The following is a 57,671-nucleotide window of genomic DNA, read 5'->3' on the forward strand; positions in this document are numbered from 1 at the left end:
GGGTTTTGAGCGCAAAGGACTGAAGGCGGCGATTGAAGCAGTGGCGAAAAGCGATCGCTATCTGGTGGTGGTTGGTCAGGATAAGCAGCTGTCGCGCTACCAGCAGCTGGCTAATCAGCTTAATTGTCTGGAGCGTTTGCGCTTTGTCGGCGTGCAGCAAGATGTGCAACCGTTCTACCATGCGGCTGACGCGCTGCTGCTGCCAACGCTTTATGATCCCTTCCCTAACGTGGTACTGGAAGCGATGGCCTGCGGGCTGGCGGTGATCACCAGCACCGGCTGCGGTGGCGCGGAATTTATCACCGCGGGGCAGGAAGGTTTTGTCTGCGATGCATTAGATATCAACGCGTTAAACGAAGCAGTAAAAGCCACACCGGCACTTTCACACAATTCTGCCATGGGCGAAGCTGCACGGCGCAGAATTGAACCTTTTGGTCCGCAGCGACTGGCGCAGGCGCTGACTTCACTTTATCAGCAGGTGCTGCAAAGCCGCTGATGAAGGGGTATGAGCAGGTGGCTAGTTTCTGATAACATGCCGCCTTTCATCTGTTTTTTGACGCGATTCTGTCGTAACGGTAACTATGACGACTCTATACACAGCCTTGCTCTACCTGATTCAGCCACTAATCTGGCTGCGCCTGTGGCTGCGCGGTCGAAAAGCACCGGCCTACCGTAAACGCTGGGCAGAACGCTACGGCTACTGTAGCGGCAAAGTCCTGCCACATGGCATTGTGCTGCATTCCGTTTCCGTCGGCGAAACGCTGGCGGCGGTGCCGCTGGTGCGCGCTCTGCGCCACCGCTACCCAACGCTACCGATTACCGTCACCACCATGACGCCAACCGGCTCTGAGCGGGCGCAATCAGCGTTTGGTAAAGACGTGCACCACGTTTATTTGCCTTATGATCTGCCAGGCTCGATCAATCGTTTCCTCGATACCGTCGACCCGCGACTGGTGATCATCATGGAGACCGAGCTGTGGCCAAACATTATTCGCATTTTGCACCAGCGCAAAATTCCGCTGGTGATTGCCAACGCGCGCCTGTCTGAACGCTCGGCCAAAGGCTACAAAAAACTCGGTGGCTTTATGCGTGATTTGCTGCAACGCATTACGCTGATTGCCGCGCAAAACGCCGAAGATGGCGATCGTTTTCTCAGCCTTGGTCTGAAACGTTCGCATCTGACCGTTACGGGCAGCCTGAAGTTTGATATCTCGGTGACGCCAGAGCTGGCGGCCAAAGCGGTGACGCTGCGTCGTCAGTGGGCGTCGCGCCGTCCGGTATGGATCGCTACCAGCACTCATGAAGGCGAAGAAGCGATTGTGCTCGATGCCCATCGCCGCCTGTTGCAGCAATTCCCAGATCTGCTGCTGATTTTGGTGCCGCGCCACCCGGAACGTTTCAAAGATGCCTGCGATCTGACGCAAAAACGCGGCTTCAGCTTTACGCTGCGCAGCAGCGGTGAAATTCCCTCAAGTTCCACACAAGTGGTGATTGGCGACACCATGGGCGAATTGATGATGCTGTACGGCATTGCTGACCTCGCCTTTGTTGGCGGCAGCCTGGTAGAGCGCGGTGGACATAATCCACTGGAGCCGGCGGCGCATGCCATTCCGGTGCTGATGGGCCCGCACATCTGGAACTTCAAAGATATCTGCGCCAAATTGCAGCAGGCCGAAGGGCTGATTACCGTCACTGACGTGGTATCGCTACAGAAAGAAGTCGCGAACTTGCTGCAGGATGACGATTATCGCCGCTACTACGGCCGCCATGCAGTAGAAGTATTGCATCAGAATCAGGGCGCATTACAGCGTCTGCTACAGTTACTCGAACCTCATTTACCGCCGCGAGCTCACTAACTCATGTCGCAACGCCAACGTCTCTCTGTGGTGATGATCGCCAAAAACGAAGCTGAACTGCTGCCGGAGGCGCTGGCTTCCGTCAGTTGGGCGGATGAGATTGTGGTGCTGGATTCCGGTAGTACTGATAACACCGTACAGGTGGCACGCGATCACGGCGCGCAGGTCTTCCAGGCTGAAGGCTGGGAAGGGTTTGGCAAACAGCGTCAGCGCGCGCAGGCGCATGCGCAGGGCGATATGATTTTGATGATCGATGCCGACGAGCGCGTCACGCCAGAACTGCGTGATGCCATTGAGCAGGTTCTCATCCAGCCCGCTTCGGATAACGTTTACAGCCTCGGGCGCAGTAATCTGTTTCTTGGTCGGTTTATGCGCCACAGCGGTTGGTATCCCGACCGCGTAATGCGCCTCTATCCGCGCAAGCTCAATTACAACGACAACCTGGTACACGAATCACTCGAGACGCAAGGTGCGCCAGTGGTGAAACTGGTGGGCGATCTGCAACATCTTACCTGTCGCGACCTGATTGCGTTTCAGCGTAAACAGATGAATTATGCCGAAGCCTGGGCGCAGGAGCGTTTTCAGCGCGGAAAACGCTGCGGGCTGTTCTCCATCTTTAGCCACACGCTCGGCGCGTTTGTAAAAACGCTGCTGCTGCGCGCCGGTTTTCTCGACGGTAAACAGGGCTGGATTTTAGCGGTGGTCAACGCGCAGTACACCTTCAACAAATATTCGGCGCTGTGGGCGCTGCATCACACCTCAACACAAGGTCGCGTATGAGTACGAAAGCGATTTATCCCGGCACCTTTGATCCCTTTACCTTGGGTCATCTGGATATTGTGACGCGTGCAGCGAAGATGTTTAATCACATCATTGTGGCGATTGCCGCCAGTCCGAGTAAAAAGCCGTTGTTCAGCCTGGATGAGCGCGTCGATATGGCGCGTCAGGTCACTGCGCATTTGTCGAATGTGGAAGTGATTGGTTTCAGCGATTTGATGGCGAATTTTGCCCAGGTACAGAACGCTAACGTGCTGGTGCGCGGTTTGCGTGCGGTATCAGATTTTGAGTATGAGCTGCAGCTGGCGCAGATGAATCGTCACCTGTTGCCAACGCTGGAGAGTGTGTTTCTGATGCCGTCAGAAGGTTTCTCCTTCGTCTCTTCTTCGCTGGTAAAAGAAGTGGCGCGCCATGCCGGTGACGTGCAGGCATTTCTGCCTGACGTAGTGCACAAGGCGTTACTGGCGCGACTGGCTCAGCCTTAACTCAGTGCTGGCAGCGTGGGCACCAGAAGGTACTGCGCTGGCCATGCTTGCCGCTGACAATCGGCGTACCGCAGGCTCGGCAAGGCTCACCGGCGCGACCATAAACCTGCAGCTGCTGCGCGAAGTAGCCGGGTTTACCGTCGGTCTGCAGGAAATCACGCAGCGTGGTGCCGCCCTGCTCAATCGAGCGCAGCAATACCGCTTTGATGGTGTTAACCAGCAGTTCCGCTTCCTCCTGACTCAAACTCATCGCTGAACGATCGGGCAAGATCCCGGCGGTAAACAGCGACTCGCTAGCGTAGATGTTCCCGACGCCCACCACAACCTTGTTATCCATCAGCCACTGTTTAATCACTGTGCGTTTGCCGCGCGACTTTTCAAACAAGTATGCACCATCAAATTCGCTGCTTAGTGGCTCTGGTCCAAGATGCGCCAGCACACTGCTGCCTGCGAGGTCGTTGCTCCACAGCCAGGCACCAAAACGCCGTGGATCGGTGTAACGCAGCACTTTGCCGTTGCTCATCACCAAATCGACGTGGTCATGTTTGGCTGCGGGCTGTTCGCCGGGTAGCACACGCAGGCTGCCGGACATGCCGAGGTGAATGATGATCCAGCCATGCGGCAGTTCGAGCAGCAGATATTTGGCGCGACGCTGCACGCTCAATACCGGTTGGTCGCTTAACGCGTGAATTTCATGCGAGACCGGCCAGCGCAAACGGGGATTACGCACTACCGCATGCAGAATCGTGGCACCAACCATGTGGGGTTCGATACCGCGACGACTGGTTTCTACCTCAGGTAATTCAGGCATCTCATCTCCTCAACGAATCGCAGAAACAAAAAACCCGGCCGAAGCCGGGTTTTTCTCAGAACACTAAAATTACTTAATTTTAGCTTCTTTGTAGAGAACGTGCTGACGTACAACCGGATCGAACTTTTTCAGTTCTAATTTCTCTGGTTTAGTACGTTTGTTCTTCGTGGTGGTATAGAAGTGACCTGTACCAGCAGAGGAAACCAGCTTGATCTTCTCACGAATACCTTTAGCCATGATTCAGTTCCTTAGTACTTCTCACCACGGGCGCGGATTTCGGTCAGAACCGTATCGATGCCCTTTTTATCAATAACACGCATACCTTTAGCAGATACACGCAGAGTAACGAAGCGCTTTTCGCTCTCAACCCAGAAACGGTGAGAGTGCAGGTTCGGCAGGAAACGGCGTTTCGTCGCGTTCATTGCGTGGGAACGGTTGTTACCCGTTACCGGACGCTTTCCAGTTACCTGGCAGACTCGTGACATTTCTATTCTCCAAAAATCAAATCAGCTCGAGCTTTAAAAACTAGGTTTTGGCCGCCTCGTCAGGCCTTAGCCCGCCCAGGCGAGTTCCATGTGAACCCGCTAAGCTGGCCCAAACGCCAAACCCGAGATTCTCAAAGGTGGCGTAGTATACGCCGCTCAGCCTGAGTGCTCAAGTCCCGAACAGATAAAGATCCCTCTGGATCGCGCAAAAATGCCTCATTTCTGTTCAATTGAATCGCTGAATTACAACCAACCACGCTCAGCGAAAGAGGTAAACTCGCCGTGACCGATCACCAAATGATCAAGTAAACGGATATTAAGCAGCGCGCACGCCTGGCCAACTTTACCGGTGATATCACGATCTGCCCGGCTAGGTTCGGCAATGCCGGAAGGATGATTGTGCGCCAGAATGACGGCCGCTGCGTTGAGTTTCAGGGCTTCGCGCACGATTTCACGCGGATGCACCTCCACGCTGGCAATCGACCCTGAAAACATCTTCTGCGCCTGTAATACGCGATGCTGATTATCAAGGAACAGTGCCATAAACACTTCCCGCTCCTCATGCGCCAGCACGCTCTGCAGGTAATGGCGTGTCACCTGTGGATTTTCCATCACATTTTCTCGCGCCAGCTGGCTGGCAAAGAAACGCCGTCCCAGTTCCGCTATCGCATACAGCTGCGTCATCTTAGCGCTGCCCACGCCCTTAATCTGTCCAAGCTCCTGCTGGCTGGCCGTCATAATGCGATAGAGCGAGCCAAACTCGTTCAGCATCTGATGCGCCAGCAACAGCACGCTGGTGCTGCTGGTACCGGTGCGCAAGAAAATCGCCAGTAACTCCGCATCACTCAACATCTCCGCGCCCATTAACAACAGTTTTTCCCGTGGTGCCAGTTCCGTCATGCGTTGTTCTCCCTGCGTTGTGGCGATTCTGCGCCTCTGCCACTCGTCGTGCCAGCAGACAAAACGCGATTTCAGAGGCGGCTCGCAAAGGCCGCAGGCAGTGAAAAGGCGAGCTACAGATTTTGTGATAAAGTTGCCTGCATCTGCCGCCATTAATGCGGCAATCTGCTTTAAGTTGAGGCGAAGAACATGACGGGATTAGCCGGTAAAAAAATTCTGCTGGGCGTGAGCGGCGGCATTGCCGCGTATAAAGCACCGGAGTTGGTGCGTCGACTGCGCGATCGCGGTGCAGATGTGCGCGTGATGATGACCGAAGCGGCCAAAGCCTTTATTACGCCGCTGAGCCTGCAGGCGGTTTCCGGTTATCCGGTATTTGATGACCTTCTCGACCCAGCAGCAGAAGCAGCAATGGGCCATATTGAACTGGCGAAGTGGGCTGATTTGATTGTGTTAGCCCCCGCAACTGCCGATCTGATTGCCCGCGTCACCGCCGGCATGGCGAACGATCTGGTCACCACGGCGTGTCTCGCCAGCGATGCGCCTCTCGCGATTGTTCCCGCCATGAATCAGCAAATGTACCGTGCCGCGATAACCCAGGAGAATCTGCAACGTCTGCATCAACGCGGCGTGCTGATTTGGGGGCCCGACAGCGGCAGCCAGGCCTGCGGCGATATTGGTCCTGGCCGGATGCTCGATCCGCTGGCGATTGTGGCGTACGCATTAGAATGGGCTGCGCCCGTCAACGATCTGCAACATCTCAACATTATGATCACCGCCGGCCCAACCCGCGAAGCGCTCGACCCGGTGCGTTATATCAGCAATCACAGCTCAGGTAAGATGGGCTTTGCGATTGCCGCCGCCGCGGCAAAACGCGGTGCGAAGGTGACGCTGATAGCGGGCCCGGTTGCGCTTTCAACACCGCCAGGCGTGCAGCGCGTAGATGTCGACAGCGCGTTAGAGATGGAAGCAGCAGTGATGGCGCAAATCGGGCAACAACATATTTTCATTGCCAGCGCAGCCGTGGCAGACTACCGGGCGGCCACGATTGCCGCAGAGAAAATCAAAAAACAGGGTGGCGATGATAACGTCACGCTGCAGTTGGTGAAGAACCCCGATATTGTCGCAGGCGTAGCGGCGCTGCAGGAAAATCGCCCTTACGTTGTGGGATTTGCTGCTGAAACCCAGAATGTGGAAGAATACGCGCGGCAAAAACGGGCGCGAAAAAACCTCGATCTGATTTGTGCCAATGATGTGGCGCAGGCGGGTCAGGGCTTCAATAGCGACACCAATGCTCTTCACCTTTTTTGGCAGGAAGGAGAGAAAGTCTTACCGCTCAGTGATAAGACGCTCCTTGGCCAACAATTAATAGACGAGATTGTCAGCCGTTATGATGAAAAAAATCGACGTTAAAATTCTTGATGCACGCGTGGGCAACGAATTTCCGCTGCCAACCTATGCAACCTCTGGTTCCGCTGGTCTCGATTTGCGCGCCTGCCTGGATGACGCACTGGAAATCGCACCGGGCATGACCACGTTGGTACCAACAGGCCTGGCGATTCACATCGCCGATCCTGCGCTTGCCGCCGTCATTCTGCCGCGCTCTGGCCTTGGCCATAAACATGGCATCGTGCTGGGCAATCTGGTCGGTTTAATCGACTCCGATTATCAGGGACAGCTGATGGTTTCCGTCTGGAACCGTGGTCAGGACAGCTTCACGCTGCAGCCGGGCGACCGTCTGGCGCAGCTGGTCTTCGTGCCGGTGGTACAGGCCGAATTTAACCTGGTGGAAGATTTTGACACCAGCGACCGCGGTGCGGGCGGATTCGGTCACTCAGGCCGCCAGTAACACGCGACACTTTTCGCTTAGCCATCTTTTTATTTCTTGTCGCCACGGGCCGCTTTGTCTGTGGCAGATGAGGCAGTATTGCCTGTTTTTGGTGAATTTCAGGGGTGTTGAAGGTCATGGCAGAAAAAAAAGTCGCGAAACGGAATCGTCGCGAAGAGATTTTGCAGGCGCTGGCGCAGATGCTGGAGTCGGGCGATGGCAGTCAGCGCATCACCACCGCCAAGCTGGCAGCCAATGTAGGCGTTTCAGAAGCGGCGTTGTACCGCCACTTTCCCAGCAAAACGCGGATGTTCGATAGCCTCATCGAGTTTATTGAAGACAGTCTGATTACCCGCATCAATCTAATCCTGAAAGATGAAAAAGAGACGCTGACGCGACTGCGTTTAATCGTGCAGCTGATTCTGGGATTTGGTGAGCGTAATCCGGGGCTGACGCGCATTTTGACCGGCCACGCACTGATGTTTGAACAGGATCGCCTGCAAGGGCGTATCAATCAGCTGTTTGAACGTATTGAAGTGCAGCTGCGTCAGGTGATGCGCGAGAAGAAAATGCGTGATGGCGAAGGTTTTCAGAACGATGAAACGCTGTTGGCGAGCCAGCTGCTGGCGTTCTGCGAAGGATTGCTGTCGCGCTATGTGCGTTCTGAATTCCGTTTTCGCCCTACCGCGGATTTCGATAGCCGCTGGCCGCTGATGGCTGCGCAGTTGGTTTAAAAGAGCAGGTCAGCATGAATGCCGACCCTACAGTGTAGGGTTGCCATTCATGGCAACCTCATTACCGAACGCACAATTGCCGAATAATTAAATCCCGTACTCTTTGCGATACGCGCGCACTTTCGCCAGATGGTCAGCCATCTCTGGCTTCTCTTCCAGATAATCAATCAACTCAGCCAGCGTAATAATGGCGGTGACTTTACACTTGTAGTCACGCTCCACTTCCTGGATGGCTGAAATATCGCTGCGACCACGTTCCTGACGATCCAATGAAATCAGCACACCCGCTAAAGTCGCGTTATGCGCGCTGATAATATCCATCGATTCACGAATCGCGGTGCCGGCGGTAATCACATCGTCCACCAGCATCACTTTGCCTTGCAGCGGGCTGCCCACCAGCAAGCCCCCTTCGCCATGATCTTTGGCTTCTTTGCGATTGAAGCAGTAAGGCACGTCGCGCTCGTGATGATCGGCCAGCGCCACCGCGGTGGTGGTGGCAATGGGAATGCCTTTATATGCCGGGCCAAACAGCAGGTCGAAATCAACTCCGCCATCTACCAGCGCCTGCGCGTAGAAACGGCCCAGCAGCGCTAAATCGCGGCCGGTATTAAACAATCCGGCGTTAAAGAAATAGGGGCTAATACGACCCGACTTTAGGGTGAACTCACCAAACTTCAGTACCCCTTTGTTCAGGGCGAATTCAATAAACTGACGCTGCCAGGCTTTCATTTCTCACTCCTCAAATAAAGAAAAGGCGACTCTAAGGTCGCCTGTTACATCAATTCGCTAGCGCTGCTTTTTGCGCCTGAATCAACTGCTCAATGCCGCCTCGCGCCAGCGCCAGCAGCTGCAGTAACTCTTCGTGGCTGAACGGTTCACCTTCTGCGGTGCCCTGCACTTCAATCATGCGACCATCCTCGGTCATCACCACGTTCATGTCAGTTTCAGCGGCGGAATCTTCCACGTATTCCAGATCGCACAGCGCTTCACCGCCCACGATGCCGACGGAAATTGCCGCCACCATACCTTTCAACGGGCTGGCTTTCAGTTTGCCTGCGGCAACCAATGCATTTAACGCATCAGCTAATGCCACGCAGGCACCGGTAATAGAAGCGGTACGCGTGCCGCCATCGGCCTGAATCACGTCGCAATCCAGTGTGATAGTAAATTCACCTAAGGCTTCCAGATCCACTGCGGCGCGCAGTGAACGCGCAATCAGACGTTGAATCTCCAGCGTACGTCCGCCTTGCTTACCTTTAGCCGCTTCACGCGCCATGCGGCTGTGGGTAGAACGCGGCAGCATGCCATATTCCGCGGTAATCCAGCCCTGGCCTTTGCCTTTAAGGAAACGCGGCACGCTCTCTTCAACGGTGGCGGTGCACAGCACTTTGGTTTCACCGAACTCAACCAGCACAGAGCCTTCTGCATGTTTGGTGTAGTGACGAGTAAGGGTGACGGGACGTGTTTCTGATGCACTACGGCCTGCTGGACGCATGGTTTCTCTCCGGCTTGCTTAGGTTTGGCTGCGCATTATACGGACTTCATGCGCGGCTGTCCTGCCCGCGATCGGCGCAATCCCGGATGAAATTCCGCTGTGGCTGTGGCTAAATGCGCGTTTCCTCCCTAAAAAAGATAAACGATGATAGCGATACTGCATTTTCTGCTGGCGCTGGTGGTGATCTTTGCCCTTGCGCTGTTGGTCAGCCATGACCGCAAACGGATTCGTCCGCGTTTTATTATTCAACTGCTGATCGTAGAAGCGGCGCTGGGTTGGTTTTTCCTGCATTCTGCCGGTGGCCAATCCGTGGTTACCGCCGTCGGCGGCTTCTTCGAAACCTTGCTGACCTATGCCGCTCAGGGTACCAACTTTGTGTTTGGCAATATGGCCGATCAGGGCCTGGCATTTATTTTCCTCGGCGTACTGTGCCCGATTGTGTTTATTTCTGCCCTGATTGGTATTTTGCAGCACTGGCGTATTCTGCCGCTGCTGATTCGTTTCTTTGGCACGCTACTGTCGAAAGTGAACGGCATGGGCAAGCTGGAGTCCTTTAACGCCGTCAGTACCTTGATTCTCGGCCAGTCGGAGAACTTTATCGCTTATAAAGGCATTCTCGGCGATATCTCCGCACCGCGTATGTACACCATGGCCGCAACCGCGATGTCGACAGTTTCTCTGTCGATTGTCGGGGCCTATATGTCGATGATTGATGCCAGATATGTGGTTGCGGCGCTGCTGCTCAACATGTTCAGCACCTTTATTATTCTGTCGATCATCAATCCGACGCGTCCGGAAAATGAAGAACAGATTGCGCTGGATAAGCTGCACGAAGATCAAAGTTTCTTTGAGATGCTGGGGGAATACATTCTCGCCGGTTTTAAAGTGGCGATGATTATCATGGCAATGCTGATTGGTTTTATCGCGCTGATTGCGGCGATAAATGCGCTGTTCGCGGCGGTATTCGGCTACAGCTTCCAACATCTGCTTGGTTATGTGTTCTATCCGTTTGCGTGGCTGGTGGGTATTCCGTCCGCCGATGCGCTGCAGGCAGCCAGTATTATGGCGACCAAGCTGGTGGCGAATGAGTTTGTCGCGATGATTGAGCTGAAGAAAGTCGCCGCTGAGATGACGCCACGCGGGCTGGGCATTCTGTCGGTGTTCCTGGTATCGTTCGCTAACTTCGCCTCTATCGGCATTGTTGCCGGGGCGATCAAAGGTCTGAATGAAAAGCAGGGCAATGTGGTCTCACGATTTGGCTGGAAGCTGGTTTATGGCTCAACGCTGGTGAGCCTGCTCTCTGCCGCATTTGCCGGGCTGTTTATCTGATGATAAAGGGCGGCTGAGCGGCCGCCCTTTATTTAAAACGCCACGCACACCAGTGAATCAACACGCATTACGGATTCCTGCTCGAAACGCTTTTTATAGATATCACGTAATCCGTTAATACTCTCCGAGCTGCTGTGATCGGGATGGTGAATCAGCATCAGCGCCTTACTGTTTTCCCGCGCCAGCTTACCGTTTTCGCCCAGCCACTGTCCCTTCGCGTCATATACCGACAGCCCGTCTTTGAAGCGCGGAGTCACATCGTTATCGACAAATTGTTGCCACTCAAGGCTGCTCACCGTGCCGCCTTTTGGCTTATTCATGCCAAACCACAATGTCGTTTGCATCATGACTTCACCAGAACCGCATACTGCTACGGGTGCCGTGTTGGGCGGAATTTGTTCACGCGGTGTCGAAGGCGCCTGACATCCAGCGAGCAGGAAGGTCAATAAAACCGGGAGAGCCACAGAGCGGAACATCACTTCATCCTCAAGATGTGAACCAGCGCTAAGCATAAGTGCCTGTCGCCAAAAGCGGAAATTTTTTGTTATTCAAGCTTATGTACGCTTATGCCTGTTAGCGTCGAGCCTGCCTCGCTATACTTCATCCAACATTTCTGAAAATGAGAAGACGATTATGATCCGCAGTATGACCGCTTACGCCCGCCGCGAAGCCAAAGGCCACTGGGGCAGCGCCGCCTGGGAGCTTCGTTCTGTTAACCAGCGCTATCTGGAAACCTATATCCGTTTACCGGAACAGTTCCGTGGTCTGGAACCTGTCATCCGCGAGCGTATTCGCAACCGTCTGACGCGCGGTAAAATCGAGTGCTATTTGCGCTATGACGCCGATGCCAGCGCGCAAGGCGAGTTGCAGCTGAATGAGTCGCTGGCAAAACAGCTGGTGCAGGCTGCCAACTGGGTAAAAATGCAGAGTGATGAAGGCGCGATCAACCCGCTGGATATTTTGCGCTGGCCGGGTGTGATGTCAGCCGAGGAGCAGGATCTCGATGCGATTAACGCCGAACTGCTGGTCGCGCTGGATGGCGCATTGGATGACTTTATCGAAGCGCGTGAAAGCGAAGGTACCGCGCTGAAAGCGATGATCGAACAGCGCCTGGAGGGCGTATCGCAAGAAGTCAGCAAAGTGCGCGCGCAGATGCCAGAAGTCATTAAATGGCAGCGCGAGCGTCTGGTGACCAAGCTGGAAGAAGCCGAAGTGCAGCTCGAGAACAATCGCCTTGAGCAAGAGCTGGTGATGATGGCGCAGCGCACCGATGTTTCGGAAGAGCTGGATCGTTTGGATGCGCATGTGAAAGAGACCTACAACATCCTGAAGAAGAAAGAAGCCGTTGGCCGCCGTCTCGACTTTATGATGCAGGAGTTCAACCGCGAGTCGAACACCCTGGCATCGAAATCCATCAATGCCGAGATCACCGCATCAGCGATTGAACTGAAAGTTTTGATCGAGCAGATGCGCGAGCAGATTCAGAATATCGAGTAACATGCTTTTCGAAAAGCCCGCAGCATAGCGGGCTTTTTAAGGTATAGATGGCAGGCAAAAGCGTTGCGGTTTACTCATAAGCTACGTAAGCCAGAGCGCTATTTTTCGCAGTTAGCGTTAAATAAGTGTCAGCAATCATAAAAAATCTTTTCAGAATTGACTTTAAGCGAGCAAACATCACCGTTCAACCTTATGAAACTCTGCCATTAAACTACTGATATTAAAAAATAACTTTCCACCAGATAGCCATTAAACTACTCATAGTCGCTGCATCAACAACTTCTCTTAATCTTAAAGATTGTGGAGATCGCGTTTCTTTGACGGCACTATTTGTTAATCTACTGGTCGTAATTAGAACAGTTGTACCGCCAGGAACTCATGGACTCTCTTCTTTGTGCGATACATTTTCCCGACATGAAGGCGTTATGACGAAATCCAGGCAGTTCCGATCCACTCTTCTGCATCCTCGCTACTGGTTTACCTGGTTTGGGCTAGGTGTTCTGTGGCTACTGGTGCAACTTCCCTACCCTATTCTTATCCGGCTTGGTGCTGGCGCTGGCAAACTGTCTCGCCATTTCCTGCAGCGCCGTGAACGCATTACTCGCCGCAACATTGAGCTGTGCTTCCCCAATATTGAAGAAGAACAGAAAGAGGCGATGATCGCGGGCAACTTCGCCTCGCTCGGGATGGCACTGGCAGAAACCGGCATTGCCTGGTTCTGGTCGGACGCGCGCGTGCGTCGTTACTTCAAGGTCAGCGGCCTTGAAAACCTGCAGAAGGCGCAAAGCCACCAGCGTGGTGTGATGGTTATCGGTGTGCATTTTATGTCGCTCGAACTGGGCGGACGGATTACCGGTTTGTGTCAGCCGATGATGGCGATGTATCGCCCGCACAATAATCAAGCCATGGAATGGGCGCAGACTAAAGGTCGTATGCGTTCGAATAAAGCCATGATTGATCGCCGTGATTTGCGTGGCATGGTGCAGGCTCTGAAAAAAGGCGAAGCCGTTTGGTTCGCACCCGATCAGGATTACGGCCCGAAAGGCAGCGTGTTTGCGCCGCTGTTTGCGGTGAAACAAGCGGCAACGACCAACGGTACTTTTGTTCTGTCACGCCTGGCGAAACCGGCGATGCTGACTATCGTGCTGATTCGTAATCAGGATAAAAGCGGTTACCAGCTGATTATTCAGCCAGAACTGGAAAATTATCCTTATGAGGATGAAGCCGCAGCGGCTGCCTACATGAACAGAGTGATCGAAAAAGAGATCCTCCGTGCGCCCGATCAGTACCTGTGGCTGCATCGTCGCTTTAAAACGCGTCCGCCGGGTGAAGCTTCTCTCTATATCTAATCTTCCGAGGCAGCAGGTTTTGGCCTGCTGCTCATTCTGCTCCGCTCATCGTTGACCCCCACTCGTACCAAACTCGTTAATCAACCTTTGCCGCACCTTATTTGCCGAAAAGAGAATGCTGGCAATGGGTTAGGCTAGCGGCTGGCATTCTGCTGCGCATTGTTTAATGATGGTCCGCACTTGTCATTACCTGCGGACTATTATGATGGAACAGAATATAGCGGCTGGCTGGCTGCGACCGTTGATTGCCGACCGGCTCACTCCTTACCTTGAAATTGATGCACCGCGCCTGCAGCGCAATCTGCATCAGATGCAGCAAAAAGCCGATGCCGCTGGCGTCGCGCTGCGCCCCCATATCAAAACCCATAAAAGCGTCTGGATCGCTGAGCAACAGCGAGCACTTGGCGCGCAGGGCATTACCGTTTCTAAGCCGAGTGAAGGCATCGCCTTTATTCTCGGTGGTGAACGCGATCTGCTGCTGGCTTATCCGATAGTGCAAGCCGACACACTGGCCGAAATGTTAGCGGTTGCCGCACAACACCAGGCGCGTATTACCTGCATTGCTGATTGCGCAACTGGCGTTGCGGCGATTACTGCGGCACATCAGCGTCAGCCCGATTGCCAGTTAGCGATAGCGATTAAGGTGGATGTCGGCCTGCATCGCATTGGTATCGATCCCCACAGCAGTGCCGCCATTACGCTGGCGCAGCAAATTCAGGATGCAGGTCTGCCGTTTGCCGGATTGGTTTCTCATGCTGGACATGCTTATGGTGCGGGCAATGCCGTTGCCATCGCGGAAATTGCACTGCAGGAAATTGCACTGATGCGCGATGTGCAACAGCGCCTGATCGCCGCCGGATTTGCTGACTGCGCGATTTCGGTTGGTTCAACACCAACGGCGTTAGCAGCTCCGGTAGCCAATGGCTGTGATGAAATCCGCCCCGGCAATTACGCGCTGCTGGATCTTACCGCATGGCGTTTGGGTCTGTGTGCGCCGGATGAATTGGCATTGAGCGTGGTGACACGCGTCGTCGCAGTTAATCCGCACTTCGCCATTATTGATGCTGGCTCCAAGATGCTCAGTTCAGATAAAGGTCCACACGGCACCAATGCCAGCGGATTTGGCATCGCGGTGGATGAGCAAGGCAATCACTATGAAGTGTTGAAGCTGTCGGAAGAGCATGGCTTTCTGCAATATGGCGATCAGGCGCCGCCTGTTGGCGCACTGCTGCGTATCTTCCCTAATCACAGCTGTGCAGTGGTGGCGCAGTCTGATCGCTTCGTGCTGCGTCAGGCTGATGGCAGCAGTGAAGAACGGGATATTCAGGGGCGCGGCAAGTTCATCTGATTACAGCATTCTCACGGAAACCGCTGCTGTACCACACTTCCATGACCGGGCCGTTTGCAGCCCGGTACCACCGTGCTTTAATGGCTGTATCACATCAGGAGGTTCCATGCTGCCATCTCAGACAGTCACGCTGACCGTTCCACGCAACTGGTTAGATTTATATGAAACCATCTGGAAGCCTGAATGCTTTGCCAAATGGGCAAGTGGGCTCAGCGCCAGCACGCTGACGCAGGAAGGAAATAGCTGGAAAGCCAAAGGCCCAGAGGGAACGGTAAAGATTCGATTTACCCCACACAACCCGTTTGGCGTAATGGACCACTGGATTGATACCGGTAGCGGAAAAGAGATTTATATGCCGATGCGGGTGATTGCTAACGAACAAGGTGCAGAAGTGGTGATGGTCGTTTATCGCCAGCCGTTGATGTCGGATGAGAAATTTGCCCAGGATGTTGCATGGGTAAAACGCGACCTCGAACAACTTCTTCACCTGTTAACTCATTAGAATCAATGAATTATGCAATCAACACCTCTTTAACTGTTGCTGGAATCAAACGATAAAAATCGGTTTCTTTTTCGCACAGCAGCGTTTAACTGTTTTAGCAAAACCTCCACTGATTTATACGCTAATCACCAGTCCGGCTTAAGCATCCTCACCAGGAAACCTCCTGGTGAGGATGCTTATAAAAAAGCCTGGCCCGTATGATTTATCGAGATTTTTTAGTTATCCGTCTATTGCAACTTCATCAAGGGGCGAGGAAAGACTAAAAATTTTAATAAATAGTAAGTCGTTCGCCTAATATATTCTGATGCATATTCTGAAACCATTTATTCCTGCGGTGTATTTATAGGAGTTTTCTGATGGTGTTAATTTAATTAAAACACGGTATAACTCCTTCACACACAGCAGTAACCATAATAACAACAGCAGGGAAATAACATGGATCGCTCAACCTATCCTTTGTTATCAGAAAAAGAATTTGTTGAGATTGCCAGGCGGATGCTGGCCGGGGAATATATAAACGCAAAGGGATTTTATAATGATCTTACGGATTTCCTCCGCACAGGAGGAGATACCGTTAAGACAAAAAACACCATTAAGCGCCAGGGGCATCTTTATACATTCAGAACATCATTTAATTGAAAGCATCTTTTACGTGGCAAAACCTGAAAGGTATTTCAGGACTGTGCCAGGAATCGCTGCATTGATGTGAGCTGGACTCTAACCTCTGGCTAGAGTAACCCCTTAATTGCACTGGTACATGTACCATAATGAGCAGAGTATGGCGTTAAGAGAGAAAAATCTGACCCACGCTAAATGGTCAATTTTGTCATCAATCAAAATCGTCGGCATTGGTGTTTTACAACTTTCACTACTGGCAAAAATACTTCAGGCAAATGAGTTAGATCTACTCGCCATTGCGATTGTGATGCTGTTAATTATTGATACACTAGCCGACCGAAAGTTTGGCAATGCCATTATAAGAAATAACAACCTCAATAATAGCGATCTCTCAATTTTATATTGGGGAAACGTATTAAGCGGCCTTGTTATCTTTGCTGTACTGTTTATTGGCAGTGATATTTCTGGTCGTATAATGAATCAACCTGAGATGGCGGTAATGCTTGAAATGATTTCGGTCATATTCATTATTATTCCGCAGGGGCAACATTATCGCGCAATATTACAGCGGGAAAACCAATTTTCGCGCATTGCATTCACGGAAGTCTCTTCTGTGCTGGTGGGATTAGGCGTCACGCTCTTCACCGTGTGGCTGACACCCTCAGTGTTGTGCGCTATCTGGGGTTACCTTGCCATGGTATCCATCAGAATGCTGGTTTATTGCTACTACGGTCGTGCCTGGTTTCAGCCAGAATACCGTTTTAGCCTAAAAAGTTTCGTCAACGTGCGAGCAAGAAACGGATAATAAAAACAAGTCTGTATGGTGGGCTCTGGGCATCTGAAAAGATGCGTTCGCGTGCTGGTCGCCAGCACGCTTTTTTCTTTTTTATGTTTCCAGTAACTCTTCCAATGAGTGAAAAGCGAGTTCGCTTAACTTACCGTTACGCTGCAACCGCAGCCAACTCACCAGCATCCGCAACTCATCAATCACCATAAACAGATCGGCCATATCATTCTTGTTTTTGATCTGCAGCCGCGTCAGTGCGTTGAGCTTGTGCGCATTCACCGTTTTATGACTGATACCTAAACGAGTGCCAATGTGTTCGGTGCTATAACCCCATGCCATCATCAGTAACACGCGTAGCTGACGATCGGGCAGCAGAATGTCAGCGCCTTCCATCAACTGAACCTGTGTACTCGCGCTGATGCAAGCGCTCAAGCGGTGGGTAACAGCCTGACAGGATGATTTTAAATCCAGAATATTGAGTGCTGGCAGATAGCGGCTTAATGCATGCATTAACGGTAATAAGCGCCGGGTAAGCACCAATATCTGCATCGTGGGAAACTGCTGTTGCAAGGCATAGAGCACCTTGAAGGTACCGGCCAACGGCATATTTTCGTGGAAAATGCAGACTAACAACCGCGGCTTGAGTTTTTCACACTGCGACATCACGGTGCTCAGCGACCACAACTCATGCACCTGGCCGTCAATAGGTATTGTAGCCAATAGCCCCTCCAACCCCACCGCCGCCAATTTGTCGGAAGAGAAAAAGAGAATGTCTTCGTTACGAGTTTTCATGCCTGTCCGATAGTTGCCGCGCGTGATGCCAATGAGTTGGGAGCCTGGCTGAACAGGCAATAGACAGGTACGACACAATCTGCCTGAAACTTAAGTTGATGAGGTTTTTAACGATTCGCATCATTTATACTCATGCGAAACGGTGGCTGAATGCTGATTTATCCCACCTGCTAAGCCTGTTAGCATGCTTGCCATAAAAATGGCTAATCTGATGCTGCTTTATTGAGAAAATCTCAGTGGTCTACACGCTGGGAAATCTTTAGCCTTGCCGCCAATCTGATGGAGTGCTCTATGTTATTAACCGTTCTCTATATTATTGGTATTACTGCCGAAGCCATGACCGGCGCACTGGCGGCAGGGCGTCGCAAAATGGATTTGTTCGGCGTGATCATCATCGCTTCGGTTACCGCGATTGGTGGTGGTTCGGTGCGTGATATTCTGCTGGGTCACTACCCTCTCGGCTGGGTAAAACATCCTGAATACATCATGATCGTCGCCGCCGCTGCGGTGGTGACGACCTTTGTTGCACCCCTAATGACGCATCTGCGTAAAGTATTTCTGGTGCTGGATGCGCTGGGTCTGGTGGTGTTCTCGATTATTGGCGCACAGGTCGCACTTGATAGTGGTCATGCTTCCATTATTGCTGCCATCGCCGCTGTAATTACCGGTGTGTTTGGCGGCGTACTGCGCGACATGTTTTGCAATCGCATTCCACTGGTGTTCCAGAAAGAGCTGTATGCCGGTATCGCGTTCGCCTCTGGCTGGATGTACATCCTGCTGTTGAAAACGCCGCTGGCGCATGAAGCGGTGGTGATCATCACGCTACTGTTTGGCTTCTTCGCCCGCTTGCTGGCGCTGCGTTTCCGCCTCGGTTTGCCAATTTTCAACTATCCCCACCCTGAACATTGAGTCAACAGCAGGGATCTCCTGCTGTTGCAGAAAGTGAATCAATTGCTGCAGGCTCGCATCCTGCAGCATCATCACAATCCGCTGTGCCAAAACGCTACCGATACCGGGCAACTGCTGCCAGCTTTCCGCCGTTCGCGCCATCAACTGCGACCACTGTGTATCCGGGAGCGCCTGCAGAGCCGTACGCGGTAACGGCAAGCCAAGTGCACTTACCCAGCGCCGCAGCGGCAGTTGCCGCGTTAAGTTGAAGCGGTGCCAGATGAGCTGCGCGCGGGCTGGCGTTATCCCGTTGGCCTGCGCAATCTGCTCTGGCGTCAGCGTCAGCCAGGAAAAGAGATGCGTGATAGCACCACTATCCAGTAAGCGCTGCCAGCTGCTGCGCTGTACGCCCGCAATATCCAACACCGTTTTCTGGCTCAGCCAGCTGAGGCGAGACAAAAACTGCGCCCGGCAGGCAGCGCTGAAGTGCAGACACGTTAAGCCGTGGAATTCGCCATCCTGAGGCGACGATGGATAATCGCGCTGCACAACGCGCCAAATTACCCGCTCCAGCCGGGGAATGCCTAATCCCGCAAGCGTGAGCGTCACCTCATCGCCCGCGATCACATCCAGTTCGCGCCAGCGTCGCAGTGAGCCAATGTTGACCCGCCGTACCGTTTTATCGTCGAGTTGCACCGGAATCAGATTCAGCACGACGGCAATCTTGCCCGTGCGTCCTACATTGAAATCTACCGAGAGCACTTCGCTACTGACTTCCGCCGGCTGATATTTCCATGCCGCTGACCAACTGCCCTGCCCAGGCTGCCAATCGCGCCCTGCGCTGGCAGGTGATTGATGGATCACTACGCCATCGGTGACAAACGGCAGCGATTCGCGGAACCAGCGATCGCGCCATACTGCGACCTCCTCTTCATTACTCACCTGACGACTCCAGCTCTGCGTGAGTCCAAAGCCCCATTGCGTTAGCTGCGCCAGACGATCGGACATCGAAGCCGGGCCGTCCGGCCACGCCCAGATGAATATACCGAGGCGATCAAGAAGCGGGCTGCTGTCGTGCCGCATCATCGCTCCCGCCACCTGAGCACGCGCATTTTTACCACCGTCGCGAGCCTGTTGATGATCGTTCATCTGCAGAAACAGCTCACCTTGCAGTATGACTTCGTCTCGCTGGGTATGAATACGTTGCGGAATGGCAGGAATATGGGGCGATTTGGCCAGCCACTCTTCACCACGCAAACCATCGCCACGGCTGATTAATGAAACCAACCGACCTTGCCGATACACTAACGTGACAGCTACGCCATCAACTTTGGGCTGCACCCACAGCGCAGATCTATCTTGCATCCAATACGCCACCGCCAGCTTATCGCGCAGTTTGCGCACGCCAGTGTGTGCAACGGGATGATGCGTGCTGCCGTCGGTGGTGAGTTGAGCATCATAGGAGGGCTGCGCGGGGGTGAAACAGCGCTGCCACTGCTGTAACCGCTGTTGCAGGCTGTCATAATCCGCATCGGTCACCGCATGAGTACCCTGCCGATAATAAGCGTCGTCCCACTGACGTAGCTGGGTTTGCAGCTGCGCTATCTCCTGCCCGGCGCGCACGGGCGACCAATTTGGACACAGCGCTTCGGCCCAGCAACCTATGCTGAAAAAGCAGCAAATCACACTGAGGCATCCTTTCATCTTCACTCTCCTTTTTGGCTATTGGAGAGTGCAGCGAAGGCTTTTACCAGCAGTGAAAATTGCAAGATAGAAGCAGATTCCATCGTTTATATGCCCGTTGCAGCATGCTACATCTGCTTCTGGCGCGGCTTCACAGAAAAAGAATTGCCTCAGCCAAGCGGCAAACGCTGCGTGACACCCTTAAGCCGTGTATACTGTGCAGGAAATCGACTCCGCTCTTTACTCAATTCAAGATAACCATGGCTCAAGGCACGCTTTATATTGTTTCCGCCCCTAGCGGCGCGGGTAAATCCAGCCTGATTCAGGCGCTGTTAAAGACACAACCGTTGTACGATACGCAAGTGTCTATTTCGCATACCACCCGTGGCGTGCGTCCCGGTGAAGCTCATGGTGAGCACTACTTTTTCGTCTCTAAGCCCGAATTCGAGACCATGATTGCAGCAGATGACTTCCTCGAACATGCGGAAGTGTTTGGCAATTATTATGGTACGTCACGCGCTGCCATTGAGCAGGTGCTGGCGACCGGCGTTGACGTCTTCCTGGATATCGACTGGCAAGGTGCGCAGCAAATTCGCAAGAAAATGCCTGCTGCACGCAGCATCTTTGTGTTGCCGCCCTCTACCGAAGAGTTGGATCGCCGCCTGCGTGGACGCGGTCAGGACAGCGAAGAGGTGATTGCCCGTCGTATGCAACAGGCGGTGGCGGAAATGAGCCACTATGCCGAATATGATTATTTAATTGTTAATGATGATTTCGATCTGGCGTTGTCAGATCTGAAAACCATTATTCGCGCAGAACGTCTGCGTATGGGTCGCCAAAAATCGCGACATGATGCTTTAATCAGCAAACTATTGGCAGTCTGAATTCACTTTCAGTATTATGCCCAGTCATTTCTTCATCATCTGTGGAGTAGCACACCTATGGCACGCGTAACCGTTCAGGACGCAGTAGAGAAAGTTGGTAACCGTTTTGACCTGGTGTTGGTCGCTGCACGTCGTGCACGTCAGATGCAGGTAGGCGGTAAAGATGCGCTGGTTCCAGAAGAGAACGATAAGCCGACCGTTATCGCCCTGCGCGAAATTGAAGAAGGTTTGATCACCACCCAGATCCTGGATGTCCGTGATCGTCAGGAACAGCACGAGCAGGAAGCCGCTGAGTTACAAGCCGTTACCGCTATCGCTGAAGGTCGTCGTTAACAGCACTCTGCAGGTCGCCCTTGTATCTGTTCGAAAGCCTCAATCAACTGATTGAAAAATACTTGCCTGAGGAGCAAATTAAGCGCCTCAAGCAAGCTTATCTAGTCGCGCGTGATGCCCACGAGGGTCAAACACGCTCCAGCGGCGAGCCTTACATCACCCATCCTGTTGCTGTCGCCTGCATTCTGGCCGAGATGAAACTCGACCATGAAACGCTAATGGCGGCGCTGCTGCATGATGTGATTGAAGATACGCCCGCCACTTATCAGGATATGGAACAGCTGTTTGGTAAAAGCGTTGCCGAACTGGTGGAAGGTGTCTCCAAGCTCGATAAGCTGAAGTTCCGCGACAAGAAAGAAGCGCAGGCTGAAAACTTCCGCAAAATGATCATGGCGATGGTGCAGGATATCCGCGTCATCTTGATCAAACTGGCTGACCGCACGCACAACATGCGCACGCTCGGCGCGTTACGCCCGGATAAAAAACGCCGTATCGCGCTGGAAACGCTGGAGATTTACAGTCCTCTGGCGCACCGTCTTGGTATTCATCACCTGAAAACAGAACTGGAAGAGCTCGGCTTTGAAGCGCTCTACCCGAACCGTTTCCGCGTGATCAAAGAGGTGGTGAAAGCGGCGCGTGGTAATCGAAAAGAGATGATTCAAAAGATCCTCGCTGAAATCGACGGTCGCTTACAGGAAGCAGGTATTCCCTGCCGCGTAAGTGGACGTGAGAAGCATCTCTATTCGATCTACCGCAAAATGCACCTGAAAGAGCAGCGTTTTCACTCGATCATGGACATCTACGCCTTTCGCGTCATCGTGAAAGATCTGGATACCTGTTACCGCGTGCTTGGCCAGATGCACAGCTTGTACAAACCACGTCCCGGACGCGTGAAAGATTACATCGCCATTCCCAAGGCCAACGGCTATCAATCGCTGCACACCTCAATGATTGGCCCGCATGGCGTGCCGGTTGAAGTGCAGATCCGTACCGAAGATATGGATCAGATGGCTGAAATGGGTGTTGCCGCACACTGGGCTTATAAAGAGACCGGTGAAATTAGCGGTACTACCGCGCAAATTCGTGCTCAGCGCTGGTTGCAAAGCCTGCTGGAGCTGCAACAAAGCGCCGGTAGCTCATTTGAATTTATTGAAAGCGTGAAATCCGATCTCTTCCCGGATGAGATCTATGTGTTCACGCCGGAAGGCCGCATTGTCGAATTGCCGGCTGGCGCCACGCCAGTCGATTTCGCCTATGCGGTGCATACCGATATCGGTCATGCCTGCGTTGGCGCTCGCGTCGATCGCCAGCCTTATCCGCTGTCTCAATCGCTGACCAGCGGTCAAACCATTGAAATCATCACCGCGCCGGGCGCTCGCCCGAACGCTGCCTGGCTCAATTTTGTTGTCAGCTCAAAAGCGCGCGCCAAAATTCGTCAACTGCTGAAAAACCTCAAACGTGAAGACTCCGTTAATCTTGGCCGTCGTCTGTTAAGCCATGCGCTTGGCGGCAGCAAGAAGCTGGCAGAAATTCCGGCAGAGAATATTCAGCACGAACTGGAACGCATGAAGCTGACCGCCATCGATGATTTGCTGGCGGAAATTGGCCTCGGTAACGCCATGAGCGTGGTGGTAGCGAAGAACCTACTGCAGGCGGGCAGTGATGAGCCGCAAAGTAACAGCAAACGCAAAAAGCTGCCGATCAAAGGTGCAGATGGCGTGCTGATCACCTTTGCCAAATGCTGCCGTCCGATTCCAGGCGATCCCATCGTTGCGCACGTTAGTCCCGGCAAAGGACTGGTGGTGCATCACGAATCCTGCCGTAATATTCGCGGCTACCAAAAAGAGCCTGAAAAGTTCATGCCGGTAGAGTGGGATAAAGTGACCGATCAGGAATTTGTCGCCGAGATTAAAGTCGACATGTTCAATCATCAGGGCGCGCTGGCGAATCTGACTGCGGCAATTAATACTGCCGGTTCCAACATTCAGAGCCTGAATACCGAAGAGCGAGATGGTCGCGTATACAGCGCCTTTATCCGCCTCACCGCGAACGATCGCGTCCATTTGGCGAATATTATGCGCAAAATCCGCGTAATGCCGGACGTGATCAAAGTTCACAGAAACCGTAACTAGTCGATGAACGCTCAACGCTTTGCTCGTATTCAGGAGATGTTGGCCCTGCGCCAGCACGATCTCACCGTCTGCATGGAACAGGTGCATAAACCGCATAATGTCTCAGCGGTAATTCGTACCGCCGATGCGGTCGGCATCCACGAAGTGCACGCCGTGTGGCCAAGCGTGCGTATGCGCACTATGGTTTCAGCTTCAGCTGGCAGCAACAGCTGGGTCAAGGTGAAAACGCATCGTCATATTGCCGAAGCGGTACGCCATCTTAAAGATGAAGGCATGCAGGTGCTGGCGACCAATCTGTCGGCCAAAGCGGTGGATTTTCGCGAGGTCGATTACACTAAACCGACCTGTATTCTGATGGGTCAGGAAAAGACCGGGATTACGGCGGAAGCGCTGGCATTGGCCGATCAGGACATCATTGTGCCGATGGTTGGCATGGTGCAGTCGCTCAACGTCTCGGTCGCGTCTGCGTTGATTCTGTATGAAGCGCAGCGTCAACGACAGAATGCCGGGATGTATCAGCGCACCTACAGCCTGCTGGATGAAGACGAACAACAGCGCCTGCTGTTTGAAGGCGGCTATCCGGTACTGGCACGCGTCGCCAAACAGAAGGGCCTGCCTTATCCGCACATCAATGCCCAGGGCGAGGTGGAAGCCGACGCCGATTGGTGGGCCACCATGCAATCGACGGGTAAAAAATGAAAGGCCGTCTGCTGGATGCCATCCCGCTCAGTACCCTGACCGGCGTCGGCGCCAGTCAGGCGGGTAAGCTGGCTAAACTCAGCCTGTTTACCATTCAGGATTTGCTGCTGCACCTGCCACTTCGCTACGAAGATCGCACCCAACTGTATAAAATTAATGACCTGCTACCGGGCGTCTATGCCACGGTGGAAGGTGAAGTGCTGAGCAACGAAATTACCTTTGGCCGCCGCCGCATGCTGGTGTGCCAGATTAGCGATGGCAGCGGCATGCTGACCATGCGCTTCTTCAATTTCAATGCCGGGATGAAAAACAGCCTGTCACCAGGCCGATATGTTACTGCCTATGGCGAGATAAAACGCGGCCAGCGCGGTGCGGAAATCATTCATCCCGAGTATCGCGTGCAGGGCGAACAAGGCGGCGTTGAGCTGCAGGAAACCCTCACGCCGGTCTATCCTACAACCGAAGGCATCCGCCAGGCGACGCTGCGCAATCTCACCGATCAGGCGCTAACGCTGCTGGAAAGCTGCCCCATTGCCGAACTGCTGCCGTCAGAACTGAGCGGCGGGCTGATTAGCCTGCCAGATGCACTGCGCACTTTGCATCGTCCACCGCCGGATTTACGCTTGAGCGAGCTGGAGACCGGGCGTCATCCGGCACAGAAGCGCTTAATTCTGGAAGAACTGCTGGCGCATAACCTCAGTATGCTGGCTGTGCGCGCTGGCGCACAGCGCCATCATGCGCTGCCGATGCCGCCACGTCATGAGCTGGTTAATCAACTGCTCGCGGCGCTGCCCTTTTCGCCAACCGGTGCGCAACAGCGCGTGGTGGCAGAAATCGAAAAGGATCTGGCCAACGATTTTCCGATGATGCGTTTGGTGCAGGGCGATGTCGGTTCCGGTAAAACGCTAGTGGCTGCACTGGCGGCACTGAATGTCATCGCGCATGGCAAACAGGTGGCGTTAATGGCTCCCACCGAACTGCTGGCTGAGCAGCACGCCAACAATTTCCGTCAGTGGTTTGCGCCGCTGGGAATTGAAGTGGGCTGGCTGGCGGGCAAGCAGAAAGGCAAAGCGCGTGAGGCGCAGCAGGAAGCGATTGCCAGCGGCCAGGTCGCGATGGTGGTGGGCACCCACGCGTTGTTCCAGGAGCAGGTGAAATTTAACGGCATGGCGCTGGTGATCATTGATGAGCAGCACCGCTTTGGCGTGCATCAGCGCCTAGCGCTGTGGGAAAAAGGTGAGGAACAGGGCTTCCATCCGCACCAGTTGATTATGACCGCGACACCGATCCCCCGCACGCTGGCGATGACCGCTTACGCCGATCTCGATACCTCGACCATCGATGAATTACCGCCGGGACGTACGCCGGTGACCACGGTGGCAATTCCCGATAGTCGCCGCAGCGAGATCATCACCCGCGTGCAGAGCGCCTGTCATGAAGGGCGCCAGGCTTATTGGGTCTGTACGCTGATCGAAGAGTCTGAAGTGCTGGAAGCGCAGGCGGCGGAAGCCACCTGGGAAGAGCTGAAAGTGGCGCTGCCAGATTTGCAGGTTGGCCTGGTCCACGGCCGCATGAAGCCAGCCGAAAAGCAGGCGGTGATGGCGGCGTTTAAAGCCAATGAAATTCAGCTGCTAATCGCCACCACGGTGATTGAAGTGGGCGTGGATGTGCCAAACGCCAGCCTGATGATTATTGAGAATCCAGAACGTCTCGGTTTGGCGCAGCTGCACCAGCTGCGCGGCCGCGTTGGCCGTGGCGCCGTCGCCTCGCATTGCGTGCTGCTGTACAAAGCGCCGCTGAGCAAAACCGCACAGAAGCGTCTGCAGGTGCTGCGCGACAGCAACGATGGCTTTGTGATTGCGCAGCACGATTTAGAGATTCGCGGTCCCGGTGAAATGCTTGGCACCCGTCAGACAGGTAACGCCGAGTTTAAAGTGGCTGATTTGCTGCGCGATCAAGGCATGATCCCCGAAGTTCAGCGCGTGGCGCGCCATATCCATCAGCATTATCCTGAGCAGGCGCAGGCATTAATTGAGCGCTGGCTGCCGGAAACCGAGCGCTACAGCAACGCTTAATCCGCGGTATTATCAACCGCCATAAAATCTGCGACAAATTTCTGCAGCAAACGCGCCAGCTCGGCGCGCTCGTCATCCTGCCAGCTGGCAAACAGGTTTTGATAAATCTGCGCGCGCGCGGCATCGATTTTGTCGGTCATCGCTTTACCTGCCGTAGTAATCACCGCTTCGTTCACCCGTTTGTCTTTGGCATTTTTCTGGCGCTGTGCCAGCCCCAACTCTTCCAGTTTCGCCACCTGACGACTGACGGTGGTGTAATCGCGCCCAGCACGCTCCGCCAGTTCAACCACACCAATCGGCCCGAAGCGGCCAATCTGAATCAGTAGCGGAAACAGTGCGCGATCAAGCTTAATATTCGATTCTTTTATAAGCAATTCATCACGTTGTGGTCGATTGAAGGTTCCAACAATCATCAGCAGCGCGTTGTGCAGATCATCAAATGCTGCACTATTATGTGTATTTTGCACACTTTTCATTGACGCTTTCCCGAGGCAAGACTAATGTGTGCATATTACACATAGTTTCCGACTAACTGAAGGTGAAAACATGAAAGCAGCGATAGTTTCCGCAGCAGGTGAACTGCCCGTATACTGTGATTTCCCTGAACCGCAGGCCGATGACAGCCATGTCGTGGTGACAGTGAAAGCCGCCGCCGTCAGCCAACTGGCAAAAGCACGCGCCGCCGGTACGCATTACAGCTCGGCGGCACACTATCCCTTTATTACCGGCATTGATGGCACCGGCATGCTCAGTAATGGCGATCCGGTTTACTTCCTCGCCTTTAATGCGCCGTGGGGCAGCATGGCGGAAAGAACCTTAGTGCCCGCCGATAGCATCGTTCCCCTTCCCGCCACTCTCGATCCTGTTCTGGCTGCGGCGCTGGCTAATCCGGGCATGTCATCCTGGGCAGCGTTAACCCGTCGCGCACAGCTGCGTGCCGGTGAAACCGTATTGATCAATGGCGCAACCGGTACCTCAGGCGGATTAGCGGTACGCATCGCGCAACATCTGGGCGCAGGCAAAATCATTGCGACTGGCCGTAACCGCGCCGCACTGGATCAACTGCGTGCGCAGGGTGCGGATATCACGCTCACGCTGGATGAATTGCCGGGTGCGCTCCCGGCACTGATGAAAGAAGGCATTGATGTGGTGCTGGATTATCTCTGGGGCCAGAGCGCGCTCGATATTATGCAGGCCGCAGTGGCAGGCGGTGAAAAGACGGTGCGTTTTGTGCAAATTGGTTCGTTGAGCGGTCAGGAAATCACGCTGCACAGCAAGCTGCTGCGCTCATCCGGATTGACGTTGATGGGCAGCGGCCTGGGAAGCGTGTCGGATAAGGAATTGATTGCCTGCATTGGCGAAATGCTGGCCGCCGCCGCCGAGAGCGATTTTTCCATCGCCTTCCAGATGCGCCCATTGAGTGACGTCGCCCTGGCGTGGCAGGAAGATGATAGTCGCTGCCGCACGGTGTTTACGCTTTAGATCAACAGAAGTAAAAAGGGGCATTGCAAACGATTGCTTTCACAACGCAACCGTTTAAAATCGCCCCTTTGTTGTAATTGAGAACGTCCACCATGTCCGTCAACACCGCTGAATCACCCCAGCCTGCCAGCGCTGCAAGCCCGAAAAGTGAACTGATTTACCGCCTCGAAGACCGTCCGCCGCTGCCGCAAACCTTGTTTGCTGCCTGCCAGCATCTGCTGGCGATGTTTGTCGCGGTGATTACGCCCGCACTGCTCATCTGCCAGGCGCTGGGTTTACCGGCGCAGGACACACAGCACATCATCAGCATGTCGCTGTTTGCTTCTGGCGTGGCATCGATTCTGCAAATTAAAACCTGGGGACCGATCGGTTCCGGCCTGCTGTCGATTCAGGGCACCAGCTTTAACTTCGTAACCCCGCTGATTATGGGCGGCATGGCGCTGAAAAATGGCGGCGTTGATGTACCGACCATGATGGCCGCGCTGTTTGGCACGCTGATGGTCGCTTCCTGTACCGAAATGGTGCTGTCGCGCGTGTTGCATCTGGCACGCCGTATCATTACGCCGCTGGTTTCCGGCATTGTGGTAATGATTATCGGCCTGTCACTGATTCAGGTCGGTTTGACCTCGATTGGCGGCGGCTTTGCTGCGATGAGCGATCACACCTTCGGCGCACCGAAAAACTTGCTGCTGGCTGCTTCGGTATTAGTGGTCATTATCCTGCTAAACCGTCAGCGTAATGCCTACCTGCGCGTGGCTTCACTGGTGATTGCCATGGCAGTAGGTTACGCACTTGCCTGGGCGCTGGATATGCTGCCCGCTACCAGCACGCCATCCAATCAACCGCTGATCGCCGTGCCGTCGCCGCTCTATTACGGTCTTGGCTTTGAATGGAATCTGCTGATCCCGCTGATGCTGGTGTTTATGGTGACCTCGCTGGAAACTATCGGCGACATCACCGCGACTTCTGATGTTTCCGAGCAGCCAGTAAGCGGCCCGCTGTACATGAAGCGGCTGAAAGGCGGCGTGTTGGCGAACGGACTCAATTCGTTTGTTTCGGCGTTGTTTAACACCTTCCCGAACTCGTGCTTTGGCCAGAATAACGGCGTGATTCAGCTGACCGGCGTTGCCAGTCGCTATGTCGGTTTTGTGGTGGCGCTGATGCTGATCGTGCTTGGCCTGTTCCCGGCAGTGAGCGGATTTGTGCAGCACATTCCGGAACCGGTGCTGGGCGGTGCCACCATTGTGATGTTCGGAACCATCGCCGCCTCGGGTGTGCGCATCGTTTCACGCGAACCGCTCAATCGCCGCGCTATCATGATTATCGCGCTGTCGCTGGCGGTAGGTTTGGGCGTTTCTCAGCAGCCGCTGATTCTGCAATTTGCCCCGGACTGGCTGAAAACCCTGCTTTCATCTGGCATTGCGGCCGGTGGTATCACCGCCATCGTGCTGAACCTCATCTTCCCGCAAGAAAAGTAACGCAGCAGGCAGGCTTCGGCCTGCCTGATATTTATCCGCATTTACATCCAGGCTGTTGAGCTGTAACGGTAATTCAGGCATAACAACCACTCACCGGATAAATATCGGGATGGATGAGTGCGATGAAATTTTTAGGCAAGTTTTTCCTTACCTTACTGCTGCTAATTCTGCTGGCGCTGGTTGTGCTGTATGTGTTGCTGCAAACACAGTGGGGCGCAGGCTGGTTTAGCCGCTGGGTAAGCGATAAAACCGCCTGGCATCTCTCCCTTAGCAAGATTGAGCACGACTTCTCGTCCCCTTCGCACATCATTCTTGATGATTTCAGCTTTGGTCATGATGGTCAGCCCGCCGTGCTGGTAGCGAAGCGCGTTGACCTGGGTCTCGCGCTGGTACAGTTCAGCGATCCGCTGCATTTCAACAGCATCGAAGTGCGCGACGGTGAAATCAATCTCGCCAATCAAGCGCCCGATACCACGCTGCCGATGCAGGCCAATCGCCTGCAGCTGAACAATGTGCGTATTGAGAATCCGCATAGCACCTTGCCGATGACCGCTCAGCGCGTGAATGGCGGTCTTCTGCCGTGGAAACCGCTGCCTAACGACGTGCTGGGCAGCGATGCGCAGTTCCAGATCAGTGCTGGAACTCTGACGCTGGATGGCGTACCGGGCAACAATGTGTTGCTGCAGGGCAACATTAAGCAACGTCGTCTGGTACTGAGTAATATTGGTGCCGATTTAGCGCGCGGTTCGATGACCGGCAATGCCGAGCGCGATGCGCAGGGCAACTGGAAGATTGACCAGCTGCGCCTCAACGATATCCGCCTGCAAACGCATCAAAGCCTGAGCGACTTCCTTAATCCGCTGCGCGATGTCCCGTCGGTGAGCATCAATCGTCTGGATATGACCGATGCACGCCTGCAAGGGCCAGATTGGGCAGTGACCGATCTCGATTTAACGCTGAAAAATGTCACCTTGCGCGGCGATAACTGGGAAAGCGATGGTGGTTCGCTTTCCATGAACGCCGGGAATTTTATTAACGGTGGCTTTGAGTTGAACGATCCCATCGTGAATGCCGATCTTTCGCCGCAGGGTATCGCGCTAACGCAATTCAGTTCTCGCTGGGTCAATGGCGTGGTGCGCGCCAGCGGCAACTGGACACGCAGCGACAAGCGTCTGACGCTGGATGAATTGGCCATCGCCGGGCTGGAGTATACGCTGCCGCAAAACTGGCGCGAGCGCTGGCAGCAGACGTTGCCGGATTGGCTGGACAGCGTGCTGGTAACGCGCGCCACCGCTAACCGTAACCTGATAATCGATATCAATCCCGCCTTCCCGTTCCAGATGACGTCGCTGGATGGCAGTGCGGATAACCTGCTGCTGGCACGCCAGCATCAGTGGGGCATTTGGGCCGGGAAAGCGAGCTTTAACGCTGCCGAAGCTACCTTCAATCGTACCGACCTGCGCCATCCTTCGATTGCGCTGAATGCTAACGACCAACAGATTCAAGTGACTGAGCTGAGTGCCTTTAACGGCAGCGGTTTACTGGAAGGGACAGCGACGGTAGGTCAGGATGTACAACGACCGCTGACGCTGAGCCTAAAAGGTCAGGCTGTGCCGGCCAACGTACTGCAAAACTGGGGTTGGCCAACGCTGCCGTTGAGCGGCAATAGCAATTTGCAGCTGCAACTGAAAGGATCTCTCAACGCCAACGCACCGCTGCGCCCAAGCGCGGATGGCACCTTGTCGGTAACCACCGATGCACAATCCGTGCAGCAGACGATGCGTGGCGGGCAGATTCAATAGTTTAAAAACCAGGTCGCCATGAATGGCGACCTTACGCATGAGGCACGCGTTAATTAATACGCGCCCCGGAGCCGCCCTCTTCCAGCGATCCGTCAGAATCAGCCGGCAGCACGATATACACACCTTCAAACACCGCGCCTAACTCTTCGTCACCAAACAATTCGACTTCCATCTGTACGCGCGCTTTACGGCCACGCGCCAGCCTATCAAGATCGCCACTCAGCGAGCCAAGATCGGCAATGGCGCCCGGACGACCGCTGATGGGCTTACTATAGCGAATATGCGCATCCGCCAGAATGATAGTGCCGCCAAGATGACGCTCGCGCAGCAGCAGCCAGATCAAGCCCCAGCCAGTCAATGTAGCAAGCGAGAACAGGCTGCCCGCGAATAAGGTGTGATGAGGATTCTGATTGCCCGCTTCTGGCATGGTAGTAACGAATTTCTGCCCGGTATATTGCAGAATACGCACGCCCATTTTTTCGCTCAGCGGGATGTGCTCGTACCAGGCTTGCTGCAGCTGTCCGCACCAGTCGGCGCGATGCAAGATATCGTCGAGCGTCACCACTGGTTTAATCATCAGGAAATGGCGTACCGGCGTGGTTTGCGGCGCGGTGATTTCACCCTGATTGACGTAGCCAAGCTTGGCAAAGAATTCGACGGCATCTTCACGCGCGCTACAGGTGACGCGCTTAGCCCCTTCCTGACGCGCGACCGACTCCAGCGTCATCGCCACCAGCGTGCCAAGACCTTTGCCCTGCACGGAGGGATGTACCGCGAGGAAGCGAATCGCCGCTTCGTTTTCCGCGTTGATATACAGACGTCCCACCGCTACCGGTTTGCCCTGCTCATCCACCACCATTTGATGATGCGCCAGCGCATCCCAGGCATCACGCTCAGAACCCTGCGGCTGACGCAGCGGCTTTCGTAACATTTCCCAACGGAACTGGTAATACATATCCAGCTCTTCCGCCGTTTGCGGTACGCGAAGATGATACATAAAGTGATTCTCTCGTTCGGAGCTTGCGTGGCTAAATCCTTGCCGCTCGGCTGTTAACCTCACACCTGTAACCAGAAGGTCACCGGACCGTCGTTTACCAACGAAACCTGCATATTGGCGGCAAAGCGCCCATTTGCGGTGGTCACACCCTGTGTTCGGCAGCAATCGCTGAAGTATTCATAGAGACGCTCGGCTTCCGCCGGTTCTGCACCGCCAGAGAAAGAGGGACGCATACCTTTATTGGTATCAGCGGCGAGGGTGAATTGCGACACCACCAGCACGCTGCCGCCGGCCTGCTGTACGTTGAGATTCATCTTGTCATTCTCATCCGCGAAGATGCGGTAGCCGAGAACGCGTTCGGTCAAACGCTGCGCCTTTTGCTCGTCGTCGCCCTTTTCAACACCCAATAACACCAATAACCCATTGCCAATTTCACCCACTGTCGCGTCATCAACGCTGACACTGGCGCGACTAACGCGCTGAATCAAAGCAATCATGTTTCCTCTCGTTCTTTATCGCGTTCCTGCTGTTTTAACTGGCGATAGTCATCCAGGGTGACAGTGATTTCTGCGCCCAACAAAACAATACACCACGACCAGTAAACCCAAAGGAACAGAATCGGGATGACCGCCAGAACGCCGTAAATTAACTGATACGAAGGGAACATCGTAACATAGAGCGCAAAGCCTTTTTTCCCCAGCTCGAACAGCAAACCGGCAACGATGGCACCGATCAGTGCATCGCGCGTGGGCACACGCCGCGTCGGCACAATGCTGTACAGCAGCCAGAAGGCGAGGATAGAGAGAAACAGCGGGAAAATGCGCAGCAGATGATCGATTAAGCTGGTGACGCCGGTGACATTTACCCAGCGCAGCGACAACAGATAGGAGCTCAGGGCTAAACTGGCGCCGGCCAGCAGCGGACCCAGCGTTAAGATCATCCAGTACACCGCAAAGGAGTAGACCATTGGTCGTGGCTTATCGCTGCGCCAGATGGTGTTTAACGCGCTGTCCACCGAATGCATCAGCAGCAGCGCGGTGACAATCAACCCGACAATACCGACCGCCGTCATCTTGTTGACGTTGGCAACGAACTGATCCAGATAACGCTGAATGACGTCGCCCGTCGCCGGAATAAAGTTAGTGAAGATGAAGTTTTTCAGCTGCACGCTGATATCGGAGAACATGGGAAAAGCGGCGAACAGCGCAAAAACCACGGCAATTAGCGGCACCAACGCCAGCAATGAGACGTAGGCCAAATTGCCCGCCTGCGTCGTCATATTGTCTTCGTCAATGCGTCGCCACAGCAGTTTTACCCACAGGAAAAAAGTATGCGCCGAGTGGCGCAGATGTCGTAGATTCAGCACTCAGAGACGACCTGCAAACCAATCCGGCACAGTTTTCTCATCAACCACCAACACGCTCTCAATGCCGAGCGCGCGCGCCGCATCGATGTTGGCCTGGTTATCATCAAAAAATACCGCCTGGTCGGCCTGATAGCCTTCGTGCTGCAGCACATAGTTATAGATGCGGGCTTCCGGCTTACGCATGCCGATATCCTGCGACATATAAAGATGATCGGCCGCCTGCTGTACATCAGGATATTGCGTTGGCCAGAACTCGAAGTGCAGCTGATTGGTATTCGACAGAATCACCACGCGCTCGCCCTTAGCACGCAGTTTGTTCATGATCGCCAGCGTTTCCGGACGCACGCCGACAAAAACCGCCTGCCAGCCTGCCGTGAATTGTGGGTAACTCAGCGCGATATCCAGTTGATCGCAGATACGCGCGGCGAATTCGGGATCGCTTATCTCGCCACGTTCGTGTTTCTCAAAAGCCTCATCCATGCGGAAGTTACTTTGCAACGTTGCCAGCGGCACACGCCCCAAATCGCTCCAGACGCCGAGCACACGATTAAAATCGATATCAACAATCACATTGCCTAAATCAAAAATGTACAGCATGACGCCTCTCCTTTATGTTCCCTGGATCATTCACTTTAGCGTCAAAAGTGGTGTCTGAACAGGGACGAGGCGCGGGAAATCAGTAATCTGGAAGCGGAGCCAAAGTTCAGCAAGCGAGCGTTGCAGCGGCTTGCAGGCATAAAAAAGCCCCGCAAGTGCGGGGCTCAATATCAGACTGTTTCGCTTACTCTTTGCTGCCGCGAGAAGAACGCTTACGATCGTTCTCGGTCAGGTGACGTTTACGAATACGTACTGACAGCGGAGTCACTTCTACCAGTTCGTCATCATCGATGAACTCGATAGCCTGTTCCAGCGTCATCTTCTGCGGTGGAACCAGAGTGGTCGCTTCATCAGTACCTGACGCACGCATGTTGGTCAGTTTCTTACCGGTCAGGCAGTTAACGGTCAGGTCGTTAGAACGGCTATGAATACCGATGATCTGGCCTTCATACACTTCCGCACCGTGACCCAGGAACAGCTTACCGCGATCCTGCAGACCGAACAGGGCGAACGCTACCGCTTTACCCTGGCCGTTAGAGATCAGTACGCCGTTCTGACGCTGACCCACTTCGCCCGGACGCACGTCGTCGTAGTGGCTGAAGGTGGAGTACAGCAGACCGGTACCTGAAGTCATGGTCATGAATTCGTTACGGAAGCCGATCAGACCGCGGCTTGGGATCATGTAGTCAAGACGTACACGGCCTTTACCATCTGGATCCATGTTTTTCAGGTCGCCTTTACGCTCACCCATCGCTTGCATCACAGAACCCTGGTGGGTTTCTTCGATGTCGAGGGTGACGTTTTCGAATGGCTCCTGCTTACGGCCTTCAAACTCGCGGAAGATTACTTTCGGACGGGATACCGCCAGCTCGAAACCTTCACGACGCATGTTCTCGATCAGAACCGACAAGTGCAGCTCACCACGACCTGAAACGCGGAACGCATCAGAATCTTCGGTTTCTTCAACGCGCAGTGCCACGTTGTGTACCAGTTCTTTGTTCAAACGCTCCAGGATCTGGCGCGAGGTCACGAACTTACCTTCTTTACCGCAGAACGGTGAGGTGTTCACGTTGAAGAACATGGTTACGGTTGGTTCATCGACGCTCAGAGCTGGCAGCGCTTCCACATTCTGCGTGTCGCAGATGGTGTCAGAGATGTTCAGCTCGCCCAGGCCGGTGATAGCGATGATGTCGCCCGCTTCTGCCAGGGTGCTTTCGATACGCTCCAGACCGAGGTGGCCCAGTACTTTACCGACTTTACCGTTACGGGTTTTGCCTTCGCTATCAATGATAGTGACTTGCTGGTTCGGCTTCACGGTACCGCGCTTGATGCGGCCGATGCCGATCACGCCCAGGTAGTTGTTGTAGTCCAGCTGCGAGATCTGCATCTGCAGTGGCGCTTCAACTTCAACCTGAGGTGGGGAAACGTGGTCGACGATCGCCTGGTACAGCGGGGTCATGTCGTCAGCCATATCGGTGTGTTCCAGACCCGCGATACCATTCAACGCCGAAGCGAAGATGATCGGGAAGTCCAGCTGCTCGTCAGTCGCATCCAGGTTAACGAACAGGTCGAATACCTGATCAACAACCCAATCAGGACGCGCGCCCGGACGGTCAACTTTGTTGATAACCACAATCGGCTTCAAACCATGAGCAAATGCTTTCTTGGTTACGAAGCGGGTTTGCGGCATAGGGCCATCCATCGCATCTACAACCAGCAGCACCGAATCCACCATGGACATGACGCGCTCCACTTCACCACCGAAGTCGGCGTGTCCTGGGGTATCAACGATGTTGATACGGTAGTCATTCCATTTGATGGCGGTGTTTTTTGCGAGGATGGTAATCCCACGCTCTTTCTCCAAATCGTTAGAGTCCATTACGCGCTCAGTCGCTTCGGTACGAGCATCAAAAGTACCGGACTGTTGTAGCAGCTTGTCAACCAGGGTGGTCTTACCATGGTCAACGTGCGCGATGATGGCGATGTTACGCAAATTTTCGATCACAGCTTTGCCTCAGGCATTATAGAAATAACGCGGTATTGTACACGGATTAAGCGGAAGACTGAACATGATCACAGATTTCGCCGAAAGTTTCTCGTAGTGCTGGTTTTTAGCACCATTAACGGTGCATTAATCTGCACTGCGATGGCATTTTGCACCATGTTGGTGCCTTCATTCACCACGGGTGCACCATAACAATGCATGCAATCCATCCTGGTGCAGCCTTCGACTCACGAAAGGGCGCATTGTAGCGCCATTTTCGCTATTGTCATAAAGTTGGCACAGAATTCGCTTTATCTATTTTAAGCGAAAACGACAGTTATAAAACGGTTGAAAGAGCTTGCCGAGATCTTTGGTTAGGAGTGGTCAGCAGTTGTGGCGCATTCCCGGCAACGAAGTTCTCTCACCATGACGATAATGACCATTTCCAGGAGAGTTGAGTATGTCCGCTGAACACGTTCTCTCGATGATGAACGAGCATGAAGTTAAGTTTGTTGACCTGCGTTTTACCGATACCAAAGGTAAAGAACAGCACGTTACTATCCCTGCTCACCAGGTTAACGCTGACTTCTTCGAAGAAGGCAAAATGTTCGATGGCTCCTCCATCGGTGGCTGGAAAGGCATTAACGAATCAGACATGGTGCTGATGCCGGATGCAACCACTGCAGTTATGGATCCGTTCTTCGAAGACTCGACCCTGATCATCCGTTGCGACATCCTTGAGCCAGGCACACTGCAGGGCTACGATCGTGACCCGCGCTCCATTGCTAAACGTGCAGAAGAGTTCCTGCGTTCTTCAGGCATCGCGGATACCGTGCTGTTTGGACCTGAGCCAGAGTTCTTCCTGTTCGATGACATCCGTTTCGGTTCTTCTACTTCAGGTTCACACGTGGCTATCGATGATATCGAAGCAGCATGGAACACCGGTAAAGAGTACGAAGGCGGTAACAAAGGTCACCGTCCAGGTCTGAAAGGCGGTTACTTCCCAGTGCCACCGGTTGACTCAGCGCAGGACATCCGTTCAGCCATGTGTCTGACCATGGAGCAGATGGGCTTAGTGGTTGAAGCACACCACCATGAAGTGGCAACTGCTGGTCAGAACGAAGTGGCAACCCGCTTCAACACCATGACCAAAAAAGCGGACGAAATTCAGATCTACAAATACGTGGTGCACAACGTTGCTCATGCGTACGGCAAAACTGCAACCTTCATGCCTAAGCCAATGTTCGGCGATAACGGTTCAGGTATGCACTGTCACATGTCCCTGTCAAAAGGCGGCGTGAACCTGTTCTCTGGCGACAAGTACGGCGGCCTGTCTGAAACTGCTCTGTTCTACATCGGCGGTATCATCAAGCACGCTAAAGCGATCAACGCCCTGGCAAACCCAACCACTAACTCATACAAGCGTCTGGTCCCAGGCTACGAAGCACCTGTTATGCTGGCTTACTCTGCCCGTAACCGTTCTGCTTCTATCCGTATCCCAGTGGTTGCTAGCCCGAAAGCACGTCGTATCGAAGCACGCTTCCCGGATCCAGCGGCTAACCCATACCTGGCATTCACCGCGCTGCTGATGGCCGGTCTTGATGGTGTTATCAACAAGATCCACCCTGGCGATGCGATGGACAAAAACCTGTATGACCTGCCGCCGGAAGAAGAAGCTGAGATTCCAAAAGTTGCAGGTTCTCTGGAAGAAGCACTGAACGCACTGAACGAAGACCGCGAGTTCCTGACTCGTGGCGGCGTGTTCACTGATGACGCCATCGATGCTTACATCGAACTGCGTAAGCCAGAAGTTGACCGCGTGCGCATGACTCCGCACCCCGTTGAGTTCGAACTGTACTACAGCGTTTAATCAGCATTAAAGATTCGCGGATTATGCATCGCCGCAAGGCGGCAATCGGGATTGCCGGGGAGTCGAGATAACTCAGTGACTCGGGTGAACGAATGCAGCCACGCAGGGGGGTGTAAAAGACGCAGAAGATTTTATATTGCCGTGGAAACTTTAGCCCATCTCCGGATGGGCTTTTTTCTCCGCGTATTCTGGTTCAAAGCACAGATTTCCGTCCTTAAAGGCTATAATGCACTAAATTAGTGCAGAGGAACGCTGTATGGCAACTGGCACGCTGCCCGACGCGGGGCAGATTCTCAACTCCCTAATCAACAGTATTTTGCTGGTCGATGACGATTTAGTTATCCATTACGCCAATCCGGCGGCTCAGCAATTATTGTCGCAGAGCTCACGAAAATTGTTCGGCACGCCATTACCGGAATTAACCGGCTATTTTTCGCTGAATATTGAGGTGATGAGCGAGAGTCTCGGGGCTGGCCAGGGCTTTACCGATAGTGAGGTCACTTTAGTGGTTGATGGCCGCGCGCATATTATGTCGCTGACGGCACAGCGGTTACCCGATGGCTTTATTCTGCTGGAAATGGCGCCGATGGATAATCAGCGCCGGCTTAGCCAGGAACAAATTCAGCATGCTCAGCAGGTCGCTGCCCGCGATTTAGTCCGCGGTCTGGCACATGAAATTAAAAACCCGTTAGGGGGATTACGTGGCGCCGCGCAGCTGCTTACCCGCGCGTTACCCGATCCTTCCCTGCATGAATACACGCGCATCATCATTGAGCAGGCAGACCGCCTGCGTAATCTGGTTGATCGACTGTTAGGTCCGCAACAACCGGGTTTACACGTGACGCAAAGCATTCACCAGGTAGCAGAACGCGTGGTGAATCTGGTGTCGATGGAGCTGCCGGATAACGTTTCGCTGGTGCGTGATTACGACCCAAGCCTGCCGGAACTGCCGCACGATCCCGACCAGATTGAACAGGTGCTGTTGAATGTGGTTCGCAATGCGCTGCAAGCCTTAGGCGATGAAGGTGGCACCATCGTGATTCGCACGCGTACCGCCTTCCAGCTCACGCTGCACGGTACGCGTTATCGTTTAGTCGCACGCATTGATATTGAAGATGATGGTCCAGGCATTCCGGCCCAGCTACAAGATACGCTGTTCTATCCGATGGTGAGCGGACGCGAAGGTGGCACCGGCTTAGGTCTCTCCATCGCCCGTAGCCTGATCGATCAGCATTCAGGAAAAATAGAATTTAACAGTTGGCCAGGTCACACCGAATTCTCGGTCTACCTGCCTATTCGCCAGTGAGGTTTGTATGCAACGAGGGATAGTCTGGATCGTCGATGACGATAGCTCCATCCGCTGGGTGCTTGAACGAGCGCTCACTGGAGCCGGTTTGAGCTGTGCAACCTTTGACAGCGCTAACGAGGTACTGGATGCGCTCGCAAGCAAAACCCCAGATGTATTATTGTCGGACATTCGTATGCCTGGCATGGATGGTCTTGCGCTGCTGAAACAGATTAAACAGCGCCATCCGATGCTGCCGGTGATCATTATGACCGCGCACTCCGATCTGGATGCTGCTGTTAGCGCTTATCAGCAAGGTGCATTCGATTACCTGCCAAAGCCGTTTGATATTGATGAAGCTGTGGCGCTGGTTGAACGCGCGATTAGCCATTATCAGGAACAGCAGCAGCCACGTAATCAACCGGTTAGCGGCCCAACCACCGATATTATCGGCGAAGCGCCGGCAATGCAGGATGTGTTCCGCATCATTGGTCGTCTTTCACGCTCCTCAATTAGCGTGCTGATCAACGGGGAATCCGGTACCGGTAAAGAGTTGGTTGCGCATGCGCTGCATCGCCATAGCCCGCGTGCGAAGTCTCCTTTTATCGCGCTGAACATGGCGGCGATTCCCAAAGATCTGATTGAATCAGAGCTGTTTGGTCACGAGAAAGGCGCATTTACCGGTGCGAACCAGATTCGTCAGGGGCGTTTTGAGCAGGCCGATGGCGGCACGCTTTTCCTCGACGAAATTGGTGATATGCCGCTCGACGTGCAAACCCGCTTATTGCGCGTATTGGCTGATGGTCAGTTTTATCGCGTGGGCGGCTATGCGCCGGTGAAAGTGGATGTGCGTATCATCGCGGCAACCCACCAGAACCTTGAGCTGCGGGTGCAGGAAGGCAAATTCCGTGAGGACTTGTTCCACCGTCTCAACGTAATTCGCGTTCATCTGCCGCCATTACGTGAACGACGCGAAGATATTCCACGTTTGGCACGTTACTTCCTGCAGGTTGCTGCACGTGAGTTGGGCGTGGAAGCGAAGATTCTGCATCCGGAAACCGAAACCGCGCTGACGCGTCTGCATTGGTCCGGTAACGTGCGCCAGTTGGAAAACACCTGTCGTTGGTTAACCGTGATGGCGGCGGGCCAGGAAGTGTTGATTCAGGATCTGCCCCCAGAACTGTTCGAATCCAGCACGCCGGAGAATCCGGTGCAGTCGCTGCCGGATAGCTGGGCTACGTTGCTGGCGCAGTGGGCCGATCGCGCCTTGCGTTCCGGTCATCAAAATCTGTTGTCGGAAGCACAGCCGGAGATGGAGCGCACGTTGCTCACCACCGCACTGCGTCACACGCAGGGTCACAAACAGGAAGCGGCACGCTTGCTCGGCTGGGGACGTAATACCTTGACGCGTAAGCTGAAAGAGCTGGGAATGGAATAACGCGCAGGTTGGGCGTTTTGAGACAAGGGGAGCAAATTTGCTCCCCTTTTTTATATCACTCGCGAGAACTGCTGCATGCGCATCTTTTGCCGCATATACACATCAAAGCACATACAGATGTTACGAATCAGCAATCGGCCTACACCAGTAACGTGCAGGCTGCGGCCTCTCTGCTCAACTAAGCCATCGGCCACCAGCGGCGCTAACAGGGCTAAATCCTCGGCAAAGTAGGCTTCAAATTCAATGGGGTACTGGGCTTCTACCGCAGTAAAATCGAGTGCAAAATTACAGATCAACGCCTTAATTACATCGCGGCGCAGACAATCATCTTCACTCAACGTGAGCCCCCGCCATAGCGCATTGCCGCGCAGCTCGACATCGCTGTAATAGGCTTTCAGCTCTTTATGATTTTGCGCATAGCTATCGCCCAACATACTAATAGCCGACACGCCCATACCGAGCAAATCGGTTTCGCCCTGCGTGGTGTAGCCCTGGAAGTTACGATGCAGCACGCCCGCACGCTGCGCGACCGCCAGTTCATCATCCGGACGCGCGAAGTGATCCATACCGATAAACTGATAACCTTCGCCGGTTAAGGTGGCGATGGTTTCCTGCAGAATTTGCAGTTTCTGTGCCGCACCTGGAAGCTCATCATCTTTGATTTTCCGCTGAGCAGCGAAAAGCGTAGGCATATGCGCATAGTTGAAGACACTAAGACGATCGGGATTCAATGCAATAACGCGCTGTAAGGTAAAGGCAAAGCTTTCCGGCGTTTGCAGCGGCAGACCATAAATCAGATCGAGGCTAACCGAGCGGAAGCCTTGCTCACGCGCCCGCTGCACCAGAGCAAAGATGGTTTCTTCGTCCTGCACGCGATTAACGCGTTCCTGCACCGCTTTATTGAAGTCCTGCACACCCATGCTCAGGCGATTAAAGCCTTCCGCGCGCAGATGATCGATCATCTCCAATTCGATTTCACGCGGATCGACCTCGATCGACATTTCAACATCATCGGCAATCGTAAAATGATCGCGTAGCAATGCTACCAGCCGACTGACCTGCTGCTGATTGAGAAATGTCGGCGTACCACCGCCCCAATGCAATTGAGTGACGCTTCGCCCCGCAAACAGCGGCGCACGCTGACGAATCTCCTGCTCCAGCACATCAAGGTAGCGATCGGCTTTGTGCAGCTGGCGCGTCACGATTTTATTGCAGCCGCAGAAGTAGCAGAGACGATGGCAAAACGGGATATGCACATACAGCGATAACGGACGATTGGGGTAGCGCTCAACGGCGTGCTGAAAATCAGCCTCAACAAAGTTCTCACTGAACTCAAGTGCGGTGGGATAAGAGGTATAACGCGGGCCAGCGTAGTTGTATTTTTCGATGAGGTGCTGATCCCAATCTATCTGCTGCGATGACATGCTCACTCCTTACGGTGACGTCGTCTGAGGGAGGGTCGCGTGGCAGAAGAGTGGACGAAGCGATGGGCTGAACGCCGACGTAAACGCGACTTCAGACGCGACAGGCGGCGTAGTTTAAACAATAACCAGAGCAGATAACATGTCAGCAGCAACGCGAAAATTGATCCAGGCCAAAACATAGGTGAATACCTGTTTAGCGCGGCATGCGTGAAAACGCATGCCGATCAAAATTTGCCTTAATTACCTTTTAACAGGCGCATCATATCTTCTTCGGCCTGCTCATCTTCCGCTTCGTCATCCAACGCGATGCCGAGCGTTTCCATCAGTTCGTCGATGCGGTCTAAGGTTTGATCCAGCCAGGCCTGATCTTCGCCACTGAGGGTTTCACCGTTTTCCAGGCGATCCAGCAACGTATCCAGACGTTCGTCATTTTCCAGCTTCGCCAATTCTTCTTGTGGCGTCAGACGAACTTTTTCCGCTTTTGGCTTTGGTTTGGCTTCCGGCTTCTTCGCCGTCTGGGTTTTACCATCAGCAACTAACGCGACTGGCGTTTTGCTGCCCAGGCGCGGATCCTGAGATTTTTTACCCTGGCCTTTGCCAGCGGTTTGCGTTTCCGGATTAGCGCGGCTGCCAGATTTATGACCGCTGTGCTTTTTGTCGCGTTTGCGATCGCGCGCTTCTTGATTGAGTTCTTCACGCGATTTGCGCTTGGCTTTCGCAGCAGGTTTGCCACGCGGGGCTGATGCAGGTTGCTTCATGGTGTCCGGTCTCGGCGATGCTTTGTGAGTTCAGTATAGAATTGCGGCGAAATCTAGCAGAAAGTAAGCAAAGAAAAAAGGCGATAGCCTATGCTATCGCCTTTTATCGCACCTTCATACGAAGGAAACACTGAATAAATCCTTTACGGCTCACAACGTCCCGGTTGCTCCATCGCCACATCGCTCCTGCGATTAATCCTTGTCCCTGTCCGATTCCTGCCTGAACCGCTTCCCGCCATGCTCTTGGTCATCCCCGACACTCCTGAGCTCATCATCCTTGATGGGTGCTGCCGTGCACTGACAACAAATGTAGACTAATAGGTAAAATGAACAAGTGAGACTTGTCTCTATTTTAGAGTGGCACTTCCCACTTATCTCTCAACAAATTGAAAAATAACACTTAAATCAATTGTTAATATTCAATGAAGCGGTAATCACTGGCAGTAAAAATCGTAGATCTCTTACAAAATAGCGTGTTAAGACGCTATCGGGCACTTTTGCGCCATTACAGGTATAATCAGCCCTATTGCCCGATTCATTTTGCTGGAGTTTCACTTTGTCTGCTTTGAACTATCACATGACCCATTTCATGCTCAGCGCCCCTGATATTCGCCACTTACCGGCGGATGTAGGTATTGAAGTTGCTTTTGCCGGGCGCTCGAATGCAGGCAAATCCAGTGCGCTGAATACCATCACTAACCAAAAAGGTCTGGCACGTACCAGTAAAACGCCTGGCCGAACTCAGCTCATTAACCTGTTTGAAGTAGTTGAAGGTAAATGTTTAGTCGATTTGCCGGGTTATGGCTATGCCCAGGTTCCGGAAGAGATGAAGCGCAAATGGCAGCGCTCGCTGGCGGAATATTTGCAAAAACGTCAGGCGCTAAAAGGCCTGGTGGTATTAATGGATATTCGCCATCCGCTGAAAGATCTTGATCAGAACATGATTGAGTGGGCCGTTCAGAGCCAGATTCCAGTCCTTGTGCTGCTGACCAAAGCTGACAAGCTGGCATCCGGCGCACGTAAAGCGCAACTGACTATGGTGCGTGAAGCCGCGCTGGCCTTTAACGGCGATGTGCAGGTGGAAATGTTCTCTTCTCTTAAGAAGATGGGCGTTGATATTGTGCGCAAGAAACTGGATAGCTGGTTCAATGAACTGGAGCCAGCACAAGAAGGTGATGGCGAAGAGCAAGCAGAGTAACGTTGTTGTGGCTTTTGAGATGAAGCCCAATAAAAAACGCCCCAGTCATAAATGACTGGGGCGGCTAAATATTCAGCCAAATCCGATTACGTGAAGTAAAAGGTCTGAAAGATAGAACATCTTACCTCTGTACCCTACGCGACAAACTCTACCTGATTTTACGCGCCCTACAAAGGGTTTTTTGTTATTAACTTTCAGGATTCGACATCTTTTTTACTAAGCTCATCACATTTTTATACGCGCAATGTAGTTTAATTACTAAAAAAATGCTTAGGCGTTAAGCAGTTACAAAACGCGCATTTTATAGACCGCTTTACAACGTTGCTGAACCGATTAAGTAAACTTTTTTCTTATGATGATGTCAGCGGCATGCATATACCGCTAACTGCGCTACATCAATGCGCTTCATCCCAGTTATCGCCGGTTCCCACTTCAACCTGCAACGGCACATCCAGCTTCATGCTGTTCTCCATCAGCTCACGAATGGTCTTGATGGCGCCCTCTACTGCGTCGCTGCGGATCTCAAACACCAGTTCATCGTGTACCTGCATTATCATCCGTACAGCATCGTCTTTTTGCTCCAACAGCCAGCCATCAACTGCAATCATGGCGCGCTTAATGATATCTGCAGCCGTGCCTTGCATTGGTGCGTTGATCGCGGCACGCTCAGCGGCTTTACGACGAATAGCATTACTAGAGGTAATATCCGGCAGCCACAAACGACGACCATCGAGCGTTTCAACATAGCCTTTCTCTGCCGCCTTTGAGCGCGTCTCTTCCATATAACGCAGCACGCCCGGGTAGCGTTCGAAGTAGAGATCCATGTATTTCTTCGCCTCGCCCGCGCCGATATTCAGCTGACGAGAAAGGCCAAAGGCGCTCATACCGTAGATCAAACCAAAGTTGATCGCCTTAGCACTGCGGCGCTGCTCACCAGAAACCTTGCTCAGCGTGACACCAAACACTTCTGATGCGGTAGCACGGTGAATATCTTCGCCCTGAGCAAACGCATCCAGCAGGCCTTTATCTTGTGATAAATGCGCCATAATGCGCAGTTCAATCTGTGAATAGTCCGCAGCAACAATAATATTGCCTGGCCCGGCAATAAACGCCTGGCGAATACGACGACCTTCTTCGTTGCGCACCGGGATGTTCTGCAAGTTAGGATCGGTAGATGAAAGTCGCCCGGTCGCCGTTACTGCCTGGTGATAGGAGGTGTGCACTCGACCCGTAACCGGATTGATCATCAGTGGCAGCTTATCGGTATACGTCGATTTCAGCTTCGAAAGGCCGCGATGTTCCAGAATTACCTTCGGCAATGGATAATCTAGCGCCAGTTCAGCCAGTACTTCTTCACTGGTGGAAGGTGCGCCGCCGGGCGTTTTTTTCGTCGGCTTAATACCCTGTTTTTCAAAAAGAATGGTTTGCAGTTGTTTAGGTGAAGAGAGGTTAAACGGTTCACCCGCTAACTCATGCGCTTTCAGCTCCAGCTCAGCGACACGCGTGGTCAACTCCTGTGAGTGTTTCGCCAGGATATTTTGGTCGATCAACACGCCGTTGCGCTCAATTCGCGATATCACCTTCAACAACGGCATTTCAATCTCTTCAAATACCTGTTTTGGCCCCGCCTCTGGCTCCAGCTTCGCCCACATTTTCAGATGCAGCTGCAGCGTGACATCGGCATCTTCAGCGGCATAGTGCCCAGCTTGCTCAAGCGCAATCTGATTAAAGGTGAGCTGATTTTTGCCTTTGCCAGCGATCTCTTCGAAAGTCACCGTTTTATGGTTCAGCCAGCGCGCTGCCAGGCTGTCCATATCGTGTTTACCTCCCACGCTGTTCAGGCAATATGATTCCAGCATGGTGTCGAATTTAATGCCGTTAAGTTCAATATCGTAATTCTTCAATACACCGCGATCGTATTTGAGATTCTGGCCAACTTTCGCCGCGTTACCGTCTTCCAGCAGCGGTTTCAGCTGCTTCAGCACGTCATTACGATCCAGCTGTTCGGGTGCATCCAAATAGTCATGGCCAACGGGCAGATAGGCGGCTTCTCCCGGTGCGACAGCAAACGCAATACCGACAATGTTAGCGCTCAGTGTATCCAGCGAATCAGTTTCCAGATCGAAAGCGAAGAGTTCGGCGCTTTTCAGCTTTTTCAGCCACTCAGCGAATGTCGCTTCATCAAGAATGGTGACGTAGCCGTCCGCTGATAGCACGCTGGTGGTTTCTGCGACGGGCGCAACAACTTCACTTAGCTGCGATTTCTGCGTCTGCGAGTTGCTCTTCTTGCCTTGTTGCAGCCATGTGCCATCCTGCAAATCAGCGATCCAGCGTTTGAACTCGTAACGGCTAAATAAGGTTTGCAGCGCTTCAACATCAGGCTCGTTTACGATCAGTTGATCGCACGTCAGATCCAACGCAACGTCGGTTTTAATGGTTGCCAGTTGATAAGAAAGGAAAGCCACATCGCGGTTTTGTTCCAGCTTCGCCGCCATGGTTTTCGCACCGCGGAAAGAGAGATCGGCCACTTTGTCGAGATTGTCGTAAATCGACTGCATACCGCCAAGACCTTGCAGCAAGGCTTGAGCCGTTTTCTCACCGACGCCCGGGACACCGGGAATGTTGTCCGAGCTGTCGCCCATCATGGCGAGGAAATCGATAATCAGCGTTGGAGGTACGCCATATTTCTGTTCGACCTCTTCCGGGCCCAGCACGGTATTCGTCATGGTGTTGATCAGCGTTATCGCCGGCGTGACGAGCTGCGCCATATCTTTATCACCGGTGCTGATTAATACCGGACGGCCAAGTTTTTCCGCTTCCAGAGCCAAGGTGCCGATCACATCATCCGCCTCAACGCCGGATACCGCCAACAGCGGCAGGCCCATCGCTTTCACCATCTCATGTAACGGTTCAATCTGCGCCCGCAGATCGTCTGGCATTGGTGGACGATGCGACTTGTAGTGCTCAAATAACTCATCGCGGAAGGTCTTGCCTTTAGCATCGAAGACCACAGCCACATGGCTTGGCTGATACTGCATCAACAAACTTTTCAGCATGTTAAGCACACCATACATGGCGCCAGTTGGCTCGCCTGCACTGTTCGTTAGCGGCGGAAAGGCATGATATGCACGGTACAGATAAGAGGAGCCGTCGACCAGAATCAGGGGATTTTCTGCAATTTGCGCCATAGGTTCGTATTTTCTTCGTTGCGATAATGAGGGCTATAAGGATGCCACAACCGGAGGAGAATGTTGAATGCACTCAGGGAAGTCAGGATCTTTTTCGTCGTTACGCGGCACGGATCGCAAGGATCAGGTTGTGGATAAGTTTGTGCGTAAAAATCATAACATATTGTTATTTACGTTAATTGTAATTACTTTGGAATTAAAATTATATATATATCATAAAGTTATATTCCGAATGCAACCTTATGCAACGTAATGAAAAGATGATCATCCATGTGGATATTAAGCGGAGGGCTTATATAAACATCGTATTAGTAAAACTAAAAAGGCAATAAAAAACGCCGACGTTGTCGGCGTTCTCTGAAGCTACATTACTTCTTTTCTACCAGGAATTTCACGACGTTGGCGTAATCAGCAACGAAGTTATCCATTGAGCTGGTATCCAGGCCGCCGTTGTTAACCATATATTTACCGTTAACAAAGATTGCCGGCACACCCTGTAGATTTACGTCAGCAGCTGCTTTTTGCTGCTGCGCAACCAGCGCTTTCACCGCGAAGCTGTTCCACGCCGCATCGTAATCTTCGGAGGAGATACCTGCCGCTTTGATAAAGGTCTCTTTCAGGCTCGCCGCATCAGTAACGGTTTGAGTTTTCTGAATACCGTCGAAAATAGGTGCAGTTACTTTGCTTTCTACGCCCAGCGCCATTGCAACAGCCCATGCCTGAGTAACGATTGGACCGAATTGGCCACCAAGGAAATCAACGTGGTATTTCGTCACTTTAGTGTCAGCCGGCAGGTTCTTTTTCACTGCATCGCTCACGTGATAAACGCGTTCGAACTGGTAGCAATGCGGGCAGAAGAAGGAGAAGAACTCCAGAACCTGCGGCTCACCGGCTACCGGCTTCGGCAAAGTAACGAACTGTTTACCATCGTTAAACTGTGCCGCAGAGGCGCCAAATGCCAGCATCAAACCTACCAGCGCAAACATGATCTTTTTCATCGTGAAACAATCTCCTGAGTACTTCATTAATATTGCGGGCTAAGCTGCAACGGCGGTTCGTTTAACAGCCTCTCCTGCTCGATAAATAATGCAATCTGCCGGCGCCAAAAATCCTCATCTGTCATCCAGGGAAAGGCGCGCGGAAAAGCGGGATCCTGCCAGCGGCGTACCACCCAGGCCAAATAATAAACCATGCGCATAGCGCGTAAAGGTTCAATCAGTGACAATTCATGTAAATCAAAATCGCCGAATTCATCATAGGCTTCCAGCAAAATGTCCCATTGAATCAATTGTTCCTGACGATCGCCGTTGACCAGCATCCATAAATCCTGCACGGCCGGCCCGGTACGCGCATCATCAAGATCGACAAACATCGGCCCTTCACGCCACAGAATATTGCCGGGATGGCAATCCCCATGCAACCTAAGCGGCTGCCACTGCGTATGCCAGCGCTGCTGCAACGTAGTGCTCAGCTTATCAACGGCAGCAAGCAGTATGTCTTTTAAAGAAGCGGGTACTAACGTGCTTCTTTCCAGCTCCTGCCGTGGTTGAAACACATACTCTTCCAATCCAAACGCTGGGCGCTGCTGGAACGGACTTTGCCTTCCGGTTTGATGGATGCGTCCAAGAAAGCGGCCCACCCATTCCATCTGTTCCTCATTGTCGGTTTCATATTGTCGGCCGCCCAAACTGGGAAAGACTGCGAACATAAACCCGGCATGATGATTCAGCGTACTGCCCTGTAGATTTAGCGGTGCGGCAACCGGCACTTCATCGTCCAGCAGATCCTGCGTGAACTGATGCTCTTCAAGAATCTGCTGTGCGCTCCAGCGCTGTGGACGATAAAATTTCGCCACATAGCGTCGCTTCTCATCATCGCTAAATTGATAAACGCGATTCTCATAGCTATTGAGGGCAGTTAAGCCTGATTCGACACGCAAACCCGCATCCCAAAGTGCATCAAGAATGACATCGGGATTTAGCGTCTGGAAATTAAAGGCGGCTTCGCTCATCATTTTGCCTGTATCTTACCTTTGCGATTAATGCGCAAGGATAACACTACTCATCATCCTTAATCACACCACGAGCACGTAATAGCGCGGTTTTGAAGTCCACTTCATAATCCTTTTTTAGGCCGGGTATTTCAGCGTCGCTGCCTGCTTCACGCATTTTGAGATGGTAAATCAATACATCGTCCGTTAATTCACTTAATGGGCCACTGAAACCAGATTCATGCGCCAGTTTTTGTAAAAATGCCAACAAGTTGATGTCGGACTCCTTTTGCCATGCTGGTTGCAGAAGATCGATCAGTTCATTGAGTCGGTGATATTTCATCATTGATTCCTTTATGCAGGTGGTACGCTGCCGCTATATAAGTATCGTCCAGAATAGAGAAGGAGACGAAGATGACAGCATTTACCGGCGTGATCCTCGCAGGTGGGCAAGGCAGCCGTATGGGTGGACAGGATAAAGGGTTACTAATGCTACAAGGTGAACCCCTTTATCAGCATGTTTTGCGGAGATATCGACCGCAGGTCGATATTGTGTTGATAAGCGCTAACCGTAACATTGATCGCTATCAGGCAAGTGGTTGTCAGGTAGTTACTGATTCAATGCCTGATTATCCCGGACCGTTGGCTGGCATGCTTAGTGGTTTGCGTCACAGTAAAACTGCATGGGTCGCCTTCTGCCCTTGTGATACGCCTTGGCTTCCCAGTGATCTTGTTGCGCGTTTATGGCAGGAACGTGGCGATGCACCCGCAGTATGGGTGAAGTCTTCTCAGCGCGATCATCCTGCTTTAGCGCTAGTGAATTGTGCACTGGCCGATGATCTCGAAGCCTGGCTACTCCGCGGCGAACGGCGTTTGATGCAGTTTTTACGCGAGCATGATGGACATGCCGTTGCGTTTTCAGATGCAGAATCGGCCTTCCGTAATATTAATACACCCGATGACCTGGTTAATGAGGAAACGTTGTCATGACCGTGCCTTTGCTGGCCATTTCTGCCTGGAGCGGAACCGGAAAAACCACATTGCTAGAGCAAGTTATTCCGCAACTGAAAGCACAAGGCATACGATCAGGCTTAATCAAGCATACGCACCACCAAATGGATATCGATTCGCCTGGGAAAGACAGCTATTTGCTGCGTAAAGCCGGAGCGGATCAGGTGATCGTCGCCAGTAATAAACGATGGGCTTTGATGGTTGAAACACCCAACCAGACGCCAAGTCTCGCAGAGTTAGCATTTAGGATGGATTGTTCGGTATTAGATTTGATACTGATTGAGGGCTTCAAGAATGAACCAGTGCCTAAAATTGTGCTTTGGCGGCGTGATATACCGGGTCAGATTGAGGATTTAATCGATGAGCACGTGATCGCGGTGGCTACTGATGAAGATTTGAAGATTGATTTACCCTATTTGGATATTAATCAGCCGCAGCAGATTACTGATTTTATTATTCAGTGGCTTAAAAGTCTTTGAAATGACTGTATTAGCGCTTTTTATGAAATTTAGACGTAAAAAAGCCCTGAACTTCCGTTCAGGGCTTCTTCACCTAATTAATGCCTGGCAGTTCCCTACTCTCGCATGGGGAGACCCCACACTACCATCGGCGCTACGGCGTTTCACTTCTGAGTTCGGCATGGGGTCAGGTGGGACCACCGCGCTAAAGCCGCCAGGCAAATTCTTGCGCACGAAACGAATATTTTTCACTGATGCCGCGTTGCTCTCCCTCGCGTTACTCAGTCACATACTTTCGTATGCTCCCTCGTTCCGTCTCAGTCGGCGCCTCGCCTCAGCGTAAAATCTTTCGTTTCCGCTAATTTTCTATCCGTTAAACAAGCTGAAAATCCGGTCTCTCAGACCAAAACGCCTCTGGCGTTGTAAGGTTAAGCCTCACGGGTCATTAGTACCGGTTAGCTCAACGCATCGCTGCGCTTACACACCCGGCCTATCAACGTCGTAGTCTTCAACGTCCCTTCAGGACTCTCAAGGAGTCAGGGAGAACTCATCTCGGGGCAAGTTTCGTGCTTAGATGCTTTCAGCACTTATCTTTTCCGCACTTAGCTACCGGGCAGTGCCATTGGCATGACAACCCGAACACCAGTGGTGCGTTCACTCCGGTCCTCTCGTACTAGGAGCAACCCCCCTCAATTCTCCAGCGCCCACGGCAGATAGGGACCGAACTGTCTCACGACGTTCTAAACCCAGCTCGCGTACCACTTTAAACGGCGAACAGCCGTACCCTTGGGACCTACTTCAGCCCCAGGATGTGATGAGCCGACATCGAGGTGCCAAACACCGCCGTCGATATGAACTCTTGGGCGGTATCAGCCTGTTATCCCCGGAGTACCTTTTATCCGTTGAGCGATGGCCCTTCCATTCAGAACCACCGGATCACTATGACCTGCTTTCGCACCTGCTCGAGCCGTCACTCTCGCAGTCAAGCTGGCTTATGCCATTGCACTAACCTCCTGATGTCCGACCAGGATTAGCCAACCTTCGTGCTCCTCCGTTACTCTTTGGGAGGAGACCGCCCCAGTCAAACTACCCACCAGACACTGTCCGCAGCCCGGATTACGGGCCTACGTTAGAACATCAAACATTAAAGGGTGGTATTTCAAGGTTGGCTCCACGCAGACTGGCGTCCACGCTTCAAAGCCTCACACCTACCCTACACATCAAGGCTCAATGTTCAGTGTCCAGCTATAGCAAAGGTTCACGGGGTCTTTCCGTATTGCCGCGGGTACACCGCATCTTCCAGGCGATTTCAATTTCACTGACTCTCGGGTGGAGACAGCCTGGCCATCATTACGCCATTCGTGCAGGTCGGAACTTACCCGACAAGGAATTTCGCTCCCTTAGGACCGTTATAGTTACGGCCGCCGTTTACCGGGGCTTCGGTCAAGGGCTTCTCCTTGCGGATAACCCCATCAATTACCCTTCCGGCACCGGGCAGGCGTCACACCGTATACGTCCACTTTCGTGTTTGCACAGTGCTGTGTTTTTAATAAACAGTTGCAGCCAGCTGGTATCTTCGACTGGCTTCGGCTCGGGGAGCAAGTCCCTTCACCTACGCGCCAGCGTGCCTTCTCCCGAAGTTACGGCACCATTTTGCCTAGTTCCTTCACCCGAGTTCTCTCAAGCGCCTTGGTATTCTCTACCTGACCACCTGTGTCGGTTTGGGGTACGATTTCGTGTTACCTGGAGCTTAGAGGCTTTTCCTGGAAGCAGGGCATCAGTTACTTCACCACCGTGGTGGCTCGTCGTCACGCCTCAGCCTTAAGACACCCCGGATTTACCAAAGGTGTCAGCCTACACGCTTAAACCGGGACAACCGTCGCCCGGATAACCTAGCCTTCTCCGTCCCCCCTTCGCAGTAACACCAAGTGCAGGAATATTAACCTGCTTCCCATCGACTACGCTTTTCAGCCTCGCCTTAGGGGTCGACTCACCCTGCTCCGATTAACGTTGAACAGGAACCCTTGGTCTTCCGGCGAGCGGGCTTTTCACCCGCTTTATCGTTACTTATGTCAGCATTCGCACTTCTGATACCTCCAGCATGCCTCACAGCACACCTTCGACGGCTTACAGAACGCTCCCCTACCCAACAACGCATACGCGTCGCTGCCGCAGCTTCGGTGCATGGTTTAGCCCCGTTACATCTTCCGCGCAGGCCGACTCGACCAGTGAGCTATTACGCTTTCTTTAAATGATGGCTGCTTCTAAGCCAACATCCTGGCTGTCTGTGCCTTCCCACATCGTTTCCCACTTAACCATGACTTTGGGACCTTAGCTGGCGGTCTGGGTTGTTTCCCTCTTCACGACGGACGTTAGCACCCGCCGTGTGTCTCCCGTGATAACATTCTCCGGTATTCGCAGTTTGCATCGGGTTGGTAAGCCGGGATGGCCCCCTAGCCGAAACAGTGCTCTACCCCCGGAGATGAGTTCACGAGGCGCTACCTAAATAGCTTTCGGGGAGAACCAGCTATCTCCCGGTTTGATTGGCCTTTCACCCCCAGCCACAAGTCATCCGCTAATTTTTCAACATTAGTCGGTTCGGTCCTCCAGTTAGTGTTACCCAACCTTCAACCTGCCCATGGCTAGATCACCGGGTTTCGGGTCTATACCCTGCAACTTAACGCCCAGTTAAGACTCGGTTTCCCTGCGGCTCCCCTATACGGTTAACCTTGCTACAGAATATAAGTCGCTGACCCATTATACAAAAGGTACGCAGTCACCCCATAAATGAGGCTCCCACTGCTTGTACGTACACGGTTTCAGGTTCTGTTTCACTCCCCTCGCCGGGGTTCTTTTCGCCTTTCCCTCACGGTACTGGTTCACTATCGGTCAGTCAGGAGTATTTAGCCTTGGAGGATGGTCCCCCCATATTCAGACAGGATACCACGTGTCCCGCCCTACTCTTCGAACTCACAATCTGTGCACTTTCGTGTACGGGACTATCACCCGGTATCGTGCGACTTTCCAGACGCTTCCACTAACGCACAAACTGATTCAGGTTCTGGGCTGTTCCCCGTTCGCTCGCCGCTACTGGGGGAATCTCGGTTGATTTCTTTTCCTCTGGGTACTTAGATGTTTCAGTTCCCCAGGTTCGCCTCGCAACACTATGTATTCATGTTGCGATGATGCACTGAGTGCACCGGGTTTCCCCATTCGGACATCGTCGGCTGTAGCGGTTCATATCACCTTACCGACGCTTTACGCAGATTAGCACGTCCTTCATCGCCTCTGACTGCCAGGGCATCCACCGTGTACGCTTAGTCGCTTAACCTCACAACCCACAGGCGTTTTGCAACGCTCGGGACTGTAAGCATTTGAGAGACTCGAACGCATCGTGATTTCATTCCTATTACGGAGAATGAAAACGACGCGTCGTTTCAATTTTCAGCTTGTTCCGGATTGTTAAAGAGCAGTATCTCAAACATGACGGTTACGTCAGTTTTGAGATACGTCGTGGAGACACCTTTCACCTGTCACCAAGCAAGTGGCGTCCCCTAGGGGATTCGAACCCCTGTTGCCGCCGTGAAAGGGCGGAGTCCTAACCGCTAGACGAAGGGGACACGATAGTGTCACGACTTCGCAGCCGTCTTGCTCATTACTTTCTATCAGACAATCTGTGTGAGCACTTCGCGGGAAGGTATCTTCAGGTAAGGAGGTGATCCAACCGCAGGTTCCCCTACGGTTACCTTGTTACGACTTCACCCCAGTCATGAATCACAAAGTGGTAAGCGCCCTCCCGAAGGTTAAGCTACCTACTTCTTTTGCAACCCACTCCCATGGTGTGACGGGCGGTGTGTACAAGGCCCGGGAACGTATTCACCGTAGCATTCTGATCTACGATTACTAGCGATTCCGACTTCACGGAGTCGAGTTGCAGACTCCGATCCGGACTACGACGCACTTTATGAGGTCCGCTTGCTCTCGCGAGGTCGCTTCTCTTTGTATGCGCCATTGTAGCACGTGTGTAGCCCTACTCGTAAGGGTCATGATGACTTGACGGCATCCCAACCTTCCTCCAGTTTATCGCTGGCAGTCTCCTTTGAGTTCCAGGCCGGACCGCTGGCAACAAAGGATAAGGGTTGCGCTCGTTGCGGGACTTAACCCAACATTTCACAACACGAGCTGACGACAGCCATGCAGCACCTGTCTCAGCGTTCCCGAAGGCACCAAAGCATCTCTGCTAAGTTCGCTGGATGTCAAGAGTAGGTAAGGTTCTTCGCGTTGCATCGAATTAAACCACATGCTCCACCGCTTGTGCGGGCCCCCGTCAATTCATTTGAGTTTTAACCTTGCGGCCGTACTCCCCAGGCGGTCGACTTAACGCGTTAGCTCCGGAAGCCACTCCTCAAGGGAACAACCTCCAAGTCGACATCGTTTACGGCGTGGACTACCAGGGTATCTAATCCTGTTTGCTCCCCACGCTTTCGCACCTGAGCGTCAGTCTTCGTCCAGGGGGCCGCCTTCGCCACCGGTATTCCTCCAGATCTCTACGCATTTCACCGCTACACCTGGAATTCTACCCCCCTCTACGAGACTCTAGCCTGCCAGTTTCGAATGCAGTTCCCAGGTTAAGCCCGGGGATTTCACATCCGACTTGACAGACCGCCTGCGTGCGCTTTACGCCCAGTAATTCCGATTAACGCTTGCACCCTCCGTATTACCGCGGCTGCTGGCACGGAGTTAGCCGGTGCTTCTTCTGCGGGTAACGTCAATCGGTGAGGTTATTAACCTCACCGCCTTCCTCCCCGCTGAAAGTACCTTACAACCCGAAGGCCTTCGTCATACACGCGGCATGGCTGATACAGGCTTGCGCCCATTGTCCAATATTCGCCACTGCTGCCTCCCGTAGGAGTCTGGACCGTGTCTCAGTTCCAGTGTGGCTGGTCATCCTCTCAGACCAGCTAGGGATCGTCGCCTAGGTGAGCCATTACCCCACCTACTAGCTAATCCCATCTGGGCACATCCGATGGTGTGAGGCCCGAAGGTCCCCCACTTTGGTCTTGCGACGTTATGCGGTATTAGCTACCGTTTCCAGTAGTTATCCCCCTCCATCGGGCAGTTTCCCAGACATTACTCACCCGTCCGCCACTCGTCACCCAAGGAGCAAGCTCCTCTGTGCTACCGTCCGACTTGCATGTGTTAGGCCTGCCGCCAGCGTTCAATCTGAGCCATGATCAAACTCTTCAATTTAAGTTTGATTTGCTTAAACAAGTTAAGCGGTGCTCATCTGTAAAACGTCATAATGAATTTCATTATGTGTTCACTCGTGAGACTTGATATTTTTTTGCGTCCGGAGACGCTGATATCAATCCTGCGAGTGCCCACACAGATTGTCTGATAAATTGTTAAAGAGCGTTGCGAACAGCGGGTTAACCGCCTGTCGCGAGGTGGCGTATATTACGCTTTCCTCCTTCAGAGTCAAACACTTTTTTCAGCGCTTTCATCCGGCGGGATGAATTTCTTCATTCCCTGCTGAGCCGCCTGCGTTGCCGCTTTGCCGTCTCAGTGGTGGCGCATTATAGGGAGTTATTCGGAGGTGACAAGGGTTTATTGCAAAAAAATGACTGAGCGCCTCTTTTTTAAACGAACGCGTTAAAAACAGACATATCTCGCCGAATTAACAGTCAAAATCGCCGCTTCATCGACACAAATCAGCGCCATCACCTCAAACACCAATGCTATTCTGTTAAACCAAACGCAATTTACTTTGTTGCAGGCTGACAATTATTCGAGAAGGACTTTCAATGATTCGCTCCGCGCGCAGTATGGCCGGCTTGCCCTGGATCGCCGCCATGGCGTTTTTCATGCAAGCACTCGATGCCACCATCCTTAATACCGCGCTTCCCGCTATTGCCGTCAGTCTCGAACGATCTCCTCTTGCCATGCAATCGACTGTCATCAGTTACACGCTTACGGTAGCGATGCTGATCCCGGTAAGTGGCTGGCTGGCCGATCGCTACGGCACTCGCAAAGTTTTTATCATTGCCGTTTCTCTGTTTACGCTGGGTTCACTGGCTTGTGCCTTATCCGGCTCGTTGAGCATGTTGGTGATATCTCGCGTGGTACAGGGGATTGGCGGAGCGATGATGATGCCCGTCGCGCGTTTAGCACTTCTGCGCGCATATCCCCGCAGTGAACTGCTGCCCGTTTTAAACTTCGTCACCATGCCAGGTTTAGTGGGACCGATTCTTGGCCCGATGCTTGGCGGCTTGCTGGTAACTTACGCCAGCTGGCACTGGATATTCCTGATCAACATTCCCATCGGTATCGCGGGCATCTTTTATGCGCGCAAATATATGCCGGACTTTACGACGCCGAAACGCCGCTTTGATTTTTTAGGTTTCCTGCTGTTTGGCTTAGGCCTGGTGCTGATTTCTGTCGGCATTGAACTGTTTGGCGAGCGTGTTGTGCTGCCGTGGCAAGCGTTATTGGTGCTGTTTAGCGGCGTCGCGTTACTTCTTCTTTATATAGTGCATGCACGTCGCCATCCGGCACCGCTGATCAATTTACCGATGTTTAAAACCCGTACCTTTTCGGTCGGCATCATTGGCAACATTGCCTCGCGTCTGGGAACCGGCTGTATTCCGTTCCTGATGCCGCTGATGTTACAGGTAGGCTTTGGTTATCCCGCACTGATTGCCGGTTGTATGATGGGACCGACGGCGATTGGCGCGCTGCTGGCGAAATCGACGGTGACGCAAGTGCTACGCCGCTTCGGCTATCGTCATACGCTGGTTGGTATCACCATTATTATCGGCATGCTGATTGCCACCTTCTCACTGCAATCGCCGGGCGGCAGCGTAGTCATGTTGCTGGCGGCACTGTTGATTCTGGGGATGGCGATGTCGACGCAGTTCACCGCGATGAATACCATCACGTTAGCGGATTTAAATGATGAGAACGCCAGCGGCGGGAACAGTGTGCTGGCGGTAACGCAGCAGCTGTCGATCAGCTTTGGTGTGGCGGTGAGCGCCGCGGTACTGCGTTTCTATCAGGATGTC

Annotated in this window: 52 protein-coding genes, 1 tRNA gene and 3 rRNA genes (2 of these 56 running past the window's edge); 30 read left to right on the forward strand and 26 right to left on the reverse strand. The window is 53.1% G+C overall.

Going from position 1 to position 57,671, the window contains the following annotated elements:
* The 4 genes from WH298_RS09230 to coaD all read left to right on the forward strand — a co-directional run.
* A protein-coding gene (locus tag WH298_RS09230; protein WP_007885305.1) for a glycosyltransferase family 4 protein crosses the window boundary here: on the forward strand, positions 1 to 496 show its 3' end. The gene continues 638 nt to the left of window position 1, outside the view; 496 of the gene's 1,134 nt are visible here — the last part of the coding sequence; the start codon falls outside the window, past its left edge; its stop codon occupies positions 494 to 496.
* Between the two features lie 85 nt (positions 497 to 581).
* Positions 582 to 1,856, forward strand: a complete 1,275-nt coding sequence (gene waaA / locus WH298_RS09235) for a lipid IV(A) 3-deoxy-D-manno-octulosonic acid transferase (protein ID WP_007885304.1) — start codon at positions 582 to 584, stop codon at positions 1,854 to 1,856.
* Positions 1,857 to 1,859: 3 nt separating this feature from the next.
* Positions 1,860 to 2,636: a glycosyltransferase family 2 protein gene (locus WH298_RS09240; RefSeq protein ID WP_007885303.1), complete on the forward strand. Its 777-nt coding sequence runs from the start codon at positions 1,860 to 1,862 to the stop codon at positions 2,634 to 2,636.
* The gene (gene coaD, locus WH298_RS09245; RefSeq protein ID WP_180822713.1) at positions 2,633 to 3,118 is read left to right on the forward strand and encodes a pantetheine-phosphate adenylyltransferase; all 486 of its coding nucleotides are present in this window, start codon (positions 2,633 to 2,635) and stop codon (positions 3,116 to 3,118) included. Before WH298_RS09240 ends, coaD begins: the two co-directional genes overlap by 4 nt.
* A 1-nt stretch (position 3,119) precedes the next feature.
* Here the strand turns inward: coaD and mutM are convergent, their stop codons facing one another.
* The 4 genes from mutM to radC form a co-directional block, all read right to left on the reverse strand.
* The gene (mutM, locus tag WH298_RS09250; protein ID WP_101760687.1) at positions 3,120 to 3,929 is read right to left on the reverse strand and encodes a bifunctional DNA-formamidopyrimidine glycosylase/DNA-(apurinic or apyrimidinic site) lyase; all 810 of its coding nucleotides are present in this window, start codon (positions 3,927 to 3,929) and stop codon (positions 3,120 to 3,122) included.
* 69 nt (positions 3,930 to 3,998) lie between these two features.
* Complete coding sequence (gene rpmG, locus WH298_RS09255) at positions 3,999 to 4,166, reverse strand: 50S ribosomal protein L33 (protein WP_003024094.1); 168 nt, start codon at positions 4,164 to 4,166, stop codon at positions 3,999 to 4,001.
* A gap of 11 nt (positions 4,167 to 4,177) precedes the next feature.
* Entirely contained in the window at positions 4,178 to 4,414 is a 237-nt protein-coding gene (rpmB, locus tag WH298_RS09260) for a 50S ribosomal protein L28 (protein WP_007885297.1), read from the reverse strand.
* Positions 4,415 to 4,657: 243 nt separating this feature from the next.
* A complete protein-coding gene (gene radC, locus WH298_RS09265; protein ID WP_007885296.1) occupies positions 4,658 to 5,314 on the reverse strand; it encodes a RadC family protein in 657 nt (218 codons plus the stop codon).
* Positions 5,315 to 5,503: 189 nt separating this feature from the next.
* On the opposite strand from radC, the gene coaBC reads away from it, so the two are divergent.
* The 3 genes from coaBC to slmA all read left to right on the forward strand — a co-directional run bounded on the left by coaBC (position 5,504) and on the right by slmA (position 7,873).
* Entirely contained in the window at positions 5,504 to 6,724 is a 1,221-nt protein-coding gene (gene coaBC / locus WH298_RS09270; protein WP_180822714.1) for a bifunctional phosphopantothenoylcysteine decarboxylase/phosphopantothenate--cysteine ligase CoaBC, read from the forward strand.
* Positions 6,702 to 7,160 (forward strand): dUTP diphosphatase, encoded by a 459-nt coding sequence (gene dut, locus WH298_RS09275; RefSeq protein WP_007885294.1) that lies wholly within the window; start codon positions 6,702 to 6,704, stop codon positions 7,158 to 7,160. The genes coaBC and dut overlap by 23 nt, the downstream gene beginning before the upstream one ends.
* A 116-nt stretch (positions 7,161 to 7,276) precedes the next feature.
* Positions 7,277 to 7,873, forward strand: a complete 597-nt coding sequence (gene slmA, locus WH298_RS09280) for a nucleoid occlusion factor SlmA (protein ID WP_007885293.1) — start codon at positions 7,277 to 7,279, stop codon at positions 7,871 to 7,873.
* Positions 7,874 to 7,960: 87 nt separating this feature from the next.
* Here slmA and pyrE read toward each other — a convergent pair whose 3' ends face one another.
* Entirely contained in the window at positions 7,961 to 8,602 is a 642-nt protein-coding gene (pyrE, locus tag WH298_RS09285; RefSeq protein ID WP_007885291.1) for an orotate phosphoribosyltransferase, read from the reverse strand.
* 49 nt (positions 8,603 to 8,651) lie between these two features.
* Positions 8,652 to 9,368, reverse strand: a complete 717-nt coding sequence (rph, locus tag WH298_RS09290) for a ribonuclease PH (protein ID WP_007885290.1) — start codon at positions 9,366 to 9,368, stop codon at positions 8,652 to 8,654.
* Between the two features lie 144 nt (positions 9,369 to 9,512).
* Between rph and WH298_RS09295 the strand changes: the two genes are divergently transcribed.
* Positions 9,513 to 10,697 carry a NupC/NupG family nucleoside CNT transporter gene (locus WH298_RS09295; RefSeq protein WP_007885289.1) on the forward strand — a complete coding sequence of 395 codons (1,185 nt, stop codon included), beginning with the start codon at positions 9,513 to 9,515 and terminating at the stop codon, positions 10,695 to 10,697.
* Positions 10,698 to 10,729: 32 nt separating this feature from the next.
* Here the strand turns inward: WH298_RS09295 and WH298_RS09300 are convergent, their stop codons facing one another.
* Positions 10,730 to 11,173: a DUF3574 domain-containing protein gene (locus WH298_RS09300; RefSeq protein ID WP_036619897.1), complete on the reverse strand. Its 444-nt coding sequence runs from the start codon at positions 11,171 to 11,173 to the stop codon at positions 10,730 to 10,732.
* Between the two features lie 157 nt (positions 11,174 to 11,330).
* Here WH298_RS09300 and WH298_RS09305 point away from each other — a divergent pair, with 157 nt between their 5' ends.
* From WH298_RS09305 to WH298_RS09330, 6 genes are all read left to right on the forward strand, one after another.
* The gene (locus WH298_RS09305; protein WP_007885282.1) at positions 11,331 to 12,194 is read left to right on the forward strand and encodes a YicC/YloC family endoribonuclease; all 864 of its coding nucleotides are present in this window, start codon (positions 11,331 to 11,333) and stop codon (positions 12,192 to 12,194) included.
* 425 nt (positions 12,195 to 12,619) lie between these two features.
* Entirely contained in the window at positions 12,620 to 13,543 is a 924-nt protein-coding gene (lpxP, locus tag WH298_RS09310; protein ID WP_007885281.1) for a kdo(2)-lipid IV(A) palmitoleoyltransferase, read from the forward strand.
* Positions 13,544 to 13,748: 205 nt separating this feature from the next.
* Complete coding sequence (locus tag WH298_RS09315) at positions 13,749 to 14,891, forward strand: alanine racemase (RefSeq protein WP_422616029.1); 1,143 nt, start codon at positions 13,749 to 13,751, stop codon at positions 14,889 to 14,891.
* A gap of 106 nt (positions 14,892 to 14,997) precedes the next feature.
* Complete coding sequence (locus WH298_RS09320) at positions 14,998 to 15,393, forward strand: hypothetical protein (protein ID WP_007885277.1); 396 nt, start codon at positions 14,998 to 15,000, stop codon at positions 15,391 to 15,393.
* A gap of 435 nt (positions 15,394 to 15,828) precedes the next feature.
* Positions 15,829 to 16,032 (forward strand): hypothetical protein, encoded by a 204-nt coding sequence (locus tag WH298_RS09325; protein ID WP_238344423.1) that lies wholly within the window; start codon positions 15,829 to 15,831, stop codon positions 16,030 to 16,032.
* Between the two features lie 139 nt (positions 16,033 to 16,171).
* Positions 16,172 to 16,816 (forward strand): oligosaccharide flippase family protein, encoded by a 645-nt coding sequence (locus WH298_RS09330; RefSeq protein ID WP_007885273.1) that lies wholly within the window; start codon positions 16,172 to 16,174, stop codon positions 16,814 to 16,816.
* A gap of 81 nt (positions 16,817 to 16,897) precedes the next feature.
* Here WH298_RS09330 and WH298_RS09335 read toward each other — a convergent pair whose 3' ends face one another.
* Positions 16,898 to 17,590 (reverse strand): response regulator transcription factor, encoded by a 693-nt coding sequence (locus WH298_RS09335; RefSeq protein WP_180822716.1) that lies wholly within the window; start codon positions 17,588 to 17,590, stop codon positions 16,898 to 16,900.
* Positions 17,591 to 17,881: 291 nt separating this feature from the next.
* Here WH298_RS09335 and WH298_RS09340 point away from each other — a divergent pair, with 291 nt between their 5' ends.
* Positions 17,882 to 18,499 (forward strand): trimeric intracellular cation channel family protein, encoded by a 618-nt coding sequence (locus WH298_RS09340; protein ID WP_007885270.1) that lies wholly within the window; start codon positions 17,882 to 17,884, stop codon positions 18,497 to 18,499.
* On the opposite strand, the gene ligB is transcribed toward WH298_RS09340, so the two are convergent.
* Positions 18,413 to 20,182: an NAD-dependent DNA ligase LigB gene (gene ligB, locus WH298_RS09345; protein ID WP_180822717.1), complete on the reverse strand. Its 1,770-nt coding sequence runs from the start codon at positions 20,180 to 20,182 to the stop codon at positions 18,413 to 18,415. The two genes, WH298_RS09340 and ligB, sit on opposite strands and share 87 nt — an antisense overlap.
* 239 nt (positions 20,183 to 20,421) lie before the next feature.
* On the opposite strand from ligB, the gene gmk reads away from it, so the two are divergent.
* From gmk to recG, 5 genes are read left to right on the forward strand one after another with little or no spacing between them, the layout of a single operon-like run.
* Positions 20,422 to 21,045 (forward strand): guanylate kinase, encoded by a 624-nt coding sequence (gene gmk, locus WH298_RS09350; RefSeq protein WP_036619878.1) that lies wholly within the window; start codon positions 20,422 to 20,424, stop codon positions 21,043 to 21,045.
* Positions 21,046 to 21,102: 57 nt separating this feature from the next.
* Positions 21,103 to 21,378 carry a DNA-directed RNA polymerase subunit omega gene (gene rpoZ, locus WH298_RS09355; RefSeq protein WP_007885265.1) on the forward strand — a complete coding sequence of 92 codons (276 nt, stop codon included), beginning with the start codon at positions 21,103 to 21,105 and terminating at the stop codon, positions 21,376 to 21,378.
* Between the two features lie 20 nt (positions 21,379 to 21,398).
* The gene (spoT, locus tag WH298_RS09360) at positions 21,399 to 23,510 is read left to right on the forward strand and encodes a bifunctional GTP diphosphokinase/guanosine-3',5'-bis pyrophosphate 3'-pyrophosphohydrolase (RefSeq protein ID WP_007885263.1); all 2,112 of its coding nucleotides are present in this window, start codon (positions 21,399 to 21,401) and stop codon (positions 23,508 to 23,510) included.
* A 3-nt stretch (positions 23,511 to 23,513) separates the two neighbouring features.
* Entirely contained in the window at positions 23,514 to 24,209 is a 696-nt protein-coding gene (trmH, locus tag WH298_RS09365) for a tRNA (guanosine(18)-2'-O)-methyltransferase TrmH (RefSeq protein WP_180822718.1), read from the forward strand.
* Positions 24,206 to 26,284 (forward strand): ATP-dependent DNA helicase RecG, encoded by a 2,079-nt coding sequence (gene recG, locus WH298_RS09370; RefSeq protein ID WP_180822719.1) that lies wholly within the window; start codon positions 24,206 to 24,208, stop codon positions 26,282 to 26,284. The genes trmH and recG overlap by 4 nt, the downstream gene beginning before the upstream one ends.
* Here the strand turns inward: recG and WH298_RS09375 are convergent.
* Positions 26,281 to 26,760, reverse strand: coding sequence for a MarR family winged helix-turn-helix transcriptional regulator (locus WH298_RS09375; protein ID WP_180822720.1), 480 nt, complete (start codon positions 26,758 to 26,760; stop codon positions 26,281 to 26,283). The two genes, recG and WH298_RS09375, sit on opposite strands and share 4 nt — an antisense overlap.
* A 70-nt stretch (positions 26,761 to 26,830) precedes the next feature.
* Here WH298_RS09375 and WH298_RS09380 point away from each other — a divergent pair, with 70 nt between their 5' ends.
* The 3 genes from WH298_RS09380 (at position 26,831) to WH298_RS09390 (ending at position 31,046) form a co-directional block, all read left to right on the forward strand.
* Positions 26,831 to 27,766 (forward strand): quinone oxidoreductase family protein, encoded by a 936-nt coding sequence (locus WH298_RS09380; protein WP_180822721.1) that lies wholly within the window; start codon positions 26,831 to 26,833, stop codon positions 27,764 to 27,766.
* A gap of 92 nt (positions 27,767 to 27,858) precedes the next feature.
* Positions 27,859 to 29,244 carry a nucleobase:cation symporter-2 family protein gene (locus WH298_RS09385; RefSeq protein WP_180822722.1) on the forward strand — a complete coding sequence of 462 codons (1,386 nt, stop codon included), beginning with the start codon at positions 27,859 to 27,861 and terminating at the stop codon, positions 29,242 to 29,244.
* 122 nt (positions 29,245 to 29,366) lie between these two features.
* Positions 29,367 to 31,046 (forward strand): AsmA family protein, encoded by a 1,680-nt coding sequence (locus WH298_RS09390; RefSeq protein WP_180822723.1) that lies wholly within the window; start codon positions 29,367 to 29,369, stop codon positions 31,044 to 31,046.
* Positions 31,047 to 31,095: 49 nt separating this feature from the next.
* Here WH298_RS09390 and fabY read toward each other — a convergent pair whose 3' ends face one another.
* From fabY to typA, 5 genes are all read right to left on the reverse strand, one after another.
* Positions 31,096 to 32,043 carry a fatty acid biosynthesis protein FabY gene (gene fabY / locus WH298_RS09395; RefSeq protein ID WP_007885253.1) on the reverse strand — a complete coding sequence of 316 codons (948 nt, stop codon included), beginning with the start codon at positions 32,041 to 32,043 and terminating at the stop codon, positions 31,096 to 31,098.
* 59 nt (positions 32,044 to 32,102) lie between these two features.
* Positions 32,103 to 32,540, reverse strand: coding sequence for a D-aminoacyl-tRNA deacylase (dtd, locus tag WH298_RS09400; RefSeq protein ID WP_007885252.1), 438 nt, complete (start codon positions 32,538 to 32,540; stop codon positions 32,103 to 32,105).
* A complete protein-coding gene (locus tag WH298_RS09405; RefSeq protein ID WP_180823711.1) occupies positions 32,537 to 33,406 on the reverse strand; it encodes a virulence factor BrkB family protein in 870 nt (289 codons plus the stop codon). The genes dtd and WH298_RS09405 overlap by 4 nt, the downstream gene beginning before the upstream one ends.
* Before the next feature lie 3 nt (positions 33,407 to 33,409).
* On the reverse strand, positions 33,410 to 34,006 hold the full coding sequence (gene yihX / locus WH298_RS09410; RefSeq protein ID WP_007885249.1) for a glucose-1-phosphatase: 597 nt from the start codon (positions 34,004 to 34,006) through the stop codon (positions 33,410 to 33,412).
* A 184-nt stretch (positions 34,007 to 34,190) separates the two neighbouring features.
* On the reverse strand, positions 34,191 to 36,011 hold the full coding sequence (gene typA / locus WH298_RS09415; protein ID WP_007885247.1) for a ribosome-dependent GTPase TypA: 1,821 nt from the start codon (positions 36,009 to 36,011) through the stop codon (positions 34,191 to 34,193).
* A gap of 439 nt (positions 36,012 to 36,450) precedes the next feature.
* On the opposite strand from typA, the gene glnA reads away from it, so the two are divergent.
* The 3 genes from glnA to glnG all read left to right on the forward strand — a co-directional run bounded on the left by glnA (position 36,451) and on the right by glnG (position 40,583).
* Complete coding sequence (gene glnA / locus WH298_RS09420) at positions 36,451 to 37,860, forward strand: glutamate--ammonia ligase (RefSeq protein WP_007885243.1); 1,410 nt, start codon at positions 36,451 to 36,453, stop codon at positions 37,858 to 37,860.
* Positions 37,861 to 38,116: 256 nt separating this feature from the next.
* Positions 38,117 to 39,166: a nitrogen regulation protein NR(II) gene (gene glnL, locus WH298_RS09425; protein WP_007885241.1), complete on the forward strand. Its 1,050-nt coding sequence runs from the start codon at positions 38,117 to 38,119 to the stop codon at positions 39,164 to 39,166.
* Positions 39,167 to 39,173: 7 nt separating this feature from the next.
* Positions 39,174 to 40,583 carry a nitrogen regulation protein NR(I) gene (glnG, locus tag WH298_RS09430; protein WP_007885240.1) on the forward strand — a complete coding sequence of 470 codons (1,410 nt, stop codon included), beginning with the start codon at positions 39,174 to 39,176 and terminating at the stop codon, positions 40,581 to 40,583.
* Positions 40,584 to 40,633: 50 nt separating this feature from the next.
* Here the strand turns inward: glnG and hemN are convergent, their stop codons facing one another.
* Together hemN and yihI are read right to left on the reverse strand one after the other, a co-directional pair.
* Complete coding sequence (gene hemN / locus WH298_RS09435) at positions 40,634 to 42,007, reverse strand: oxygen-independent coproporphyrinogen III oxidase (protein WP_180822724.1); 1,374 nt, start codon at positions 42,005 to 42,007, stop codon at positions 40,634 to 40,636.
* Positions 42,008 to 42,243: 236 nt separating this feature from the next.
* On the reverse strand, positions 42,244 to 42,765 hold the full coding sequence (gene yihI / locus WH298_RS09440; protein ID WP_180822725.1) for a Der GTPase-activating protein YihI: 522 nt from the start codon (positions 42,763 to 42,765) through the stop codon (positions 42,244 to 42,246).
* 556 nt (positions 42,766 to 43,321) lie between these two features.
* Here yihI and yihA point away from each other — a divergent pair.
* Positions 43,322 to 43,963 carry a ribosome biogenesis GTP-binding protein YihA/YsxC gene (yihA, locus tag WH298_RS09445; protein ID WP_007885234.1) on the forward strand — a complete coding sequence of 214 codons (642 nt, stop codon included), beginning with the start codon at positions 43,322 to 43,324 and terminating at the stop codon, positions 43,961 to 43,963.
* Between the two features lie 72 nt (positions 43,964 to 44,035).
* Here yihA and spfP read toward each other — a convergent pair whose 3' ends face one another.
* The 5 genes from spfP to WH298_RS09465 form a co-directional block, all read right to left on the reverse strand.
* Entirely contained in the window at positions 44,036 to 44,083 is a 48-nt protein-coding gene (spfP, locus tag WH298_RS23720; RefSeq protein ID WP_071892919.1) for a small protein SpfP, read from the reverse strand.
* 275 nt (positions 44,084 to 44,358) lie between these two features.
* Positions 44,359 to 47,151, reverse strand: a complete 2,793-nt coding sequence (gene polA, locus WH298_RS09450) for a DNA polymerase I (protein ID WP_180822726.1) — start codon at positions 47,149 to 47,151, stop codon at positions 44,359 to 44,361.
* Positions 47,152 to 47,519: 368 nt separating this feature from the next.
* Positions 47,520 to 48,149, reverse strand: coding sequence for a thiol:disulfide interchange protein DsbA (gene dsbA / locus WH298_RS09455; protein ID WP_007885230.1), 630 nt, complete (start codon positions 48,147 to 48,149; stop codon positions 47,520 to 47,522).
* Between the two features lie 26 nt (positions 48,150 to 48,175).
* Positions 48,176 to 49,162 (reverse strand): serine/threonine protein kinase, encoded by a 987-nt coding sequence (locus tag WH298_RS09460; protein WP_180822727.1) that lies wholly within the window; start codon positions 49,160 to 49,162, stop codon positions 48,176 to 48,178.
* Positions 49,163 to 49,208: 46 nt separating this feature from the next.
* Positions 49,209 to 49,484, reverse strand: a complete 276-nt coding sequence (locus tag WH298_RS09465; RefSeq protein ID WP_007885228.1) for a YihD family protein — start codon at positions 49,482 to 49,484, stop codon at positions 49,209 to 49,211.
* A 71-nt stretch (positions 49,485 to 49,555) separates the two neighbouring features.
* On the opposite strand from WH298_RS09465, the gene mobA reads away from it, so the two are divergent.
* Together mobA and mobB are read left to right on the forward strand one after the other, a co-directional pair.
* Positions 49,556 to 50,131, forward strand: a complete 576-nt coding sequence (gene mobA / locus WH298_RS09470; RefSeq protein WP_180822728.1) for a molybdenum cofactor guanylyltransferase MobA — start codon at positions 49,556 to 49,558, stop codon at positions 50,129 to 50,131.
* Positions 50,128 to 50,631, forward strand: a complete 504-nt coding sequence (mobB, locus tag WH298_RS09475; RefSeq protein WP_180822729.1) for a molybdopterin-guanine dinucleotide biosynthesis protein MobB — start codon at positions 50,128 to 50,130, stop codon at positions 50,629 to 50,631. Before mobA ends, mobB begins: the two co-directional genes overlap by 4 nt.
* Before the next feature lie 82 nt (positions 50,632 to 50,713).
* On the opposite strand, the gene rrf is transcribed toward mobB, so the two are convergent.
* The 4 genes from rrf to WH298_RS09495 form a co-directional block, all read right to left on the reverse strand.
* A 5S ribosomal RNA gene (gene rrf / locus WH298_RS09480) occupies positions 50,714 to 50,829 on the reverse strand.
* A 205-nt stretch (positions 50,830 to 51,034) separates the two neighbouring features.
* Positions 51,035 to 53,941 (reverse strand): 23S ribosomal RNA (locus tag WH298_RS09485).
* Positions 53,942 to 54,155: 214 nt separating this feature from the next.
* Positions 54,156 to 54,230 (reverse strand) — tRNA-Glu (locus WH298_RS09490).
* Positions 54,231 to 54,318: 88 nt separating this feature from the next.
* Positions 54,319 to 55,860: ribosomal RNA gene (locus WH298_RS09495) — 16S ribosomal RNA — on the reverse strand.
* Together the 16S, 23S and 5S rRNA genes with 1 tRNA gene alongside form the textbook arrangement of a ribosomal RNA operon.
* A gap of 554 nt (positions 55,861 to 56,414) precedes the next feature.
* Here WH298_RS09495 and mdtD point away from each other — a divergent pair.
* Positions 56,415 to 57,671, forward strand: partial view of a multidrug transporter subunit MdtD gene (gene mdtD / locus WH298_RS09500; RefSeq protein WP_180822730.1) — the 5' portion only. It continues 147 nt past the right edge of the window; only the first 1,257 of its 1,404 coding nucleotides appear in the window; its start codon is at positions 56,415 to 56,417; its stop codon lies off the right edge, out of view.

Source organism: Pantoea nemavictus (assembly GCF_037479095.1).
Classification (GTDB): Bacteria; Pseudomonadota; Gammaproteobacteria; order Enterobacterales; family Enterobacteriaceae; genus Pantoea; species Pantoea nemavictus.

Coding starts and splice junctions, on each gene's coding strand:
- waaA (WP_007885304.1), top strand. CDS start 582: ATGACGACTCTATACACAGCCTTGCTCTACCTGATTCAGCCACTAATC.
- dsbA (WP_007885230.1), bottom strand. CDS start 48,149: ATGAAAAAGATCATGTTTGCGCTGGTAGGTTTGATGCTGGCATTTGGC.
- WH298_RS09305 (WP_007885282.1), top strand. CDS start 11,331: ATGATCCGCAGTATGACCGCTTACGCCCGCCGCGAAGCCAAAGGCCAC.
- glnL (WP_007885241.1), top strand. CDS start 38,117: ATGGCAACTGGCACGCTGCCCGACGCGGGGCAGATTCTCAACTCCCTA.
- WH298_RS09325 (WP_238344423.1), top strand. CDS start 15,829: ATGGATCGCTCAACCTATCCTTTGTTATCAGAAAAAGAATTTGTTGAG.
- pyrE (WP_007885291.1), bottom strand. CDS start 8,602: ATGAAAGCCTGGCAGCGTCAGTTTATTGAATTCGCCCTGAACAAAGGG.
- WH298_RS09335 (WP_180822716.1), bottom strand. CDS start 17,590: ATGAAAACTCGTAACGAAGACATTCTCTTTTTCTCTTCCGACAAATTG.
- WH298_RS09340 (WP_007885270.1), top strand. CDS start 17,882: ATGTTATTAACCGTTCTCTATATTATTGGTATTACTGCCGAAGCCATG.
- coaD (WP_180822713.1), top strand. CDS start 2,633: ATGAGTACGAAAGCGATTTATCCCGGCACCTTTGATCCCTTTACCTTG.
- rpoZ (WP_007885265.1), top strand. CDS start 21,103: ATGGCACGCGTAACCGTTCAGGACGCAGTAGAGAAAGTTGGTAACCGT.
- WH298_RS09330 (WP_007885273.1), top strand. CDS start 16,172: ATGGCGTTAAGAGAGAAAAATCTGACCCACGCTAAATGGTCAATTTTG.
- WH298_RS09460 (WP_180822727.1), bottom strand. CDS start 49,162: ATGAGCGAAGCCGCCTTTAATTTCCAGACGCTAAATCCCGATGTCATT.
- WH298_RS09385 (WP_180822722.1), top strand. CDS start 27,859: ATGTCCGTCAACACCGCTGAATCACCCCAGCCTGCCAGCGCTGCAAGC.
- dtd (WP_007885252.1), bottom strand. CDS start 32,540: ATGATTGCTTTGATTCAGCGCGTTAGTCGCGCCAGTGTCAGCGTTGAT.
- WH298_RS09390 (WP_180822723.1), top strand. CDS start 29,367: ATGAAATTTTTAGGCAAGTTTTTCCTTACCTTACTGCTGCTAATTCTG.
- yihX (WP_007885249.1), bottom strand. CDS start 34,006: ATGCTGTACATTTTTGATTTAGGCAATGTGATTGTTGATATCGATTTT.
- WH298_RS09320 (WP_007885277.1), top strand. CDS start 14,998: ATGCTGCCATCTCAGACAGTCACGCTGACCGTTCCACGCAACTGGTTA.
- slmA (WP_007885293.1), top strand. CDS start 7,277: ATGGCAGAAAAAAAAGTCGCGAAACGGAATCGTCGCGAAGAGATTTTG.
- WH298_RS09240 (WP_007885303.1), top strand. CDS start 1,860: ATGTCGCAACGCCAACGTCTCTCTGTGGTGATGATCGCCAAAAACGAA.
- rpmG (WP_003024094.1), bottom strand. CDS start 4,166: ATGGCTAAAGGTATTCGTGAGAAGATCAAGCTGGTTTCCTCTGCTGGT.
- lpxP (WP_007885281.1), top strand. CDS start 12,620: ATGACGAAATCCAGGCAGTTCCGATCCACTCTTCTGCATCCTCGCTAC.
- polA (WP_180822726.1), bottom strand. CDS start 47,151: ATGGCGCAAATTGCAGAAAATCCCCTGATTCTGGTCGACGGCTCCTCT.
- hemN (WP_180822724.1), bottom strand. CDS start 42,007: ATGTCATCGCAGCAGATAGATTGGGATCAGCACCTCATCGAAAAATAC.
- mobB (WP_180822729.1), top strand. CDS start 50,128: ATGACCGTGCCTTTGCTGGCCATTTCTGCCTGGAGCGGAACCGGAAAA.
- gmk (WP_036619878.1), top strand. CDS start 20,422: ATGGCTCAAGGCACGCTTTATATTGTTTCCGCCCCTAGCGGCGCGGGT.
- glnG (WP_007885240.1), top strand. CDS start 39,174: ATGCAACGAGGGATAGTCTGGATCGTCGATGACGATAGCTCCATCCGC.
- mobA (WP_180822728.1), top strand. CDS start 49,556: ATGACAGCATTTACCGGCGTGATCCTCGCAGGTGGGCAAGGCAGCCGT.
- recG (WP_180822719.1), top strand. CDS start 24,206: ATGAAAGGCCGTCTGCTGGATGCCATCCCGCTCAGTACCCTGACCGGC.
- WH298_RS09315 (WP_422616029.1), top strand. CDS start 13,749: ATGGAACAGAATATAGCGGCTGGCTGGCTGCGACCGTTGATTGCCGAC.
- WH298_RS09375 (WP_180822720.1), bottom strand. CDS start 26,760: ATGAAAAGTGTGCAAAATACACATAATAGTGCAGCATTTGATGATCTG.
- WH298_RS09465 (WP_007885228.1), bottom strand. CDS start 49,484: ATGAAATATCACCGACTCAATGAACTGATCGATCTTCTGCAACCAGCA.
- glnA (WP_007885243.1), top strand. CDS start 36,451: ATGTCCGCTGAACACGTTCTCTCGATGATGAACGAGCATGAAGTTAAG.
- yihI (WP_180822725.1), bottom strand. CDS start 42,765: ATGAAGCAACCTGCATCAGCCCCGCGTGGCAAACCTGCTGCGAAAGCC.
- trmH (WP_180822718.1), top strand. CDS start 23,514: ATGAACGCTCAACGCTTTGCTCGTATTCAGGAGATGTTGGCCCTGCGC.
- WH298_RS09300 (WP_036619897.1), bottom strand. CDS start 11,173: ATGTTCCGCTCTGTGGCTCTCCCGGTTTTATTGACCTTCCTGCTCGCT.
- WH298_RS09380 (WP_180822721.1), top strand. CDS start 26,831: ATGAAAGCAGCGATAGTTTCCGCAGCAGGTGAACTGCCCGTATACTGT.
- dut (WP_007885294.1), top strand. CDS start 6,702: ATGATGAAAAAAATCGACGTTAAAATTCTTGATGCACGCGTGGGCAAC.
- fabY (WP_007885253.1), bottom strand. CDS start 32,043: ATGTATCATCTTCGCGTACCGCAAACGGCGGAAGAGCTGGATATGTAT.
- rph (WP_007885290.1), bottom strand. CDS start 9,368: ATGCGTCCAGCAGGCCGTAGTGCATCAGAAACACGTCCCGTCACCCTT.
- mutM (WP_101760687.1), bottom strand. CDS start 3,929: ATGCCTGAATTACCTGAGGTAGAAACCAGTCGTCGCGGTATCGAACCC.
- rpmB (WP_007885297.1), bottom strand. CDS start 4,414: ATGTCACGAGTCTGCCAGGTAACTGGAAAGCGTCCGGTAACGGGTAAC.
- radC (WP_007885296.1), bottom strand. CDS start 5,314: ATGACGGAACTGGCACCACGGGAAAAACTGTTGTTAATGGGCGCGGAG.
- ligB (WP_180822717.1), bottom strand. CDS start 20,182: ATGAAAGGATGCCTCAGTGTGATTTGCTGCTTTTTCAGCATAGGTTGC.
- coaBC (WP_180822714.1), top strand. CDS start 5,504: ATGACGGGATTAGCCGGTAAAAAAATTCTGCTGGGCGTGAGCGGCGGC.
- WH298_RS09295 (WP_007885289.1), top strand. CDS start 9,513: ATGATAGCGATACTGCATTTTCTGCTGGCGCTGGTGGTGATCTTTGCC.